This is a genomic window from Mesorhizobium sp. NFR06 (assembly GCF_900115245.1).
GTDB lineage: Bacteria > Pseudomonadota > Alphaproteobacteria > Rhizobiales > Rhizobiaceae > Mesorhizobium.
The window spans coordinates 111,938-167,092 of the sequence record NZ_FOVT01000005.1 but is presented as its reverse complement, the minus strand read 5'-3'; the positions used below and the strand labels follow the sequence as shown (position 1 = coordinate 167,092).

57 protein-coding genes and 1 pseudogene (1 of these 58 running past the window's edge) are annotated in these 55,155 nt (G+C 64.0%); 19 read left to right on the top strand and 39 right to left on the bottom strand.

The features are described 5' to 3' along the window. Positions 1 to 130: 130 nt before the first annotated feature. From F3H96_RS11615 to F3H96_RS11595, 5 genes are all read right to left on the bottom strand, one after another. Complete coding sequence (locus F3H96_RS11615; protein WP_149801880.1) at positions 131 to 670, bottom strand: MerR family transcriptional regulator; 540 nt, start codon at positions 668 to 670, stop codon at positions 131 to 133. 131 nt (positions 671 to 801) lie between these two features. Continuing rightward, complete coding sequence (locus F3H96_RS11610; protein WP_023815657.1) at positions 802 to 1,125, bottom strand: integration host factor subunit alpha; 324 nt, start codon at positions 1,123 to 1,125, stop codon at positions 802 to 804. 104 nt (positions 1,126 to 1,229) lie between these two features. Then, positions 1,230 to 2,201, bottom strand: a complete 972-nt coding sequence (locus F3H96_RS11605) for a beta-ketoacyl-ACP synthase III (RefSeq protein ID WP_149801879.1) — start codon at positions 2,199 to 2,201, stop codon at positions 1,230 to 1,232. 9 nt (positions 2,202 to 2,210) lie between these two features. After that, positions 2,211 to 3,281 (bottom strand): phosphate acyltransferase PlsX, encoded by a 1,071-nt coding sequence (plsX, locus tag F3H96_RS11600; RefSeq protein ID WP_149801878.1) that lies wholly within the window; start codon positions 3,279 to 3,281, stop codon positions 2,211 to 2,213. A gap of 130 nt (positions 3,282 to 3,411) precedes the next feature. Continuing rightward, positions 3,412 to 3,876, bottom strand: a complete 465-nt coding sequence (locus tag F3H96_RS11595) for a DUF177 domain-containing protein (protein WP_244619968.1) — start codon at positions 3,874 to 3,876, stop codon at positions 3,412 to 3,414. Here F3H96_RS11595 and F3H96_RS31065 point away from each other — a divergent pair. Next, positions 3,835 to 3,930 (top strand): annotated as a pseudogene (locus F3H96_RS31065) (DUF177 domain-containing protein); the annotation flags it as partial. The gene F3H96_RS11595 and the pseudogene F3H96_RS31065 overlap by 42 nt on opposite strands. Positions 3,931 to 3,966: 36 nt before the next feature. Here the strand turns inward: F3H96_RS31065 and F3H96_RS11590 are convergent. Beyond that, positions 3,967 to 4,509 (bottom strand): ubiquinol-cytochrome C chaperone family protein, encoded by a 543-nt coding sequence (locus F3H96_RS11590; RefSeq protein WP_149801876.1) that lies wholly within the window; start codon positions 4,507 to 4,509, stop codon positions 3,967 to 3,969. Positions 4,510 to 4,626: 117 nt separating this feature from the next. On the opposite strand from F3H96_RS11590, the gene F3H96_RS11585 reads away from it, so the two are divergent. The 3 genes from F3H96_RS11585 to F3H96_RS11575 all read left to right on the top strand — a co-directional run bounded on the left by F3H96_RS11585 (position 4,627) and on the right by F3H96_RS11575 (position 6,823). Beyond that, the gene (locus F3H96_RS11585) at positions 4,627 to 5,148 is read left to right on the top strand and encodes an outer membrane protein assembly factor BamE (protein ID WP_149801875.1); all 522 of its coding nucleotides are present in this window, start codon (positions 4,627 to 4,629) and stop codon (positions 5,146 to 5,148) included. A 138-nt stretch (positions 5,149 to 5,286) separates the two neighbouring features. Beyond that, positions 5,287 to 5,832, top strand: coding sequence for a dTDP-4-dehydrorhamnose 3,5-epimerase family protein (locus F3H96_RS11580; protein ID WP_149801874.1), 546 nt, complete (start codon positions 5,287 to 5,289; stop codon positions 5,830 to 5,832). Then, positions 5,768 to 6,823, top strand: coding sequence for a glycosyltransferase family 2 protein (locus F3H96_RS11575; RefSeq protein WP_149801873.1), 1,056 nt, complete (start codon positions 5,768 to 5,770; stop codon positions 6,821 to 6,823). Before F3H96_RS11580 ends, F3H96_RS11575 begins: the two co-directional genes overlap by 65 nt. Before the next feature lie 97 nt (positions 6,824 to 6,920). Here the strand turns inward: F3H96_RS11575 and F3H96_RS11570 are convergent, their stop codons facing one another. From F3H96_RS11570 to F3H96_RS11475, 19 genes are all read right to left on the bottom strand, one after another. Then, positions 6,921 to 9,062, bottom strand: coding sequence for a sodium-translocating pyrophosphatase (locus F3H96_RS11570; protein ID WP_149801872.1), 2,142 nt, complete (start codon positions 9,060 to 9,062; stop codon positions 6,921 to 6,923). A gap of 245 nt (positions 9,063 to 9,307) precedes the next feature. After that, positions 9,308 to 10,057: an ABC transporter permease gene (locus F3H96_RS11565; RefSeq protein ID WP_149801871.1), complete on the bottom strand. Its 750-nt coding sequence runs from the start codon at positions 10,055 to 10,057 to the stop codon at positions 9,308 to 9,310. After that, positions 10,054 to 10,992 (bottom strand): ABC transporter ATP-binding protein, encoded by a 939-nt coding sequence (locus F3H96_RS11560; RefSeq protein ID WP_149801870.1) that lies wholly within the window; start codon positions 10,990 to 10,992, stop codon positions 10,054 to 10,056. Before F3H96_RS11560 ends, F3H96_RS11565 begins: the two co-directional genes overlap by 4 nt. Further along, positions 10,989 to 12,155, bottom strand: coding sequence for an ABC transporter permease (locus F3H96_RS11555; RefSeq protein ID WP_149801869.1), 1,167 nt, complete (start codon positions 12,153 to 12,155; stop codon positions 10,989 to 10,991). The genes F3H96_RS11560 and F3H96_RS11555 overlap by 4 nt, the downstream gene beginning before the upstream one ends. Before the next feature lie 213 nt (positions 12,156 to 12,368). Next, on the bottom strand, positions 12,369 to 13,280 hold the full coding sequence (locus F3H96_RS11545) for an ABC transporter substrate-binding protein (RefSeq protein ID WP_149801867.1): 912 nt from the start codon (positions 13,278 to 13,280) through the stop codon (positions 12,369 to 12,371). Positions 13,281 to 13,438: 158 nt separating this feature from the next. Then, positions 13,439 to 14,662 carry an MFS transporter gene (locus F3H96_RS11540; RefSeq protein ID WP_149801866.1) on the bottom strand — a complete coding sequence of 408 codons (1,224 nt, stop codon included), beginning with the start codon at positions 14,660 to 14,662 and terminating at the stop codon, positions 13,439 to 13,441. Next, complete coding sequence (nusB, locus tag F3H96_RS11535) at positions 14,659 to 15,153, bottom strand: transcription antitermination factor NusB (protein WP_149801865.1); 495 nt, start codon at positions 15,151 to 15,153, stop codon at positions 14,659 to 14,661. The genes F3H96_RS11540 and nusB overlap by 4 nt, the downstream gene beginning before the upstream one ends. Next, a complete protein-coding gene (gene ribH / locus F3H96_RS11530) occupies positions 15,150 to 15,644 on the bottom strand; it encodes a 6,7-dimethyl-8-ribityllumazine synthase (RefSeq protein ID WP_149801864.1) in 495 nt (164 codons plus the stop codon). Before ribH ends, nusB begins: the two co-directional genes overlap by 4 nt. A 70-nt stretch (positions 15,645 to 15,714) precedes the next feature. Further along, positions 15,715 to 15,894, bottom strand: coding sequence for a DUF1778 domain-containing protein (locus F3H96_RS11525; RefSeq protein ID WP_210248153.1), 180 nt, complete (start codon positions 15,892 to 15,894; stop codon positions 15,715 to 15,717). Beyond that, the gene (locus tag F3H96_RS11520) at positions 15,894 to 16,511 is read right to left on the bottom strand and encodes a riboflavin synthase (protein ID WP_149801863.1); all 618 of its coding nucleotides are present in this window, start codon (positions 16,509 to 16,511) and stop codon (positions 15,894 to 15,896) included. The genes F3H96_RS11525 and F3H96_RS11520 overlap by 1 nt, the downstream gene beginning before the upstream one ends. Next, positions 16,511 to 17,641: a bifunctional diaminohydroxyphosphoribosylaminopyrimidine deaminase/5-amino-6-(5-phosphoribosylamino)uracil reductase RibD gene (gene ribD, locus F3H96_RS11515; protein ID WP_149801862.1), complete on the bottom strand. Its 1,131-nt coding sequence runs from the start codon at positions 17,639 to 17,641 to the stop codon at positions 16,511 to 16,513. Before ribD ends, F3H96_RS11520 begins: the two co-directional genes overlap by 1 nt. Before the next feature lie 2 nt (positions 17,642 to 17,643). After that, positions 17,644 to 18,123: a transcriptional regulator NrdR gene (gene nrdR, locus F3H96_RS11510; RefSeq protein ID WP_149801861.1), complete on the bottom strand. Its 480-nt coding sequence runs from the start codon at positions 18,121 to 18,123 to the stop codon at positions 17,644 to 17,646. 139 nt (positions 18,124 to 18,262) lie between these two features. Further along, the gene (locus F3H96_RS11505) at positions 18,263 to 18,856 is read right to left on the bottom strand and encodes a hypothetical protein (protein WP_244619967.1); all 594 of its coding nucleotides are present in this window, start codon (positions 18,854 to 18,856) and stop codon (positions 18,263 to 18,265) included. A gap of 90 nt (positions 18,857 to 18,946) precedes the next feature. Then, entirely contained in the window at positions 18,947 to 20,260 is a 1,314-nt protein-coding gene (gene glyA / locus F3H96_RS11500) for a serine hydroxymethyltransferase (protein WP_149801860.1), read from the bottom strand. Between the two features lie 126 nt (positions 20,261 to 20,386). Beyond that, on the bottom strand, positions 20,387 to 22,027 hold the full coding sequence (locus F3H96_RS11495; protein WP_149801859.1) for a Na+/H+ antiporter: 1,641 nt from the start codon (positions 22,025 to 22,027) through the stop codon (positions 20,387 to 20,389). A gap of 172 nt (positions 22,028 to 22,199) precedes the next feature. Further along, positions 22,200 to 23,453 carry a L,D-transpeptidase family protein gene (locus F3H96_RS11490; RefSeq protein ID WP_149801858.1) on the bottom strand — a complete coding sequence of 418 codons (1,254 nt, stop codon included), beginning with the start codon at positions 23,451 to 23,453 and terminating at the stop codon, positions 22,200 to 22,202. A 429-nt stretch (positions 23,454 to 23,882) separates the two neighbouring features. Then, positions 23,883 to 24,398, bottom strand: coding sequence for a winged helix DNA-binding protein (locus F3H96_RS11485; RefSeq protein WP_013896002.1), 516 nt, complete (start codon positions 24,396 to 24,398; stop codon positions 23,883 to 23,885). A 239-nt stretch (positions 24,399 to 24,637) separates the two neighbouring features. Continuing rightward, positions 24,638 to 25,060 carry a DUF6163 family protein gene (locus tag F3H96_RS11480; protein ID WP_149801857.1) on the bottom strand — a complete coding sequence of 141 codons (423 nt, stop codon included), beginning with the start codon at positions 25,058 to 25,060 and terminating at the stop codon, positions 24,638 to 24,640. Continuing rightward, positions 25,057 to 26,100 (bottom strand): enoyl-CoA hydratase/isomerase family protein, encoded by a 1,044-nt coding sequence (locus F3H96_RS11475; RefSeq protein ID WP_149801856.1) that lies wholly within the window; start codon positions 26,098 to 26,100, stop codon positions 25,057 to 25,059. The genes F3H96_RS11480 and F3H96_RS11475 overlap by 4 nt, the downstream gene beginning before the upstream one ends. Before the next feature lie 158 nt (positions 26,101 to 26,258). On the opposite strand from F3H96_RS11475, the gene F3H96_RS11470 reads away from it, so the two are divergent. From F3H96_RS11470 to F3H96_RS11460, 3 genes are all read left to right on the top strand, one after another. Further along, positions 26,259 to 27,071, top strand: coding sequence for a DUF2066 domain-containing protein (locus F3H96_RS11470; protein WP_149801855.1), 813 nt, complete (start codon positions 26,259 to 26,261; stop codon positions 27,069 to 27,071). A 121-nt stretch (positions 27,072 to 27,192) separates the two neighbouring features. Then, positions 27,193 to 28,224 carry a porphobilinogen synthase gene (hemB, locus tag F3H96_RS11465; RefSeq protein ID WP_149801854.1) on the top strand — a complete coding sequence of 344 codons (1,032 nt, stop codon included), beginning with the start codon at positions 27,193 to 27,195 and terminating at the stop codon, positions 28,222 to 28,224. Positions 28,225 to 28,425: 201 nt separating this feature from the next. Next, complete coding sequence (locus F3H96_RS11460; RefSeq protein WP_149801853.1) at positions 28,426 to 29,073, top strand: dihydrofolate reductase family protein; 648 nt, start codon at positions 28,426 to 28,428, stop codon at positions 29,071 to 29,073. Between the two features lie 46 nt (positions 29,074 to 29,119). Here the strand turns inward: F3H96_RS11460 and ppk2 are convergent, their stop codons facing one another. After that, complete coding sequence (gene ppk2, locus F3H96_RS11455) at positions 29,120 to 30,040, bottom strand: polyphosphate kinase 2 (RefSeq protein WP_149801852.1); 921 nt, start codon at positions 30,038 to 30,040, stop codon at positions 29,120 to 29,122. Between the two features lie 265 nt (positions 30,041 to 30,305). Here ppk2 and F3H96_RS11450 point away from each other — a divergent pair, with 265 nt between their 5' ends. Continuing rightward, a complete protein-coding gene (locus F3H96_RS11450; RefSeq protein WP_149801851.1) occupies positions 30,306 to 31,349 on the top strand; it encodes an aldo/keto reductase in 1,044 nt (347 codons plus the stop codon). Between the two features lie 100 nt (positions 31,350 to 31,449). On the opposite strand, the gene F3H96_RS11445 is transcribed toward F3H96_RS11450, so the two are convergent. Both F3H96_RS11445 and F3H96_RS11440 read right to left on the bottom strand, forming a co-directional pair. Then, positions 31,450 to 32,421: a glycosyl transferase family 90 gene (locus F3H96_RS11445; protein ID WP_149801850.1), complete on the bottom strand. Its 972-nt coding sequence runs from the start codon at positions 32,419 to 32,421 to the stop codon at positions 31,450 to 31,452. A 125-nt stretch (positions 32,422 to 32,546) separates the two neighbouring features. Continuing rightward, a complete protein-coding gene (locus F3H96_RS11440; RefSeq protein WP_149801849.1) occupies positions 32,547 to 33,212 on the bottom strand; it encodes a GntR family transcriptional regulator in 666 nt (221 codons plus the stop codon). A 116-nt stretch (positions 33,213 to 33,328) separates the two neighbouring features. Here F3H96_RS11440 and F3H96_RS11435 point away from each other — a divergent pair, with 116 nt between their 5' ends. Together F3H96_RS11435 and F3H96_RS11430 are read left to right on the top strand one after the other, a co-directional pair. Next, positions 33,329 to 34,576 carry an MFS transporter gene (locus tag F3H96_RS11435; protein ID WP_149801848.1) on the top strand — a complete coding sequence of 416 codons (1,248 nt, stop codon included), beginning with the start codon at positions 33,329 to 33,331 and terminating at the stop codon, positions 34,574 to 34,576. Positions 34,577 to 34,611: 35 nt separating this feature from the next. Continuing rightward, entirely contained in the window at positions 34,612 to 34,986 is a 375-nt protein-coding gene (locus F3H96_RS11430) for a DUF423 domain-containing protein (protein WP_149801847.1), read from the top strand. A gap of 1 nt (position 34,987) precedes the next feature. On the opposite strand, the gene F3H96_RS31505 is transcribed toward F3H96_RS11430, so the two are convergent. Both F3H96_RS31505 and F3H96_RS11425 read right to left on the bottom strand, forming a co-directional pair. After that, positions 34,988 to 35,119 carry a hypothetical protein gene (locus F3H96_RS31505; protein WP_280177773.1) on the bottom strand — a complete coding sequence of 44 codons (132 nt, stop codon included), beginning with the start codon at positions 35,117 to 35,119 and terminating at the stop codon, positions 34,988 to 34,990. Positions 35,120 to 35,177: 58 nt separating this feature from the next. After that, on the bottom strand, positions 35,178 to 35,321 hold the full coding sequence (locus F3H96_RS11425) for a hypothetical protein (protein WP_149801846.1): 144 nt from the start codon (positions 35,319 to 35,321) through the stop codon (positions 35,178 to 35,180). 180 nt (positions 35,322 to 35,501) lie between these two features. Between F3H96_RS11425 and F3H96_RS11420 the strand changes: the two genes are divergently transcribed. Then, positions 35,502 to 36,581: a substrate-binding domain-containing protein gene (locus F3H96_RS11420; protein WP_149801845.1), complete on the top strand. Its 1,080-nt coding sequence runs from the start codon at positions 35,502 to 35,504 to the stop codon at positions 36,579 to 36,581. 7 nt (positions 36,582 to 36,588) lie between these two features. Here F3H96_RS11420 and opgC read toward each other — a convergent pair whose 3' ends face one another. Further along, a complete protein-coding gene (opgC, locus tag F3H96_RS11415; RefSeq protein ID WP_149801844.1) occupies positions 36,589 to 37,806 on the bottom strand; it encodes an OpgC domain-containing protein in 1,218 nt (405 codons plus the stop codon). 204 nt (positions 37,807 to 38,010) lie between these two features. Here opgC and F3H96_RS11410 point away from each other — a divergent pair, with 204 nt between their 5' ends. Then, positions 38,011 to 38,670: an alpha/beta hydrolase gene (locus F3H96_RS11410; protein WP_149801843.1), complete on the top strand. Its 660-nt coding sequence runs from the start codon at positions 38,011 to 38,013 to the stop codon at positions 38,668 to 38,670. A gap of 97 nt (positions 38,671 to 38,767) precedes the next feature. Here F3H96_RS11410 and sthA read toward each other — a convergent pair whose 3' ends face one another. Beyond that, on the bottom strand, positions 38,768 to 40,156 hold the full coding sequence (sthA, locus tag F3H96_RS11405) for a Si-specific NAD(P)(+) transhydrogenase (protein WP_149801842.1): 1,389 nt from the start codon (positions 40,154 to 40,156) through the stop codon (positions 38,768 to 38,770). Positions 40,157 to 40,343: 187 nt separating this feature from the next. Here sthA and F3H96_RS11400 point away from each other — a divergent pair, with 187 nt between their 5' ends. The 4 genes from F3H96_RS11400 to F3H96_RS11385 all read left to right on the top strand — a co-directional run bounded on the left by F3H96_RS11400 (position 40,344) and on the right by F3H96_RS11385 (position 43,542). Then, on the top strand, positions 40,344 to 41,027 hold the full coding sequence (locus F3H96_RS11400; protein WP_244619966.1) for an isoprenylcysteine carboxylmethyltransferase family protein: 684 nt from the start codon (positions 40,344 to 40,346) through the stop codon (positions 41,025 to 41,027). Between the two features lie 107 nt (positions 41,028 to 41,134). Next, the gene (locus tag F3H96_RS11395) at positions 41,135 to 41,605 is read left to right on the top strand and encodes an RDD family protein (RefSeq protein WP_149801841.1); all 471 of its coding nucleotides are present in this window, start codon (positions 41,135 to 41,137) and stop codon (positions 41,603 to 41,605) included. 148 nt (positions 41,606 to 41,753) lie between these two features. Beyond that, positions 41,754 to 42,518, top strand: coding sequence for an arginyltransferase (locus F3H96_RS11390; protein WP_149801840.1), 765 nt, complete (start codon positions 41,754 to 41,756; stop codon positions 42,516 to 42,518). A gap of 127 nt (positions 42,519 to 42,645) precedes the next feature. Next, a complete protein-coding gene (locus F3H96_RS11385) occupies positions 42,646 to 43,542 on the top strand; it encodes a DMT family transporter (RefSeq protein ID WP_149801839.1) in 897 nt (298 codons plus the stop codon). Here the strand turns inward: F3H96_RS11385 and F3H96_RS11380 are convergent. The 3 genes from F3H96_RS11380 to F3H96_RS11365 all read right to left on the bottom strand — a co-directional run bounded on the left by F3H96_RS11380 (position 43,530) and on the right by F3H96_RS11365 (position 47,638). Beyond that, positions 43,530 to 44,732, bottom strand: a complete 1,203-nt coding sequence (locus tag F3H96_RS11380) for an AI-2E family transporter (protein WP_149801838.1) — start codon at positions 44,730 to 44,732, stop codon at positions 43,530 to 43,532. The two genes, F3H96_RS11385 and F3H96_RS11380, sit on opposite strands and share 13 nt — an antisense overlap. A gap of 273 nt (positions 44,733 to 45,005) precedes the next feature. After that, positions 45,006 to 47,261 carry a DNA topoisomerase IV subunit A gene (gene parC / locus F3H96_RS11370; RefSeq protein ID WP_149801836.1) on the bottom strand — a complete coding sequence of 752 codons (2,256 nt, stop codon included), beginning with the start codon at positions 47,259 to 47,261 and terminating at the stop codon, positions 45,006 to 45,008. Between the two features lie 101 nt (positions 47,262 to 47,362). Beyond that, positions 47,363 to 47,638 carry a hypothetical protein gene (locus F3H96_RS11365; protein ID WP_188131356.1) on the bottom strand — a complete coding sequence of 92 codons (276 nt, stop codon included), beginning with the start codon at positions 47,636 to 47,638 and terminating at the stop codon, positions 47,363 to 47,365. A gap of 39 nt (positions 47,639 to 47,677) precedes the next feature. Here F3H96_RS11365 and F3H96_RS11360 point away from each other — a divergent pair, with 39 nt between their 5' ends. Further along, entirely contained in the window at positions 47,678 to 48,868 is a 1,191-nt protein-coding gene (locus F3H96_RS11360; RefSeq protein WP_149801834.1) for a hypothetical protein, read from the top strand. Between the two features lie 96 nt (positions 48,869 to 48,964). On the opposite strand, the gene aspS is transcribed toward F3H96_RS11360, so the two are convergent. Continuing rightward, a complete protein-coding gene (gene aspS, locus F3H96_RS11355; RefSeq protein ID WP_188131367.1) occupies positions 48,965 to 50,755 on the bottom strand; it encodes an aspartate--tRNA ligase in 1,791 nt (596 codons plus the stop codon). A gap of 120 nt (positions 50,756 to 50,875) precedes the next feature. Then, a complete protein-coding gene (locus tag F3H96_RS11350) occupies positions 50,876 to 51,634 on the bottom strand; it encodes a DeoR/GlpR family DNA-binding transcription regulator (RefSeq protein WP_149801832.1) in 759 nt (252 codons plus the stop codon). 114 nt (positions 51,635 to 51,748) lie between these two features. On the opposite strand from F3H96_RS11350, the gene F3H96_RS11345 reads away from it, so the two are divergent. Together F3H96_RS11345 and rnd are read left to right on the top strand one after the other, a co-directional pair. Next, positions 51,749 to 52,975: an MFS transporter gene (locus F3H96_RS11345; RefSeq protein WP_149801831.1), complete on the top strand. Its 1,227-nt coding sequence runs from the start codon at positions 51,749 to 51,751 to the stop codon at positions 52,973 to 52,975. 175 nt (positions 52,976 to 53,150) lie between these two features. Further along, entirely contained in the window at positions 53,151 to 54,302 is a 1,152-nt protein-coding gene (gene rnd / locus F3H96_RS11340; protein WP_149801830.1) for a ribonuclease D, read from the top strand. A gap of 44 nt (positions 54,303 to 54,346) precedes the next feature. Here rnd and F3H96_RS11335 read toward each other — a convergent pair whose 3' ends face one another. Together F3H96_RS11335 and F3H96_RS11330 are read right to left on the bottom strand one after the other, a co-directional pair. Further along, on the bottom strand, positions 54,347 to 54,766 hold the full coding sequence (locus tag F3H96_RS11335; RefSeq protein WP_149801829.1) for an MAPEG family protein: 420 nt from the start codon (positions 54,764 to 54,766) through the stop codon (positions 54,347 to 54,349). A gap of 16 nt (positions 54,767 to 54,782) precedes the next feature. Next, a protein-coding gene (locus tag F3H96_RS11330) for a hypothetical protein (RefSeq protein WP_244619965.1) crosses the window boundary here: on the bottom strand, positions 54,783 to 55,155 show its 3' portion. It continues 176 nt past the right edge of the window; 373 of the gene's 549 nt are visible here — the last part of the coding sequence; its start codon lies off the right edge, out of view — the gene reads right to left on this strand; its stop codon occupies positions 54,783 to 54,785.

Sequence of the window (55,155 nt, the reverse complement as noted above, 5' to 3'; positions counted from 1 at the left end):
GGCCTGCGCCGACCTGCCGGCCAGGCCGGCGACCTCGACCATGCCAGGGTCGAGGCGTTCCGCGCCAGATGCACGGCGCACGCCGGCCAAGGGATTCGCGACGAGCGGCGGCAAGTCGAATGATGACCGTTCAGCGAACCTGGTCGAGCAGACGCTTGCATTCCAGCAAGTCGAACAGCGCCTCCTGCAGCAATGCTCGATTGTCACGCGACAATTTTGAAGCGTCAGGTTGAACCGGACCTTCGTCGTCGCCCTTGCCGATGCCGAAGAAACGGCGGCTGGGCTTGACCTTCGGCTGACCGACCAAGGCATCATCGTCGCCGCGCGGCTGCGCGGCCGCCGTCAGCGGCACCTGCTCGGCCTGGCGGCGCTGCGCAATCGCCTCCACGGCGGCCATGTCGCCATTGCCGATGGCGACCAGAAAATGGTTGCCGTTCTCGCGCAACAGCTTCTGCACGCCTTTGATCGTATAGCCCTGATCGTAGAGCATATGCCTGATGCCCTTGATCAGTTCGACGTCCTGCGGCCGGTAGTAACGGCGGCCGCCGCCGCGCTTCATCGGCTTGATCTGGGTAAAGCGCGTCTCCCAGAAACGCAGCACGTGCTGCGGCAGATCGAGATCTTCCGCGACTTCGCTGATGGTGCGGAAAGCGTCGGGACTCTTGTCCATGGGCCAATCCTCACACTGGACCGCGATCCGGTGAATGATCCCGAATCGCGCCTTATTTCAGCGGTTTATGAAACAATATTCAAGCCCAGCGTCAAAACGGCCGGCGGTTTTCAACCGCATTCGCCAGCAAACTACTTGCCGCCCTTGCCCTTGCTGTTCTGGTGCGAGCGCAGGATCCGGCTCTTGAGCACGTTCGACGATTTGAACGTCATCACCCGGCGCGGCAGGATCGGCACTTCCTCGCCGGTCTTGGGATTGCGGCCGATGCGCTCGTTCTTGGAACGGACGTGGAAGGTGGCGAAGGACGACAGCTTGACCGTCTCGCCGCGAACGATTGCTTCGCAGATTTCGTCGAGGACGGCTTCGACCAGTTCCGCCGATTCGGTTCGCGACAAGCCGACCTTCCGATAAACGGCTTCAGCAAGGTCGGCACGCGTAAGTGTCTTTCCCCCCATGCGACCGTCCCATCTGCTCGCAAAAACGTAAATCGATACAGGTAAAGGCAGAGCCTAAGTAATTGATCCGTCAAGGTCAAGAACCGAACCGGCGCGTTCGGCACTTACCAGCGGAGCAACACCGCGCCCCAGGTGAAACCTCCACCCATCGCCTCGAGAAGCACCAGGTCACCCTTCTTGATGCGGCCGTCGGCGACGGCCACCGCGAGAGCCAGCGGCACCGAGGCAGCCGAGGTGTTACCGTGTAGATCGACGGTGACCACCACTTTCTGCTCGGCAATCCCGAGCTTCTTGGCGGAAGCGTCAATAATCCGTTTATTGGCCTGGTGCGGCACGAACCAGTCGAGGTCCTGCGCCGTTATGCCGGCCTCGCCGAAGGTCGCTTCGATGACGTCTGTGATCATGCCGACGGCATGCTTGAACACTTCACGGCCTTCCATCCTGAGATGGCCGACGGTTCCTGTCGTCGAAGGGCCGCCGTCGACGAAGAGCTTGTCCTTGTGCACGCCGTCGGAGCGCAGGCTCGCCGCAAGCACGCCGCGATCGGTGATCGCGCCGGCTCCTTCTCCAGCTTCGAGAATCAGCGCGCCGGCGCCGTCGCCGAAAAGCACACAGGTCGAGCGGTCGTTCCAGTCGAGGATGCGCGAGAAAGTTTCCGAACCGATCACCAGGACGCGTTTGGCCAGGCCGCCACGGATATAAAGGTCGGCGGTGGCGACGGCATAGACGAAGCCTGAGCACACGGCCTGCAGGTCGAAGGCAAAGCCATGATGCATGCCGAGCCGGTTCTGGATCTCGACCGAGGTCGCCGGAAAGGTGTTGTTGGGCGTCGAGGTCGCCAGGATGATGAGGTCGATATCGGCAGGCGTCATGCCGGCGCTGTCAAGCGCGGCGCGTGCCGCCGCCTCGCCCAGCGAAGCCGTCGTCTCGTCGTCGGCCGCGACGTGGCGCTGGCGAATGCCGGTGCGCTGGACGATCCACTCGTCGGAGGTTTCGACCATGCCTTCGAAGTCGGCATTCTTCATGATGCGGCGGGGTAGCGCGGCACCGTTGCCGCGCACGACTGATCTGATCAAGGCTCTGTCCTATTCCTCGGCGTCGGCGGCGACGCCGGATTTCCTGTTTGCCTGCGCATTCGGGTTGCGCGCATGAAACAGATCGAGGTCGGCCTCGATCCGGTCAAGCAGATTGTTGCGGACCATGTCGTAGCCAAGCTCGATCGCCGCCGCGAAGCCATCCGAATCGGCGCCGCCATGGCTCTTCACCACGATGCCGTTCAAGCCCAGGAAGACGCCGCCATTGGAGCGGCCGACATCCATCTTCTCGCGCAGCCTGTCGAAGGCGCCCTTGGCGAAGACGTAGCCGATCTTGGCCATCAGCGTGCGGCTCATGGCGGCGCGCAGATAGCCGGCGATCTGCCTTGCCGTGCCCTCGGCGGTCTTGAGCGCGATGTTGCCGGCAAAGCCCTCGGTGACCACCACGTCGACCGTGCCCTTGCCGATATCGTCGCCTTCGACGAAGCCACGATAGTTCATCGAGGCCATGTTGGCCTCGCGCAGCATGCGGCCGGCCTCCTTGACCTCTTCCTGGCCCTTGATCTCCTCGACGCCGACATTGAGCAGGCCGACGCTCGGCCGCTCAATGCCGAACACCGAGCGCGCCATGCCGGTGCCCAGAATCGCGAAATCGATGAGCTGATGCGCGTCCGCGCCGATGGTGGCACCGACATCGAGCACCACGCTCTCGCCGCGCGTCGTCGGCCAGAGCGCGGCGATCGCCGGACGGTCGATGGTGGCCATGGTGCGCAGGCAGAATTTCGACATCGCCATCAGCGCGCCGGTGTTGCCGGCCGAGATACAGGCCTGCGCGCCGCCGTTCTTGACCGCTTCGACGGCCTTCCACATAGACGACTTCCAGCGGCCGTGGCGCAGCGCCTGGCTAGGCTTGTCGTCCATGCGCACGGCGATCTCGCAATGAACGAATTCGCTTACTTCGGCGAGTTTCGGAAACTTGGCGAGCTCGGGACGCACGACGTCCTCGCGGCCATAGATGACGAAGCGGATGTCAGGGCGGCGGATGGCGACAGTCATCAGCGCCGGGATGACCACGCTCGGTCCGTGATCGCCGCCCATGGCATCGATGGAAATCCTGATCACGTAGTGCTTTTCTCACGGTTTGCCTGGCTTGCGGCGGACGCCTGCCAAGGTAAGGGGGCTCGCGAAGGTTCGGCGAAAATAGCGGTTTTGGGCTGCCGCACAACCAACTTTTCCAAAATCCGGACCACTCTCAGGATTTTCCAAGCAGCGAACGCAGCTTTTTCTGGAATTCGCTTTCCTCAGGCTGATCGTCACCGCCGACGTCGAGCGAGGCTCCCGGCTTGCGCGGATAAGGGTCGATCGCCAGGCCGAAAAACTGCTCGGCCAATGCCCCGACGTCGATGATGTCGCCGGAAAACGTCTCAGGGCTGTCCGGCCCGTCGGCGTCGAGGATGATCTCGCCGCCGCCCTCGAAACCCTCGCGTCCGAGCTTCGACTGCTCGGGCAAGAACAGTGCCTCGACGGGCTCGTCGATATGCGCGGTTACCGGCTCCAGAGTGACGATACAGGCCTGCGTGATGTCGGCCTCGACGCGGCCGGTGACCTTGACGCCATTGCGCTTCCACGGGGCCACCAGCAGCTCGGCGCGGTAGCGTTCGACCGAAAGCAGTTCATATTCGGCTCCTTTGTCGCCAATGTCGCGCGGCTGCCGCAAAAGGGCCTGCCTGTGGTGGTCGAGGCCGACGAGCGCCAGCGCGAAGCGCTTGCCGGGTTGTGCGATTCTGCGTCTTTCATCCTGGCCTCCTCACGCGGCCCCGGCGGCCGGGAACGCGACCGTGCCAGCGGCGATCGAAACGGTCGGCTGCCCGGCGAGTTCTCGGCAGGCATGGCAAACATAGTCCGCCAAGAGCGGCGCCTGAGGCCAGGGGCCGGCGTCCGGCCTGACATTGCGGGCGAGCGCCGACGCCAGCGCCAACCGGTCGTCTTGCTCGAGAGCATCGTCATAAGCGGCGGTGCGGCCGTAAAACATCTTTGCCAGCTTCTTCATGCGTTTGGGCACGCCGACATCGCTGGTGCCAAGTTCGCGCAGCGAATGCTCGACATCCAGGAAGAACTCGTCGATCAGCACTTGCGCGACCTCGGCCGCCACGCCTTGCTCGCCGCGCAGCCGGTGCTGGATGAGATACATGTGCAGCGACAGCATCTCGAAGCGGCCGAGCGGCGTATCCGGCACATTCCAGTCGGAATAAAACACCGTTTGCCGCGCCGCCGCCACGATTTGTGCGTAGAGCGCCTCGGTGATAGCGCGGTTGGCATTGCGTTCGCGGCCAAAAAGGCGCTGGAACATTGAGGGCGGTCTCCCGGGGACCTGTTGTTTGATTTGGCCTTGTTGCATCGGCATGCAAGCTGGTTTACCGGTTTTGCGGCCCAGCGCAAGTTGCGGGGATATGATGGAGAAGTGTTGTTGGGTGCGCTGAAATTCAAGTCGTTCTTTGCGCCCGCCCCAGTGGGCGTGGCCTCGCTGCTGGTGCTGGTATCAGCGCTTTCCGCCTGCAACTCGTCCAAGATGTTCGGTGATCTCCATCCAAGCGAGACCCTGACGAAAGGCTACGTCATCGACCAGCAGGCGATCGATTCGGTGCCGGTCGGATCGAGCCGCGAACAAGTGCTTTTGGCGCTTGGCACGCCGTCGACGACGGCTACCTTCGACAACGAGGCCTTCTACTACATCTCGCAGACGCGCAAGCGCTACGTCGCCTTCGACAACCCTCACATCATCGACCAGCATGTGCTGGCGGTCTATTTCGGCGCCGACGGCCGCGTCACCCAGATCGCCAATTACGGGCTCAAGGACGGCAAGATCTTCGACTTCATCTCGAGGACCACGCCGACCGGCGGCAAGGACCAGAACTTCCTCAGCCAGGTCATCAATGGCGCGGCGAAGTTGGCCCCAGGCATCCCGGGCGGCGGCGGCGGCACGCCCTGAGTTCGCTCGCCCGGCAAGCTGGATTTGCAAGGACCCGTCAGTTGGCGGGTCTTTTCTTGCCGGCAGGCGGCAAACCGCTCGCTTGCTTATGCTCGTGCGGCCCCGTATGACGTTGCGCGATTTGCGGGGGGGCTGGATATGAGCGATAACGATCGTACTGTGCCGCAAGGCTGGATTGCGACGGGCACGCCCGACCGGCAGACCGTGACAGCCGACTGGCTTGTCGCCGACACGCCGACGATCGATGGCGTCACGTTCAAGGAAATCAGATCTGTCGCGACTTCGACCGGTTATCTCACCGAGGTCTTTCGCGAAGAATGGGGTCTGGACAGCCTTCCCGTCGGGCAGGTCTTCCAGCGCACTCTGTATCCCGGCGCGGTGACGGGATGGCATGCTCACGGCGTCACAACCGACCGGCTTTTTTGCTCGATAGGTAGCGTGCGGATTTCGCTGTTCGACGGCCGCAAGGCCTCACCGACATTCGGCGCGGTCTGGCACAAGATCGTCGGGGCGCTCAGGCCCGCCATCGTCATCATTCCGCCCGGCATCTGGCACGGCGTCGTCTCGCTCGGGCCGGAGACCGCTTTGCTGCTCAATCTCGTCGACAAGGCCTACGCCTATGACGCGCCCGATCACTGGCGACTGCCGCCCGATACCGAACACATCCCCTACAAGCTGGTGTAGCGTGGAACGGGCTGGCCAGCGCGCGCCAAGTGGACCGATCGAACCGCTGGTCTCGGTCGTCATAGCGACGCACAATCGTCCGGCGGTCCTGCATCAAACATTGAAGAGCCTCGTGGGTCAGACCCTGCAGGACTGGGAAGCCATCGTCATCGGCGACGCGTGCCGGTCGGACACCGCGGCCACGGTAGCCGCCTTCGACGATGCCCGCATCTCCTATATCGATCTTCCCGTGAACTTCGGCGAGCAATCGGGGCCGAACAATATCGGCTTTGCCAGAGCACGCGGCCGTTTCGTTGCCATATTGAACCATGACGACCTCTGGTTTCCGGATCATCTGGCATCCATGAGCGGCTGGATCGACGCCACCGGAGCCGATGTGGTGATCGCCAGGGGTGCGGTCATCGAGTCGGCCGCGAGCAATGGTACCAGGAATATGATCCTCGGGATGGGACTGGGCGGCTTCTATGACCCCGTCATCACAGTCGGATTTGGCTCGGCGCAAATGATCCGACGGACGTCACTGCCAAGGCTTGGGCCATGGCGCCCGGCCAGCCGGTGCGTCTGCGAGAGTTCCCAGGACTGGCTGTTCCGTGCCTGGCGCAAGGGCGCGGTGATCGCAACGATGCCGCATCTGACCGTGCTCATGCTGCATTCGGGCAAGCGCGAAGGCAGCTATGCGCGAGACTCGGCGCGCGAGCAGGAAGAACTGATGGACGCGATGAACGCGCCAGACGCGTTGCGCGTCAAGATTCTCGACAACGCCGAGGAACCTACTCCCCTCAAGCGCTCGCGCTACCTCAAACGCAGGCTTCTGGCTATCCTTGGCATACATCCGCGGGCGCGTTCCTTCCGCCGCCAATATCGCCGCGGTGCCTTCATTGTCATGCTGCGCCAGAGACGCGGCTTGCCGCCAATGCCCGAGCGAGAACCGGACGCCGCTGAGTTGCTGGCCCGCTATCGCCATGGCAGCGAAAAACCGGAAGCGAGCTGAGTACCGCTGGGATGCGGAATGCATGAAGGATGTCATGGCGAAAAACAAAGCCCGCGGGATCGCTCCCGCGGGCTTTGTCCTGGAATAGCCGCCGCGATCAGCCGTGCGCGAGCACGGCAAGCAGAAGCAGCGCCACGATGTTGGTGATCTTGATCGCCGGGTTGACGGCCGGGCCAGCGGTATCCTTGTAGGGATCGCCGACGGTGTCGCCGGTGACCGAGGCCTTGTGCGCCTCGGAGCCCTTCAGGTGCTTGACGCCGTCCTTGTCGGTGAAGCCGTCCTCGAACGACTTCTTGGCGTTGTCCCAGGCGCCGCCGCCGGAGGTCATCGAGATGGCGACGAAGAGGCCGTTGACGATGACGCCGAGCAGCGAGGCGCCGAGCGCCGCGAAGGCCGAGGCCTTCGAGCCCGAGATCAGAAGCACGCCGAAATAGACGACGAGCGGCGCCAGCACCGGGAGCAGCGACGGGATGATCATTTCGCGGATCGCAGCCTTGGTCAGCAGGTCAACCGCACGCGCGTAGTTCGGCTTCGAGGTGCCGGCCATGATGCCCGGGTCTTCCCGGAACTGCCTGCGTACCTCTTCGACAATCGAGCCGGCCGCGCGGCCGACGGCCGTCATGGCGATGCCGCCGAAGAGATAGGGGATCAGGCCGCCGAAGATCAGGCCGGCGACGACATAAGGGTTGGAGAGGTCGAAGGAGACCTCGCCCATGCCTTGGAAGTAAGGGAACTTGTCGCCGTTGGCGGCAAAGAACTTCAGGTCGTTCGAGTAGGCCGCGAACAGCACCAGGGCGCCCAGGCCGGCGGAGCCGATGGCATAGCCCTTGGTGACCGCCTTGGTGGTGTTGCCGACAGCGTCGAGCGCATCGGTGGAGTGCCGCACTTCCTTGGGCAGGCCAGCCATTTCGGCTATGCCGCCGGCGTTGTCGGTAACCGGACCAAAGGCGTCGAGCGCCACTATCATACCGGCAAGGCCAAGCATCGTGGTGACGGCGATCGCCGTGCCGAACAAGCCGCCGAGCTGGTAGGTGGCGATGATGCCGCCGACGATGACGATCGCCGGCAGCGCGGTCGATTCCAGCGAGACCGCGAGGCCCTGGATGACGTTGGTGCCATGGCCGGTCACCGAAGCCTGCGCGATCGAGTTCACCGGGCGTTTGTTGGTGCCGGTGTAGTATTCGGTGATCACCACGATGAGACCGGTCACAGCCAAGCCGATCAGGCCGCAGATGAACAGGTTCTTGCCGGTGACCGCCATGCCGGCGACAGTGCCGACCTCGCCCCAGCCGACCGTGGCCGAGGTGGCGAAGCCGAGACCGACGATCGACAGCAGGCCGGTGACGATCAGGCCCTTGTAGAGCGCGCCCATGATCGAGCCGTTGGAACCAAGCTTGACGAAGAAGGTGCCGACGATCGAGGTCAGGATGCAGGCTCCGCAAATGGCCAGCGGATAGAGCATCGCCGCGCCCAGCACGGCCGTACCGCCGAAGAAGATGGAGGCCAGAACCATGGTGGCGACGACGGTCACCGCGTAGGTCTCGAAAAGGTCGGCGGCCATGCCGGCGCAGTCGCCGACATTGTCGCCGACATTGTCGGCGATCGTGGCCGGATTGCGCGGATCGTCTTCCGGTATGCCTGCCTCGACTTTGCCGACGAGGTCGCCGCCGACGTCGGCGCCTTTGGTGAAGATGCCGCCGCCGAGACGGGCGAAGATCGAGATCAGCGAAGCGCCGAAACCGAGCGAAACCAGCGCGTCGATGACGACGCGGTCATTCGGTTGCAGGCCCATCGGGCCGGTCAGGATGGCGTAGTAGATCGAGACGCCGAGCAGTGCGAGACCTGCGACCAGCAGGCCGGTGATGGCGCCGGACTTGAAGGCTATGTCGAGGCCGGCGGCGAGGCTGTTCGACGCGGCCTGCGCGGTTCGCACATTGGCGCGCACCGAGACATGCATGCCGATGAAGCCGGCGGAGCCCGAAAGCACGGCGCCGATCAGGAAACCGATCGCGGAGGTGATGGAGAGCAGCCACCAGGCAAGCAGAAGCACGACGATGCCGACGATGGCGATGGTCGTGTACTGGCGCGCCAGATAGGCCTGCGCACCCTCGCGGATGGCGGCGGAGATTTCCTGCATGCGCTGACTGCCCTGATCGGACGCAAGGACCGAACGTGTCGCCCAGATGGCGTACAGAACTGACAGCAAGCCGCAGGCGATGACGGCGGTAATGATGGTCATTGCCGGATTTTCCTCGATTGTTGGCCCAAAAGAACCCCTCCCTGGGCCGTTGGAACGGGAGACGAATTGCCGGCAGTCGGAATTCGCCCCTTCGCTGGCGTGTATGCGAAACAGGGTTCGGAACGTCAAGATATTGTTCGGTTTTTGCCCTGCTTTCACCCGAAAGACGGAGTCGGCAACAGCGGCGCCCGCGCAGACCTGGAATTAGATCGATTGAAAATGACGCAGGGGCATCATCCGCAGAACTATTCCGTCCCCTGCCCCATCCGGCGAGCGGCGTAGCGTTCGATCGCCGACAGGCCGTCATAGATCAGCACCGCAAGCGCGGCGACGATCAGGCCGCCCTGCAGAACAAAGGCAAGGTTGTTCGAGATCAGACCGGCGATGATCACCTCGCCCAATGTCTTGGCTGCAACCGTCGATCCGATGGTTGCGGTGGCGAGGCTGATGACGACCGAAAGCCGGATGCCGCCGAGGATCACCGGGGCGCTGAGCGGCAGCTCGACCTTCATCAGCCGCTGCCAGCCGGTCATGCCGGCGCCGCGCGCCGCTTCCATCACGTTGCCGGGCAGCGTGGTGAGCGCCGTCAAGGCATTCTCGAAGATCGGCAGCAGCCCGTACAGGAAGAGCGCGATCAGCGTCGGCTTCTCGCCGAAACCGACCGCCGGCACGGCGAGCGCCAGCACCGCCACGGGTGGAAAGGTCTGGCCAATATTGACCAGGCTGCGCGACAAAGGCAGGAACTCGGCGCCGGCCGGTCTTGTGACCAGGATGGCGAGCGCCACCGCGACGATCGTCGCCGCCAGCGTCGCGACCAGCACGGTCCGCAGATGCTGCAGCGTTAGCGCCAGCAGGCTGCCCTGATTGTAGATCGCCGGCGCGCCGTTCTCGGTCAGGGGTCTCAGCAGCGGCTCGAACCAGTTGGGGCTGGTGATGAAGACCACCAGCAGCACCAGCACGGCCAGCCTTAGCAGCGCGGGCAGCCAGACCTTCATTGCGGCCTCGCCGCGCGTTTCACCAGCCCTTCGACGGTGATGCGGCCGAGTTGCTTGCCATCGGCGTCTTTCACAGGCAGCGCAGGGCGGCCCGACCACAGAAGCTCGGCCAGCGCGTCGCGCTGCGTTGCGTCGCCTGGGATAGCCTCGCCCTCGGCGCCGCCCGGCTCCACGACATCGCGCACGTGGCCGAGCGACAGCAGCCGGAACGGCCTTTCGCTGGCGCCGACCAATGTCTCGACGAAGCCGCTCGCCGGCCTGGCCAGGATCTCCGCCGGCTTTGCGTATTGCACCAGCTTGCCGGCGTCCATGACCGCGATCTTGTCGCCCATATGCACCGCCTCTTCCATGTCGTGGGTGACGAGGATGATCGTGGTGCCGAAGCGCCTCTGGATCGCCAGCAAGTCCTCCTGCGCCTTGGTGCGGATGATCGGGTCGAGCGCGCCGAAGGGTTCGTCCATCAATAGCACATTGGGCTCGGCGGCAAGCGCGCGGGCGACGCCGACGCGCTGCTGCTGCCCGCCGGAAAGCTCATGCGGGTAGCGCGGACCATAAGCCTGGGGATCGAGCTGGTAGAGCGTCATCAGCTCGTCGACACGCGCCTTGATGCGATCCCTGTCCCAACCGAGCAGCAGCGGCACGGTGGCGATGTTCTGCGCCACCGTGCGATGTGGAAACAGACCGTGCCCCTGGATCGCGTAGCCGATACTGCGCCGCAGCTGGTAGCCGGGCACGGATCGGTTGTCGGCGCCGTCGAGCTTGATGACACCCGAGCTCGGCTCGACCAGACGATTGATCATCCTGAGCAGCGTCGTCTTGCCGGATCCTGATGTGCCGACGATGGTGGCGATGGTCCGAGGTTCGATGACCATCGAAACATCGTCGACCACAGTCGTCTCGTCATAACGCTTGGTGATGCCTTCGATCTCGATCATGCCGTTTCAACTACCCTGCGCTTGTTGGCGGTCATCTCGATGACCGCGTCGAGGACGATCGCCGCTGCAAAGGCCAGCGCGACGGTGGGCAGCGCGCCGAGCAGCACGAGATCCATCGCCGTCTGGCCGACACCCTGAAAAACAAACACGCCGAAGCCACCGCCGCCGATCAGCGCGGCAATGGTGGCAAGGCCGATGTTCTGCACCAGCACGATGCGGATGCCGGTCAGGATCACCGGGAAGGCGAGCGGAAACTCGACATCGAACAGGCGCTGGCGATCGGTCATGCCCATGCCGCGCGCGGCGTCGTTGGCGGCGCGTGGCACGCCGGCAAGGCCGACCACGGTATTGGCCACCACCGGCAGCAGCGAATAGAGGAAGAGCGCAACAAAGGCCGGCGCGGTGCCGATACCCCTGATGCCGATCGCAGCGGCGCCAGGCACGTGGACGGCGATCCAGCCAAGCGGGGCGATCAGCAGGCCGAACAGCGCGATCGACGGAATGGTCTGGATGATGTTGAGCACATTGAGGACCCCCGCCCGCAGGTTCTCGACGCGATGGCAAAGGATGCCGAGCGGAATGCCGACGACCACCGCGCCGGCCAGCGAGCCAAGCGCCAGCGTGAGGTGCTTGGAAGTTTCGGCCCAGAAACTGTCGGCGCGGCTGGCATATTCCTTGAGGATGGAAAGGCTGTCCCAGCTTCCAGAGACGAGCAGAGCGGCGATGGCGAGCGCTGCGACGACCAGAACGCCAACGCGCGCCCAGGGCGACAGGTTGAGCCGGGTCAGCACGTCGGCCAGGAGCAATGTGAAGGCAAAGATCAGCAGCCAGAAACCGGAGGCCGGGGCGACGCGGGCAAAGGTGTTGCCAGCGGGTGTCAGGAAACTGCCGGCGACGCCAATCAGCACCACCAAAGCGACCAGCGCCACGACGCTGGCGGCCAGCCTGAGAACAAGCGGCGTCCTGAGCAGCGCAATGATGGCGCCGGCCATCACTATCGCCAGCAAAAGCACGCCAAGCGCGGGCGGCAACGCTTCGAGAACCGGGCGCGCCTGTCCGGGCACGATGCGGTTGGCGCGGAACGTGGCGAAGGGCGCCGCCAAGGCAGCGTAGGCCACGATCGCGGCGATGACCACGCCGAGCTTGTCGAAGCGCAGGGTCATGATACGGGCTTGCGCGAGGCGCCCCCCTCTGGCCTACCGGCCATCTCCCCCTCTAGGGGGAAGATCAGATGTCGCGCTCGCTTTCGCCAATCACCTAGAGTGGAGAAGAAGGCACGAGGCAACAGCTGCCAATCTCCCCCCTTTGGGGGGAGATGTCCGGCAGGACAGAGGGGGGTGCCTCGCACCGGCATCGCGCTTTTCAGGCTGGGCTTATTACTTCAAGAAGGCGTTCTTCTTTAGGAAATCCTCCGCCACGCCCTTCGCCGGTTCGCCGCCCAGCTGGACGCGGCCGTTGAGCTCCTGCAGCGTGACGAGGTCGAGCTTGGCAAAGACCGGCTTCAACAGCGCCTCGATTTCCGGATGCTGCTTGAGGACCTCTTCGCGAATGATCGGCGCGGGCTGGTAGACCGGCTGCACGCCCTTGTCGTCCTGGAGCACGATGAGGCCGGAAGGCTGGATGCCGCCATCGGTGCCGTAGACCATGGCGGCGTTGGCGCCGTTGGTCTGGTTGGCGGCCGCCGCGATGGTGGCCGCGGTGTCGCCGCCGGAGAGCGTGATCAGCTGGTCGGGCTTCAGCGTGAAGCCATAGGTCGTCTGGAAAGCGGGAAGCGCCGCTGCCGAATTGACGAACTCGGCGGAAGCGGCGAGCACCACCTTGCCGCCGCCGGCGACATATTTGCCGAAGTCCGACAGCGTGGCGAGCTTGTTCTCGTCCGCCACTTCCTTGCGCACCGCGATCGCCCAGGTGTTGTTGGCCGGCGACGGCGACAGCCAGACGATCTTGTTGGCGTCAAAGTCGAGCTTCTTGGCGGTTTCATAGCCCTTGGCGGCATCCTTCCAGACGGGGTCATCGGCCTTCTGGAAGAAGAAGGCGGCATTGCCGGTGTATTCGGGATAGATGTCGATCTCGCCGGCGGTGATTGCCTTGCGCACCACGGGCGTCGCGCCGAGCTGGATGCGGTCCGTCGTCTTGATGTTGTTGGCGTTGAGGACCAACTGGATGATGTTGCCCAGCACCCCGCCTTCCGTGTCGATCTTGGAAGACACCACCACCTCGGCATTCGCCGAAGCTGTCACGATGCCGAGCGCTATCGTCGCGAAAGCGAGCTTTCTGATTGAAAACATTGTGGAAATCCCTTGCTGTGAACCGATCAATCGGTGGCCGCATATGAGCACGGCTTCAACGGCCAGTCGGGGCATACGGTTTCATAGCTAGGGGGACACGCGCAATAATTTTGTTCCCCGCGCGCGGCAGGTGCCGGGCCGGTCCCGACAGCGTAATGTTAGTTGCTGGTGCGCAAGCCCGGCAGCTTCAGCGTGCCGAGCGCGACAAAACACAGCAGGACGACCGGGAACACGATCCAGTTCAGCATGGTCCAGCCCCAGGCATTGTAGATCGCGCCCGACATCAGCGAGGAGAATGCGACGGAGCCGAAAAGGACGAAGTCGTGGAAACCCTGCACCTTGCTCTTCTCGGAAGGCCGGTAGCTCGCGGCAACCATTGCGGTGGCGCCGATGAAACTGAAATTCCAACCGAGCCCGAGCAGGATCAGCGCCGTCCAGAACTGCCACAGCGCCAGGCCGGAAAGCGCCACGGCGGCGCAGCCGACAAGCAGGACGAGGCCGGTCGCGACGATCCGCGCGGCGCCGAAGCGATGGATCAGCGAACCGGTGAAGAAGCTTGGCCCGAACATCGCCATGACATGCCAGGAAATGCCAAGCGTCGCATTGTCTTCCGACAAGCCGCAGCCGACCATGGCGAGCGGCGCGCCCGTCATGACGAAGCTCATCAGCGCGTAGCTGCCGACGGTGCAGAACAGCGCGGCGACGAAACGCGGCTGGGTGACGATTTCGGCCAGCGGCCGGGCATCGCCTGCAGCGATTTCAGCGACGCTGCTCGTCCGCGAGGAAACGCGCAGGAAAGACAGGATGAGCGCGCCAACCGCCGCCAGGGGCAGGATCGAGGCGAAGGATCCCGCGAACATCACCGGGGCCAGCAATTCGCGCGTGTAGATGACGATCTGTGGGCCGAGTATGGCGGTGATGATGCCGCCCGCCAGCACGAAGGAGATGGCGCGCGCCTTGAACTCGGGCGGCGCGTTGTCGGCGGCGGCGAAGCGGAACTGCTGGACGAAAGCGCCGCCGGCGCCGATGACGCAGAGGCCGAGGGCAAACAGCCAGAAGCTCGCCTGGAAGAGCGCCAGCGTCGCGATCAGGCCGCCGAGCGCCGTGACGATCGTGCCGGTCATGAAGCCGCCACGGTGACCGAGCCGGCGAATGAGGGCGGCCGCCGGCAAGGCGCCAAGCGCCACGCCGAGATTGAAACCGGTGACCGGCGCCGTCGCCAGCGACTTGTCGGGGCCAAGCAGATATTGACCGGCAAGCGCGCCGAGCGAAATGGCGATCGGGGCGGCCGAACCGACGATCGCCTGCGCGGCGGCAAGCAGCACCGCGGTGCGACGCCCTTCCCTGCCGGTCTCGGCGAGCGCGGCGGCCGCGGCCGTCACGAAGCGTCCTTGCCACGCCCCTCGCCGCGAACCCGGCGCGAGACGCGATCGAGAACGGCGTTCACCAGCTTCGGCTCGTCTTCCTCGTAAAAAGCCTTTGCGATGTCGACATATTCGGAGACGATCACGGCCACCGGCACGTCCTCGCGCTTCATCAATTCATAGACGCCGGCGCGCAGGATGGCGCGCAGCGTCGAATCCAGTCGCGACAGCGGCCAATCCTCGGTGAGCGCCTGGCGGATGACAGGATCGATGGTCTTCTGGTTTTCGACGACGCCGGTCAGGATGGCGCGGAACCATTGCGCGTCGGCCTCGCGATAGAGCGCGCCGTCGACTTCCTTGCCGAGGCGAAAGGTTTCGTATTCGGCCGTAGTCTCGAAGACGCCGCTGCCGGCCACATCCATCTGGTAGAGCGCCTGGACGGCGGCAAGACGGGCGGCGCCGCGCTTGTTGGCGTGGCGCACCGCTCCGGTTGAGGCAGGTTCGGTCACGATTGCGCTCCGAATTTCTCTTTGAGCGCGATCATGGTCAGCGCCGCGCGTGCCGCGAAGCCGCCCTTGTCGCCTTCCGTTTTCCGCGCGCGCGCCCATGCCTGCGCGTCGTTCTCGGTGGTCAGGATACCGTTGCCGATCGCGACCGCTTCCTGCACCGAAAGGTCCATCAGCGCGCGGCTCGATTCGTTGGCGACGATGTCGAAATGATAGGTGTCGCCGCGGATGATGGTGCCGAGCGCGACGAAACCGTCGTAATGCGTGCCGCCTTCGGCAGCGCCATCGAGGGCGAAGCATATCACGGCGGGGACTTCCAGCGAACCGGGAACCGTGACGACGTCATAGGTGGCGCCCGCCTCGTCGAGCGCGCCAGTCGCGCCTTCGAGCAGCGCGTCGGCGAGATCGTCGTGGAAGCGCGCTTCGACAATGAGCAGATGCGCCTTCGCCTTCGGACGAATGAACGCTTTGCCGTGTTGGGATCTGCCAGCCATAAAAGTCTCCGGGGGGTTGCCGGTGACTTAGGCCGAAGCCGGGTTGATCGCAAGCGGAAGATTGCTGCAGTCAGACGCCAGCAGCCTGACGATAGCGAAGCACCGTATCCCTTAGACGATCGTTCACCGGCTGCGGATTGGTCAGCGCTGCAACGAAAACCTTGCGATCGTTGACCGACAGATTGAGGCCGGGCGCGTCCTTGACGTGGGGGTTTTCTCGGTGACCGGAGCCAATTTCGTCTTTGGTCATCAAAGCCCCTCTTTCGCCGCCTCGGCCAGCCGCGCGGCGTAGCGGGCCATGGTGTCGATCTCGAGGTTGACACGATCGCCCACCTGGCGTTCGCCCCAGGTGGTGACGCTCAGGGAATGATGGATCAAAAGCACGTCGAAACGGGCGCCTTCGACCTTGTTGACGGTGAGCGAGGTGCCGTCCAGCGCGATCGAGCCCTTCGGCGCGATGAATTTCGCCAGATGGCGTGGCGCTTCCAGCGTGAAGCGGACGGCATCGCCCTCCTCCTTGCGCTCGACGATCTCGGCGGTGCCGTCGACATGGCCGGAAACTATGTGGCCGCCGAGCTCGTCGCCCAGCTTCAGCGCCCGTTCGAGATTGATCCTGGTGCCGGATTTCCAGTTCGATGCGGTGGTCAGCCTGAGCGCTTCCTCCCACGCCTCGACCTCGAACCAGCGCGCGTTCGCGCCATGCTCGGGCAGAGCCGTGACCGTGAGACAGACACCGCCGCAGGAGATCGAGGCGCCGATCGCGATGGTCTCGGGGTCATAAGCGGTGTCGATGCGCAGGCCAACGCCTTCGCTCAGAGGCTTCACCGCGGCAACGGTGCCGACGTCCGTGACAATCCCTGTAAACATCAGAAATCCCTCATCCACTCGGCGTAGCTGTCCTCGCCGAAGCGCATCTCGCGCAGTTTGCGGAACCCCGCGGGGATATTGCCGGCGTCGATGGGCGAGGCAATGCCACCCACGCCGATCGCATCCGGCCCCTGGAACAGGACGATGCGGTCGACGAGGTCTTCGTCCAGGAAGGCCCTCGCGACCTGGGCGCCGCCTTCGACCAGCACGCTCGCCATGCCGAGCGCGGCAAGGTCCTCGAGCAATTCCGGCAGGGCGACGACGCCGCCATATGTCTCGGTGCCGATGAAACGCACGCCGGTGCGTTCGAGCGCCGCTCGCCGATGAGGGTCGGCTTCGAGGCAGGCCGCAACATAGAGCGGCACGCGATCGACGCCGGACACCAGCTTGGACGTCTCCGGCAGCCGGATCTGTCGATCGAGAATGATGCGCGCCGGCGAGCGGTTCTCAAGTCCCGGCAGGCGCACGGTCAGCGCTGGGTCGTCCTCGAGCGCGGTACCGATGCCGACCAGGATGGCGTCGGCCTCGGCGCGCATCAGATAGACCTCGCGCCGCGCGATCTCGCCGGTGATGGCAACCTGCCCGGCACCTTTCCTGCCGATCTTGCCGTCGCTCGAAAGCGCAAGCTTCAAGGTCACTTCCGGGCGCTTCTTCAGAGACCTGATCAGATAGCCGGCCATCTGTTCGGCTGCCTCGGCGGCCAGCACCTTCTCCACCACCTCGACACCGGCAGCGCGCAGGATGGCGTAGCCCTTGCCAGAGACGCGCGGATCGGGGTCGCTCGCCGCGCCGACGACACGCGCAATGCCGGCATTGACCAGCGCGTTGGCGCAAGGCGGCGTGCGGCCGTGATGGGCGCAAGGCTCCAGCGTGACATAGGCGGTGGCGCCGCGCGCCAGTTCGCCGGCCTCGGCCAGCGCCTCGGTCTCGGCATGCGGGCGGCCGCCGACGGCGGTGACGCCTGTGCCCACGATCATCGGACCGGCGCCGTCGTCGCGCACGATGATGGTGCCGACGGAGGGGTTGGTCGACGTGCGGCCGGCATTGCGGCGCGACAGCCTGATGGCCGCGGCCATGAAACGGCGATCAAGGGCCGCCTGCGCGGCCTCGTTCCGTCGCGGTCCCGCCATGATCAGCCCGCGTCCTCTTCGGTCTTTTCCTCGTCGCCCTTCAATTCGCCCAGCAGCTCGTGGAAATCCCTGGCCTCGCGGAAATTGCGGTAGACCGAGGCGAAGCGGACATAAGCAACGTCGTCCAGCGATTTCAGCGCCTCCATGACCAGCCGGCCGACCTCGCCTGAAGCGACTTCGGTTTCGCCCGAGCTTTCGAGCTGGCGCACGATGCCGGTCACGGCGCGGTCGATGCGCTCAGGATCGACATTGCGCTTGCGCACCGCGATCTCGACGGAGCGCAGCAGCTTGTCGCGGTCGAACGGCACCTTGCGGCCGGACTTCTTGACGACGACCAGATCGCGCAGTTGGACGCGTTCGAACGTGGTGAAACGGCCGCCGCAATCGGGACAGACGCGGCGCCTGCGGATTGCAGCGCCGTCCTCGGCGGGACGCGAATCCTTCACCTGCGTATCTTCGGACTGGCAATAAGGGCAGCGCATAGCAAGCCTTCGGTTGGCGATTCTCAGGTGGCGGAAGGCTTAGTGTCTTTTGCCGCAATGGCAAAGCGCAGAGCCCTCGTATCAGAGATAGCGAGCCGCAGGCACAATTGCCAGCGCCCTCCCCCGACGGCCAACTGCTTCAGGGCGCGACGTCCTTGGTCGGAAACCCGCATGACGTGCCGAGATTGCGATAGGCCTTGGTAAAGCCATCCATCGGGATGCTGGCGACGGCCTGCTTGCCGAAAGTCACATCGAGCGAGGTAACCTTGCGCATGGCCCGCAGCAAGGCAAGGCTGGTCTTGGCCTCATTGTCGACCATCCAACTGGGTCGACCACCGGCCGCCGCGATGGAGGTTACCGTCGCGGCAACCTTCACCCCGGGATCGCCGAAGGTCGCGGCTATCTTGCTGCCGGTCGGCAGGGTCTTGTTGTCGACGATGAGCATGATGGCCGGGTACGCATCAGGCGGCAGCGCGTCGCCAGTCGAGATCGACATCGTCAGAGAGCCCGCATTGCCGAGGCTGTCGACGAAAGCGGTCGAGGCGGCGCAGGTCTTATGCGCATCCTGCCCGGTATCGAGCGTGTCGATGATGGTGGTCCACCTGCCGAAGCTGTTGGTGACCGGCATATCGGCATTGGGCTGGGAGTTTTCCTGCGCGACCGCGCCGGCCATCGCGAAAGCGGTCAGCGGGCCAGACAGTGCGACGGCGGCAAGACGGAAAGTGCGCATCATCAAGTCTCCGGTAAGCCGCGCCGCCTACCGGGGAGCGGCGCGAAGCGTGAGGATAAAAGATGACGCGCGGCGCCCAGTCAACCGAGAGGGTCAACCGAGATAGGGGTAGAGCGGGAAGCGATCCGTCAGCGCCGTGACCTTGGCCTTCACCGCGGCCTCGACCGCACCATTGCCCTCGTCGGAATTCGCCACCTTCAGCCCGTCCAGCACCTCGGCGATCAGCTTGCCGATCTCGCGGAACTCGGCCTGGCCGAAGCCGCGCGTGGTACCGGCAGGCGTGCCGAGACGCACGCCGGAGGTGACGAAAGGCTTTTCAGGATCGAACGGGATGCCGTTCTTGTTGCAGGTGATGTTGGCGCGGCCAAGTGCTGCTTCCGCGCGCTTGCCGGTCGCGTTCTTCGGCCTGAGGTCGACCAGCATCAAATGGTTGTCGGTGCCGCCCGAGACGATATCGAGGCCGGTCTCCTGCAGGCTCGAGGCCAGCGCCTTGGCGTTGGCGACTATGCTTTCGGCATAGGCCTTGAAGCTTGGCTTCAGCGCTTCGCCGAGCGCCACCGCCTTGGCGGCGATGACATGCATCAGCGGACCGCCCTGCAGGCCGGGGAAAACGGCCGAATTCATCTTCTTGGCGATTTCCTCGTCATTGCACAGGATCATGCCACCGCGCGGACCGCGCAGCGACTTGTGGGTCGTCGTCGTCACGACATGGGCATGGGGCAGCGGCGAGGGATGCATGCCGCCGGCGACGAGGCCTGCGATATGCGCCATATCGACCATGAGATAAGCGCCGACCGCGTCGGCGATCTCGCGGAAACGCTTCCAGTCCCAGACGCGCGAATAGGCGGTGCCGCCAGCCAGGATCAGCTTGGGCTTGGTCTCATGCGCGGTCTTCTCGATGGCGTCCATGTCGAGCAGGTGATCGTCCTTGCGAACGCCGTAGGAGACGACCTTGAACCACTTGCCGCTCATGTTGACCGGCGAGCCGTGGGTGAGATGGCCGCCCGAATTCAGGTCGAGGCCCATGAAGGTGTCGCCGGGCTGCAGCAGCGCCAGGAACACCGCCTGGTTCATCTGGCTGCCGGAGTTCGGCTGGACGTTGGCGAAGTTGCAGCCGAACAGCCTTTTGGCGCGTTCGATGGCCAGTTCCTCGGCCACATCGACGAACTGGCAGCCGCCATAGTAGCGCTTGCCCGGATAGCCCTCGGCATATTTGTTGGTCATAATCGAGCCCTGCGCTTCCAGCACGGCGCGCGAAACGATGTTTTCGGAAGCGATCAGCTCGATCTCATGGCGCTGGCGGCCAAGCTCGTTGCGGATGGCGCCGAAGATTTCCGGATCGGCGTCGGCAAGCGTGGTCTCGAAGAAGGATTCGAATTTGCTGGTGGCTGCCGCTGCGTTTGACATGGCTTGCTTTCCCTTGGGGCCGGAGGTCTGCGAGGTCGCCGCGCCATTAACACAGTTGTTTGGGACTCGCCACGTTTGCGGCGCGAAATTTGCTGGCCGGTTTGCGGCAACAATGGCTCGCCGACGCTATTGGCGCGGTGCGCGGCCCCTGAGGATCGCTTCGGAGAAGGTGATCTCGGTAAACAGCTTGCGTGCCGTGTGGTCATTGATGTCGCCGCGGCGGAGCATGGCCTGCAGCTCGGCGCGCTCGGCCTGGATGCCGGCAAGCCTGAGTTCGATCTCGATCCGGCCGGATTCGCGGGCTTCGGCGCGGGTTTCGTCGGCGCCGTCGGACAAAGAGATGCGCCGCCGGTAGATGGATGCGACGCTCTCGGCGATCGCGAGCTTCATCCCTGCCGCCTCTCCTTCGTTGCCGTCGCTGGCGAAGCTTTCGATCCTGGCGATAGCCGCCTTGGCGGCACCAACCCTGGCCCGGCGCTCCTCGGCGGCGCCCGGGTGCTCGCCAGGCTCGACGAGGCCGCGCGCAACCGCCGGCAAGGCCAGGCTGGCTATCGCCAGCGAGCAGATGATGACGCCGGCGGCCAGGAAGATCACGACATCGCGGGCCGGAAAGGGCGAGCCGTCCTGCAAGGTAAACGGCAGGGACAGGATGCCGGCGAGGGTGACTGCACCGCGCACGCCCGCGATCGAACCGGCGAGCCTGACGCGAAAGCCAAAGGGTTCGGCCTTGCGCTTGCCAAGCCGTGCGGCAAGCACGGAGCCCATGTCGCCGATCCAGATCCAGGCAAAGCGCAGGCCGATCAGGCAGAGCGTGAGCAACAGCACCGTCAATGCCGGCTCGAACAGCCAGTGACGGGTCGTCAGTTCCGGCGGCACCTTGCGGATGATGTCGGGCAGTTGCAGGCCGAGCAGGATGAAGAGCGAGCCGTTGAACATGAAGATCAGCATCGACCAGAGCGAGATCGTCTGGATGCGCGCCGACACCGCCATGTGGCGGACGATGCCTGAATATCCGGTCAGAAGGCCGGCCGTGACCGCCGCCAGAATGCCCGACGCGCCGAAATGCTCGGCGATCAGATAGGCGACGAACGGCAACAGGACCATGACCAGCACCTGCGCTTCGGCCGGTGTGCCGGTGATGCGGCCGAGGACCTGTAGCGACTTTGCGGCAATGAACAGCGCCGCGACGCCGGCGAGAATGCCGATCGCGATCGCAAAGAGGAAACCCAGCGATGCCGCGGCGAACGAAAAGCCGCCGGTCAGCGCCGCCGCGACCGTGAAGCGGAACATCACCAGGCCCGAGGCGTCGTTGAGCAGCGACTCGCCTTCCAATATGTGCATCAGCCGCGCCGGGACGACATTGCGATCGACGATCGAGGACACGGCGACCGCGTCGGTCGGCGACAGCACGGCGGCCAAAGCGAAAGCGACGGCCAACGGGATGCTCGGCACCAACCAGTGCAAGGCGTAGCCGAAACCGACGATGGTGAAGAAGACCAGCCCGATGGCGAGATCGAGGATCGGAGCGCGCAGCGCGATCAGCTCGCGCTTCGGCGCCGAGAAAGCATCGCCGAACAAAAGCGGCGGGATGAAAACAAGGAGAAACAGTTCCGGATCGACATCGACATGCAGGCCGCGCGCCGGCCACGCAAGGGCCGCGCCGATGGCGATCTGCAGCACCGGCAGCGGCACGCGCACCAGCCGCACCAGCGCGCCGGACAGCGTCACGAAGGCGAGCACGACGAGGATGAAAATGGCGACGTCCATGGCGCGATTCCGGGTCTCTGCCGACCATGCGCAATTGCCGGTGTCGCGTCCAGCCGGGCGGCTTCATGCAGGTGGCCGGCCTTCCTGCACCTCAGATTGGGCGCAGAGCACTGCCGGGACAATACAAAAAGGCCGCTACGAGAGCGGCCTTTTTTCTTTAAATACCAGCTGCTTACTGCGCGGAGCTGATCTGCAGCTCGCTGGCACCGTCGAGGCCGTAAATGTCGTCGCGGAACTGCACCACGCCCGGAGCGGTGGACCAGGCCGACAGATAGAGGAAGTGCACCGGCACCGGATTGACGACCTGGATCGGCGTGTTCTCGCCGGTCTTGATCGCCGCCTCGAAATGCTGGCGGTCCCAGCCGGGCGTGTCGCGCAGGATCCAGGTGACGAGGTCGCGCACGTTCTGGACGCGCACGCAGCCGGAGGAATCGAAACGCATCAGCTTGCCGAACAGGCTCTGCTGCGGCGTGTCGTGCATGTAGACGCCGTCCGGGCTCGGGAAGTTGATCTTGACCGAGGCCATGGCATTGTTGCCGCCCGGATCCTGGCGGAAACGGTATTTCGCGGCATCATCCGTCGACCAGTCGATGGTCATCGGATCGACCTCGCTGCCGTCAGGCGCGAACAGGCGGATGTGGCTGTCCTTGAGGTAGTTCGGATCCTTCCGCATGAGCGGAATGATGTCCTTGCGCACGATCGAGACCGGCGCGTTCCAGTACGGATTGACGATGATTTCGTTGATCTTCGAGTTCACGATCGGCGTCTGGCGGTCGATCTTGCCGACGATCGCCGTGTGGCGCAGCACCACGCGATCGTTCTCGACCGCTTCGACCTGGGCGCCGGGAATGTCGACCAGCACGTAACGGCTGCCGAGCGTGCCGGCCTTCTCCTTCAGGCGCTGCAGGTTGGTCTGCAGCTGGCCGAGCCGGATCTGCGCCGACACGTTCATCGCCGTATACGTGTATTTGCCCATGGAGCCATCGGCAGGCAAGCCGTGGCGGAGCTGGAAGCGCTTCACGGCCGAGTCGACATAGGAATCGAAGGCCGTCGAAATGCCGGCGCTTTGCGGCAGGTCGCCCGAGACCATCAGGCGCTTGCGCAGCGGAACGACATCCGGATCGTCGACGCCGAGCTGCAATTTCTTGGTCGCCGGAACCTGCTCCCAGCCACCCTGGGAGACGATGTTCTGGTACTGCGCCACCGCCTGCTCGGTGAAGGCGACGGTCTGCTGGCTGAAGATCGGCAGCGTCGAGGCGACCTTGTTGGTGTCGTTGGTGCGGGCGTCAAACTGGTCGTCCCAATTGCCGCGTGTCGAGGATTTCAGAATGTCCCCGATCACATCCTGCGCGCTGGCATGGCCGGCGACCATCGCGGCGGCGAGCGCGGAGGCTCCGGTGAGGAAGAAACGGCGGCTGGTTCTCATGGCAGACATTCTTGGCTAATCGCTCTCGCTTAATTCGCTTGCCGGGCGGCTTGTCCGCACTCTAGGGGTGGCAAACTTAACAATTCGCCAACCATGATCCGCATCACCGGCCGCCAGAACAGGCCGCCGCCGCGCAGGTTCCAAGGAGGGCAGGGCATAGGCCCGCAGCATCACCCACAATCCGCATCCACCGCGATTATGGCGGCAACGTGGCCTTGGGCCGCGATTTGCTTGTGGCGAGGAGATCATAGAAAAGGGACCGAGGCTTTTCTGCACCGGTGTCTTGATCTTATCTCCCGGCCCCTACTTCACACGCTTCGGGCTGAGCGCTTTGAAAAAGGACCGGCGCGCTTTGGCACCAGCCCTTTGACACTTATTTCCTCGGGCCGCGCTTCTTCGGCGCGGATGTTCTGCCGCCGGTCGGGCGCCTCACATCCGGTAAGCAATCGTATCGTTCCAGAAGCGATCCAGGCGCTGCAGCGCGCGGTTCATCTGCTTGAACTCGTCGGTGTTGATGCCGCCGACCTGCTCGATCGAGCCGACATGGCGCTCGTAGAGGCCGGCGACGACGTCCGCCACCTCGTTGCCCTTCGGCGTCAGCGAGACGCGGACCGAGCGCCGGTCGATGCGCGAGCGCTGGTGGTTGATGAAGCCGAGGTCGACCAGCTTCTTCAGATTGTAGGACACGTTCGAGCCGAGATAGTAGCCGCGCGAGCGCAGCTCGCCGGCGGTCAGCTCCGAATTGCCGATGTTGAAGAGCAGCAGCGCCTGGATGGCATTGATGTCGGAACGGCCGTTGCGGTCGAACTCGTCCTTGATGACATCAAGCAGGCGGCGGTGCAGACGCTCCACCAGCTGCAGCGATTCCATGTACAGCGAACGGATAGCCTCGCGGCGATCGTCGGATACGTTAGCGGTCTTCGCCGCCGGACGCGAATTGATCATTGTCTTTGCCTCTCGTTTGTCGCCCGGTGATTTTTTTGTCTTTCACCTTGATCGCGACACTATCGAATACTCATAAAATTCGACTTAAACGCCAGGGCTAACAAGAGCTTACCGGCAAGAGGTTTCGAAAGACGCTTAACGGTCGGTCACCCGAGCAAGAACAATTAACCTAAAGATTTAGCCAATGGATTTCGGAGCGGAATGGGGCCGCGAAATCGGCCCCGAAGCCGGTGGTCCGGCTATTGGCGAAGCTGGCGCTTCTGCAGCCAGATGGTGACTCGAAAGACGATGTAGAGCAAGGCCACGCAGGCATGCGAGACGACGATCAGCAGCCGGTGGCCGAAGAGATCGGGGAAGCCGGCATACATCACCGTCTCGGTCACCGCGCAAATGAACCAGATCACCGGCCCCCAGGACGCGAGCATCCAAAGGCCGGCGGCGGCGAAGGGAAAGAACACTGCAAGCATGGCCGCCGCCACCTGCCAATGCACCGGCATCAGGTCGAAGCGCCACAGCTCGCCCGGATAAATTCCGATCAGCCGGATCCAGTAGAGAATGCCGAACAAGAGGCAGTAGCCGGCGATGACGCGCTGGAACCAGGCGAAGATGACCTCGGTGGTCGAGGGCTGCAGTACCACGCGCCGGGAGGTGACCTCGCTCACAGGACCAGCTCCTGGGCCCCGAGCGGCGCGAAATAGGCGTCGATGTCGGCCATGCGGACCTCATCCAGGTCTGCCGGCCGCCACGCGGGCTTGGAGCCCTTGTCGATGATGGCGGCGCGGATGCCTTCATAGAAATCATGACCGGCGAGCATGCGATTCAGGATGCGGAATTCCATCTTCATGCATTCGTCCATCGACAGCGCCTGCCCGGCGCTGATCTCGCGCCAGGCGACGTTGAGGCTGGTCGGCGAGCGGGTTCTGATCGTCGCCAGCGTCCTGGCGGCGAAGGCGTCGCCGGCGGCGGCTTGATCGAGGCTGGCGACGATGCCGGCGAGTGTGCCCTTCGAAAAATGGAGCGCGATCGAATCCAGGTCCCGCGGCTCGGTCTCGCGTTTCGCGGGCACGAAGAAGTCGCGCAACTCGGCATTGGCGTCGCCGTTTGTCGCCAGTTCGTCGAGCAGGCCCGCCTGATCGTCGGCTTTGATGGTGTGGGTGGCCAGCCCCGACCACAGCGCATCGCCATAGCGGATGCGAGTTCCCGTCAGGGCGAGATACATGCCGAAGCAGCCGCCAAGGTCGGGCAACAAATGGCTGGCGCCGACATCGGGGAAGAAGCCGATGCCGACCTCGGGCATGGCGAACTGCGCGTTCTCGGTCAGCACGCGATGCGAGCCGTGAAAGGAGATGCCGACGCCGCCGCCCATGACGATGCCGTCGATCAGCGCGACATAGGGTTTTTTGAAGCGGGCGATGCGGGCGTTCAGCCGGTACTCGTCGGCGAAGAAGTCGACAGGCGGCTTACCGGCGCGGCCGGCCTCATAGATGTGCAGAATATCGCCGCCGGCTGAAAACGCCCTGCCCTCGGCCTTGACGACGACAACTTCGATGCCCGTGTCCTGCTCCCAGGCGTCGAGCGCCCTGCCGAGCGCCTTGACCATGTTGTGGGTGACGGCGTTGAGCGCCTTCGGCCGTGTCAACGTGACCACGCCCGCTTTGCCCAAACGCTCGAAGCGAATCTCGTCGCCTCCGCCAAAGTCCATCACCAATCCCTCTCGGCCCTTTCAGGGGGACTGAAGTGCTAAAGGCGGCATGGGGATGCGTCAATGCCCGGATCACCGCGCTGGCGGGCGGCCGCGCCAGATGGTAGGTAACCGGCAAAGCACCGGGCCCGCGCCCGACAGGTTTCGAGCAGATCGACATGCCTGGAATTTCTCGCTTCGTGGTTGGATTGGTCGCTCTCCTGTGTCTGGGGGCGTCGGTCCGTGCCGCGACAGTCGCGGAACTCTACCAGGCGCAGACGATCGTCACCGGCACCGGAGACGTGAACCGGCAGATCGGCTTCAAGGATTGCCTTGACAAGGTGCTGGTCAAGGTTTCCGGCGACCAGCGGCTGACGCAGAAGCCGGAGATGCTGGCGCTGCGCGACAAGGCGGCCGACTTCGTCAAGTCCTTCCGCTACCACGACCGGTTCGCGGGAATTCCGATCCATGACGAGCAAGGCACGCATGACCGGCCGCATGATCTGACCTGCCTCTACAAGCCGGCCGTCGTCGACAAGCTTTTGGCACAGCTTGGCAGGAGGCCATGGCTCGACGAGCGGCCACCGATCGCCGTCTTCATGACCGTCGCGCAAGGCGCGCGGCATTTCGTGCTGACGCAAGACGAGGAGCGCGGCAAGGCGATGCGCGAATCCTTCGCCAATGCCGCCGATCCGCTGCTGATGCGCGTCACCTTTCCAAAGGCCAATCAACTTGCCGGCCTCGACGAGGAGGGCTTCTCCGGGACCGACATGGCAAGGCTCGACAAACTCGCGAAGAAAGCGGGAGCGGCCCGGGCGCTCGCCGGCAGCATTGTGTGGAGCGACAAGGAACTCGGCTGGATCGCCGACTGGCGCCTGGCCGACCGCGGCAGGTCCTATCGCTGGGAAGCGAGCGGCGTCAGCTTCGACGAGGCGTTTCGGGTGGCGATGAAAGGGGCGGCACAGATTTTGTCGGGGAATGGACAGCCCTGACGAGGGTTTCCTAGCCCCACGAAAATGGCGAGAGGAAACCGAGCCGCCCTGGCACAATCGTGTCGCATTGGTCACGGGCGGGGGCGCATGGTAAAAGCCGGCGCAAACGAGAGTTTTGGCGATGAACAAATTCACCCCCGCAAAGCCCGCCGGCGCGCGCAGCGTCGATGAGATCACCGGCAGCCGGCGGCTCAGGCGCATGCGCAAGGCCGACTGGTCGCGCCGGCTGGTGCAGGAGAACCAGCTTTCGGTGAACGACCTGATCTGGCCGATCTTCGTGGTCGACGGCAAGAACAGACGCGAGCCGATCGCCGCCATGCCGGACGTCTATCGCCTGTCCATCGACCTCGCGGTGAAGGAAGCCGAGCGCGCCGCCAGGCTCGGCATTCCGGCCATCGCGACCTTCCCCAATATCGAGCTGTCGCTGCGCGATCAGACGGGCTCGCACATTCTGGATCCCGACAACGTCATCAACCGCGCCACGCGGGCCATCAAGGACGCTGTGCCGGAGATCGGCATCATCACCGATGCCGCGCTCGACCCTTTCACCAGCCACGGCCATGACGGGATTTTGCGCGACGGCATCATCGTCAATGACGAGACGGTGGAGCAGATCACCGCAGCGGCCGTCATCCAGGCTGCGGCCGGCGCCGACATCATAGCGCCATCCGACATGATGGATGGCCGCATCGGCGCCATCCGCGACGCGCTCGATGCCAACGGTTTCCAGGACGTGGCGATCATGTCCTATGCGACGAAGTTCGCTTCGGCCTTCTACGGCCCATACCGAGAGGCGGTCGGCACCGCCGGCCTGCTCAAGGGCGACAAGAAAACCTATTACATCGACCACGCCAATTCGGACGAGGCGGTGCGCGAGGCCGAACAGGATCTCGCCGAAGGCGCCGACATGCTGATGGTGAAGCCGGGGCTCCCCTATCTCGACATCATCCGGCGGCTGAAGGACGAGTTCCAGATGCCGACCTTCGCCTATCAGGTGTCGGGCGAGTATTCGATGATCAAGGCCGCTGCCGCCAACGGCTGGATCGATGGCGAAAAGGCGATGCTGGAATCGCTGCTTGCACTGAAGCGCGCTGGCTGCGACGGCGTCCTCACCTATTTCGCACCGACCGTCGCGGGAATGCTGAAGGGCTGAGCCTCTCGGCAATCGAACTTCCAGTACACTGATCCATGGCAGCCGCGCGATCGCGATGCGCGCCCTTGCTTTGCGCGACCGCGGTCCATGGCGCTCGGGCGCGCACGGACCGAGATCCTGTGCTTGCCAAAATACTGCTTGCAATGCGCAATCGGTTACTCCATAACTGATTGCAAATCAAAACTGGTCTAGGAGCAAATCATGCCCAAGCTGCGTGTCAATGCTTTCACTCTGTCGCTTGATGGCTACGGCGCCGGTCCCGATCAGGATCTGGCCAATCCGCTCGGCATCGGCGGAGAAGGCCTACACAAGTGGATGATCGGCACCCGCACTTTTCGCGAGATGGTGATCGGCAAGGACGGCGGCACCACCGGCGTCGACGACGAATTCGCAGTGCGCAGCTTCGAGAATGTCGGCGCCTGGATCCTCGGCCGCAACATGTTCGGGCCGATCCGCGGCGATTGGCCGGACGATAGCTGGAAAGGCTGGTGGGGCGACAACCCGCCGTATCACGTGCCGGTTTTCGTGCTAACGCATTACAAACGCACGCCGATCGAGATGGAAGGCGGCACGACCTTCTATTTCATCACCGACGGTATCCATTCCGCGCTCGAACAGGCGAAGGCAGCGGCCGATGGCAAGGATGTGCGGATTGGCGGCGGTGTTTCGACCATCCGGCAGTATCTGCAAGAAAAGCTGATCGACGAAATGCACCTGGCGATCTCGCCAGTCCTGCTCGGCACCGGCGAGCATCTTTTCGGTGGCCTCGACATGCTGAAGCTCGGCTACCGCTGCATCAGTCAGGTCGCCACGGCAGACGCCACGCATGTGATGATCGGGCGGGCGTGAGGAGCCTAATCTCCCCCACAAGGGGGGAGATCGCAGCTTCACCGCCTCAATACTTCTCCGGAACGTAGAGTTCGCGCGGCAGGACCTGGCGCTCGTATTGCGGATTGAAGACGCGTTCCGGCAGCGTGATCTCCTCGTGCGGCACTTCCTCATAAGGCAATTGCTGCAGCAGGTGGTCGATGCAGTTCAGCCGCGCCCGCTTCTTGTCGTTGCCTTCGACGATGAACCAGGGCGCCTCCGGAATGTTGGTGCGGGCGAAGGTCTCTTCCTTGGCCTTGGTGTACTGCTCCCAGCGAACGCGCGACTGCAGGTCCATCGGCGACAGTTTCCACTGCTTCATGGGGTCATGGATGCGCATCAGGAAGCGCATCTGCTGTTCCTCATCGGTGATCGAGAACCAATATTTCACCAGGGTGATGCCGGAGCGGACCAGCATGCGCTCGAATTCCGGCACGTCGCGGAAGAACTCCTCGACCTGATCGGAATCGGCAAAGCCCATCACCCGCTCGACGCCGGATCGGTTGTACCAGGAGCGGTCAAACAGCACGATCTCGCCGCCGGCCGGCAGATGCGGCACGTAGCGCTGGAAATACCATTGCGACTTCTCGCGCTCGGTCGGCGCCGGCAGCGCCACGACACGGGCGATGCGGGGATTAAGCCGCTGGGTGATGCGCTTGATGACGCCGCCCTTGCCTGCGGAATCGCGGCCCTCGAAGATCACCACAAGCTTCTTCTTATGGTAGGCGACCCAGGACTGCAGCTTGATCAGTTCCGATTGGAGCCTGAGCAACTCGCGAAAATAGGTCATCCGCTCGATGGAGGGCGGATGCGACTTCTTGTAGATCTTGGCGATCTCGAGCGAGAGCGCCGGCTCGGAAATCTCCAGCTCATAGTCCTCGTCGAGCGTGTCCTCGAGTTCGGCTTCGAGCCAGTCCTTCGCTCCGGAATTCGGTTTCACTTCATTCATCGCGCAGCTCCGTCTGCCTGTCAGCCATCGTTGCCTGGGAATGCGCTCCGGCTCCGGCCGGATACGCAACACCGTGAGCCGACTGAGATACAGAGGCGCAATGACGGTTTTATTGCAAGCGCCCGACAACAGGCATCGACATAGCCGATATGTGATCGGCCCGTATCGATCGCGGGGCGACAAGCCACCGGAATTGTCCTACAAATCCCCTCGCCTGTTCCCGGCGCTCGCCACGGCGCTGCTTCAACAAATTGCGAGGACTGAGATGGAATACCGCACGCTGGGCCGATCCGGCTTGAAAGTCTCGACATTGACGCTTGGCACCATGACCTTCGGCGGCGCCGGGCCGTTCGCCGCCGTCGGCAATTCCGATCTTGCGGAAGCCCGGCGCATCATCGACACCTGCATCGATGCCGGCATCAATCTGATCGACACCGCCAATGTCTATTCCAACGGTATCTCGGAAGAGATCATCGGCGAGGCGCTTGGCGGCAAGCGCAAGAACGATGTGCTGATCGCCTCCAAGGCGCGCATGCGCATCGGCACCGGCCCGAACGACGAAGGCCTGTCGCGCCATCATCTGGTCCGCGAATGCGAAAAGAGCCTGAAGCGGCTCAAGACCGACGTCATCGACATCTATTTCGTCCACCAGTGGGACGGGCTGACGCCGCTGGAAGAGACGATTGCGGCCCTCGACACCTTGGTCAACCAGGGCAAGGTCCGCTATATCGGCTGCTCCAATTACTCGGGCTGGCAGGTGATGAAGGCGCTGGCGGTCAGCGACAGCCGCCATCAGGCGCGTTTCGTCACCCAGCAGATCCACTACACGCTGGAAGCGCGCGAGGCCGAATACGAATTGCTGCCGATCTCGGTCGACCAGGGCCTCGGCGTGCTGGTCTGGAGCCCGCTGGCGGGAGGCCTGCTGTCCGGCAAATATCATCGCGACAGCCCGACCGCGCGCCAGATCGGTGGCTGGAAGGAACCGCCGATCCGCGACGAGGACCGGCTGTGGCGCATCGTCGACGTGCTGGCCGATATCGGCAAGGCGCGCGGCGTCTCGGCGGCGCAGGTGGCGCTTGCCTGGCTGCTCGGCCGCCCGGCGGTAAGCTCACTGGTGATCGGCGTCCGCAATGAGGCGCAGCTCAAGGACAACCTCGCCGCGGCCAGCCTGTCGCTCGCCGACGAAGAACGCCAGCGCCTCGATGCGGTCAGTCGGCCGCCGCTGCTTTATCCCTACTGGCACCAGCAGTTCACCGCGCGGGATCGTTTCGGGCCGGCCGATCAGGTGCTCGATCGCTCTCACCCTTAAGGCGATCCCGGGAAAAGTGTGAAACGGTCAGGCCCGGCGCCCTCGCAGTGGCCTGCCGTCTGGAGTGGCGTCGAGGCAAAGGGACAGGGCGGTCAACCGCTCAACCGGCTATGAAGCGCCAGACTTCGGGATCGGGCTGGATCTGCCCGCTCAGCACGAAATATTTATAGAGGACGAGCAGCGAGATCGCCTGCTCGTCCTGCTGGTTGCCGAATTTGCGGCAATACATATTGGCGGCGGCGGTTATCTGTCCCGCTGCGGCGGGATGTTTTTCGAAATAAGCCACCTTCTCGACCAGATCGGAGAAATCCTGCTCCAGCGGCACGAAGTGGACATTGGGCTCGACCTGGGCTTCGGCAAACCAGGTTTCATAGGTCGGTTCCGGCATCAGGCAGAGCGAATTGGAACTCATGATCCATTTCAGGTTTGTCGCGACATCATTGCCTTCGAGCGAAACGATGTAGCGATAGCGCCGCTGCTCCTCGATGTTCAGGTACGGCTTGCGGTAGCCCTGCGGCGCGTCGGCCCGGTGGGAGCCCGCATCGCAGATCGGCAGGTTGGCGGCCTTTTCCACGAAGCGGGTGCGAATCGGATTGTTGAGATGACCGCGCCAGACCACCATCGGGCGCTTGGCGGAGAAAGGCAGGCTGTCGGGCGGCATGTAAAAGTGGCGGAACTTGTTCAGCTTCATCAGCACGCCGTTGGCGTTGTCGTCGCCGATCGGCCGGTCCTTGACGATCCTTGGAACCTCCGGAACGCCGATGACGTCGCCGAACTCGAAATCGATCAGCAGACCGGGATCGAAATAGCGGGCGAATTCCTTGAGGTCGTAATAATACATGCTGGACGAGGACGGCAGCTTGCCGACGGGTATCGCGTTCGGACTGGGCACGAACGGGTGTTCCAACTTGTTGTAGTAGTTCAGTCGTTCGCGAACCGTCTTGCCCGAGAGCCTGGCCTGCTCAAGCCGGTTGGCCAGGCGGTCGCGGAACAGGGACTGCGGTGCGCGGTCGCGCGCGAAATTGCGCGCGTAGTAGAACAGCTTTGCGGCGGTTCGTGAAATTGTGGCCATGCGTCCGCGCGTTCAGCAAGATGGTCAATGGTAGTCAGCCTTCATCCCCCGAGTCTCCTACAGCATTCTCCCGGCCATGTTGCAAGCCTGCTAATGCTTCCGGCCTTGCAATGATGCTTTCCTCCTCAGGCGGCGACCACGGCAAATCCCCGTGCGCGCAGCCCGCGCCTGTCGTCATGCAGCGAGGTGACAAGCCGGTCGCGGCTGCCCGCGATGTGGGCGGAAAGCAGGCGCGTCGCTTCGTCCGCGTCGCCGGCCCTGACGGCGGCGAGGATGGCATGATGTTCGGCCCAGGCGCGGCCGAGCGCCGTTTCATCCCGCACCTCGAGCCAGCGCGCGCGCGACAGCCTGGTCATCGCGTCGCGAACCGCCCTGAGCAGAAACTCGTTGCCGGAAAGCCTTGCCAGTTCGATGTGGAAATCCATGCCGACGCGATGCCACTCCTCGCGCGGCGTCTCGCTATCGCAAGAATCAAGCATCGCCGCGATCACCTCGACCCCGCTGCGGTCTTCGAGCGCGGTGGTCAGGCGGACGGCGGCCACCTCGACGGCCTCACGGTAGACGGCGATCTGCCCGAGTTCCGCAAGGTTGATCGGCGCCACCGTCCAGCCGCGGCCGTCGCGGCCGATCAACCCTTCCGTCTCCAGGCGCAGCAGCGCCGCCCGCACCGGCGTGCGCGAGGCGCCGAAACGGCTCTCGATCCAGCGCTCGGTCAGCCGCTCGCCCGGGCCGATCTCCAGCCCGAGGATCATCTCGCGAAGCTGTCTTTCGACATTCAGCATCTGCGACATTGCAGTTCCGCTTTCCAAAGCCGCATTGACAGCGGCAAGTGTCAGGTCCATGACGAATACCATCTTGGTATACCAAATCGGTATCCACAACAACCGGGATCACCGGCAGGCCTGACATGACCGACAAACCTTCCGAAACGGGCGGCTTCAACATCCATTGGCGGCGCAACCTCGCCGTCTGCTTCGCCGGCTCGTTCAGCACGCTTATCGCCATGACGCTGCTGCTGCCGTTCCTGCCGCTCTATGTCGAACAGTTGGGCGCCGAGGGGCATGCCGCGATCGTGCAATGGTCAGGCATCGCCTATGGCGCGACCTTCTTTGCCGCGGCGCTGGTCGCGCCGGTCTGGGGGCGGCTGGGCGACCGCTACGGCCGCAAGCTGATGCTGGTGCGCGCATCGTTCGGCATGGCGATCTGCATGTCCTTGACCGGCATGGTTCAGAGCGTTTGGCAACTGGTGCTGCTGCGGCTGCTGATCGGCTTTGCCGGCGGCTATTCGTCGGGCTCGACGATCCTGGTGGCCATGCAGACGCCCAAGCAGCGCTCGGGCTGGGCGTTGGGCGTGCTGGCAGCCGGCATTACGGCGGGTTCGCTGGTCGGACCGCTACTCGGTGGCTTGCTGCCGCCGCTGATCGGCATCCGCGCGACCTTCCTGCTTTCCGGCGCCGTCATCTTCCTCGCCTTCCTGGCGACGACCTTCCTGATCAAGGAAAATCCGCCGGCGCCCAAGCCTGTCTCGGCGGCAAAGGCCAAAAGCGGTTGGTCGCAAATACCCGACAAGCGGCCGGTCGTCGCCATGCTGGCCACCGGCATGCTGCTTGCCTTCGCCACCATGTCGATCGAGCCGATCATCACCGTCTATGTGCAACAGCTCATCGAGGACCAGAGCAAGGTGACGATAGTCGCGGGCGTCGTCATGTCGGCGGCGGCCCTCGGCACCATCCTGTCCTCGTCCTGGTTGGGAAAACTCGCCGATCGCGTCGGCCATTGGAACGTCGTGGTCGGCGCGCTCGCGGTTTCGGCGTTGCTGCTCATTCCGCAAGCCTTCGTCGCCAACGGCTGGCAATTGATCGGCCTGCGCTTCCTGATGGGCCTGGCGCTGGGCGGTCTCCTGCCCTGCATCACCAGCGTCATCCGTCACAACATCCCGGACGGTGTCGGCGGCAATGTGCTTGGGCTGGCGATCTCGGCGCAATATGTCGGCCAGGTCGCGGGGCCGCTCGCCGGGGGCTTCGCCGGCGGGCATTTCGGCATGCGCTCGGTGTTTTTGGGAACGTCGGCGCTGATGGCGCTCGGCGCGGTCTACAACTGGATTGTGCAGTCGCGACGGACGCGGCATATGCTGCTCGAGGCTGGCGAGACCTGACGGTCCGCTTCCTCGGCCAGCCACGATGGAGCCCCATGAGCGTACCGGCAAACCCTATCAACGGCGGTAGCCGCTTGCTCGTGCTGGCCGGTGGGCTTGTCGGCGCAGCCGGCGTGGCGCTGTCGGCGGCCGCCGCGCATCGCGGCGGCGCCTTCACCGGCACGGCGGCCAACTTCCTCCTGATGCATGCGCCGGTGTTCCTGGCCGTCGGCCTCGCCGGCGCCAACCGCTGCCTCAGGATCGCCAGCCTCGTGCTGCTGGCGGGCCTGCTCCTGTTCTGCGGCGATCTGCTCGCCCGCGACTTTCTCGGCTCGCGATTGTTTCCGATGTCGGCGCCGATCGGCGGCACGCTGCTGATCGCCGGCTGGGTGGCGATCGCCGTCTCGGCGCTATGGCGTCCTCGCCCTTAAACTATTTTCGGCTGCTCCGCCGCTTTCGCGCGGGCTGCTCGCCGGCGCGTCGCCGTTCCGGCTGCTCGGTTCCGGGCGTGATGCCCCAGTAGTTGCGGTAGATGTCCTGAAACAGATGACCAATCGGATGCATGCTGCTTCTCCTTCGCATTGAATCGATCCAACATATCGGCGCGAAAAGTGGCCGTGGCTCAGCCGCGCTTGCGCTCCACGATGAAGCGCAGCTCGCGTTTCCACGGGCTTGCCTTGCCGCGGCGCTTCTGGCTCGTTGCGGCCGAGGCGATGCCCCAATCGTTGCCGTAGATGTCCTCGAATAAAAAATTGACCGGATGCATGGCACCCTCCCTTCTGAACCTGTTCCAAACCAGCGGAATTACCGATTTGGATCGATTCAAAAATACGCCTCCTGCAATCGCAGTCAAGCGGAAATTTGAATCGATCCAATAAAAATGATAGATGGACCGGAGATCGATCCCCGTCCATGTATTGCAAAGGGCGGTCCCGGGAGAACAGAGATGACATCAGCGATCGAAGGCCAAGCTCGACCGATCCGGCTGGCGGATATCGCCAAGGCCGCGGGCGTCTCGCATGGCACGGCCTCCAACGTCTTCAGCCGCCCGGAGGTCGTGCGCCAGGAAGTGCGCGAGCGGGTCAAGGCGGTGGCGGAGGCGATGGGCTATGCCGGGCCGGACCCGAAGGGCCGCCTGCTGCGCGCCGGCAAAGTCAACGCCATCGGCGTCGGCACGACCGAGCCCCTTTCCTACTTCTTCGAGGATCCCTTTGCCCGCGTCATGATGGCCGGCATCTCGGAAGCCTGCGACGCCACGGGAGCGGGAATCGCACTTGTGTCGGCCGCCAACCAGGAGAAGCTCGCCTGGAACATCCAGAGCGCGCTGGTCGACGGCTTCATCCTGTTCTGCATCGAAGGCGGCTCGCGTCTCGTCGAACTTACGCGCGAGCGCAGGCTGCCGTTCGTGGCGCTGGAGCTCGGTTTCCATGATGAGACCATCTCGGCGATCGGCGTCGACAACATCGCTGGCGGACGGCTCGCCGCGCGCCATCTTGCCGAACTCGGACATCGCCGTTTCGCCGTGCTGTCGCTGACCCTCGGCGAGGACCGCACCGGTTTCGTCACGCCGGAAATGGTCCGCTCGGCGGTCTACACGGGAACGCGCGATCGTCTCGCCGGGTATTTCGAGGAGCTTTCGCGCTTCGGCATCGATACGGCGAAAATCCCGGTCTACGAAACCGAGAACGAGGAGAAGAGCACCCGGGCTGGCCTCGAGGCGATCTTCGCCAAGGGTGAGCCGCCGACCGCCATCCTTACGATGTCGGACCGCATGGCGCTGATCGCCATCGAATGGCTGACCGGGCGAGGTGTCAAGGTGCCGCAGGACGTCTCCATCGTCGGTTTCGACGGCGTGCCGGACGGCGCGCTGTGCACGCCGCCGCTGACCACGATCGCCCAGCCGATCACCGAGATCGGCCGCCGCGCCGCCCGCATGATCCTCGACCATGACGGCACGGTGCGGCGCGAGACGATGGGCGTCGAGCTGATCGTCAGAGCCTCGACCGGCCCGGTCCGCAAGGGTTGAGCAAAACTCAATAGCCTCCCGCCCTTGCCGGCAGCGGTCGGGCGCCGAACGGCGTGCGCGCAGGTTCCTCGCGCACCGGCCTGGCACGAGACGGGCCGAGGCCGGCAAGCCATTCGAGATAGAGCGCAAGCGCGAACTGCATGGCGATGCCCGCGGCGATCAGGAGCGTGTCGTAGGCAAGGCCGCCAGGGTTGATCAGCTTCAGCGCCTGCGCCGCCATGGCAAGCAGCGTGCCGGCAATGAACACCGGCAGCGAGCGCTTGCCCAGGATCGCCATCGGATTGTCGGGCCGGACGCGGAAGACGTTCGAGACCGCCGGCAACACGACGATCATATAGCTGACCGCGAGGATGTGCAGCAGCCGCGGCAGCGACAGGAATGTCTTGTCGAAGCCTCCGATCACCACCGGCAGGTTGAACCAGGTGATCTGACCCCAGAGCGGGCTGTGCACCCAGATCGCCGCGCCGACGACATAGACGCCGGCGGCACCCAGCAGCCATGGATTGAACGGGATCCGCCCGCCGCGCTTGACATGCAGCATGGCGGCAAGGCCGATGTTGAACAGGAACTGCCAGGACAGCGGGTTGAGGAACCAGAGGCCGGGCTCGGGATAGTTCGGCGGCGCAATCTGCCAGATGCCGGCAGCGAGCCAGACGAGACCGGACAGGATCAGTGCCGGCACCGGCCGATAGCTGACGAACAGCACGAACGCCGGCGCCGCCAGAAGTAGCGCGGCATAGACCGGCAGAATGTTGTTGTAGCCGAGCTGGTGGCCGAGCGTGACGATGCCGAGCAGCACTTGCGGCGTGTTGCGCATCAAGGGTTCGATGTTGATCATCGTCAGCATTTCCGGCCGGTGCGCGAACACCGCGGCAGCGCAGAACAGCGCTATCACCACCATCGTGATGACGATGTGGGAGATGTAGAGCACGCCGGCGCGCCGCCACATCTTCAAAGTCGCGAGCAACCGGCCGCCCGACTTGAACTTCGTCCCATAGGCCAGCGCCACCGAGATGCCGGAGATCAGCACGAAGGCTTCGGCCGCGTCGGAGAAGCCGAAATTCTTGTAGGTCCAGTTCTCGAAGACGGTGCCGGGCACATGGTCGACGAAAATGGTGAGCAGCGCGAGCGCGCGCAGCACGTCGATACGCGTGTCGCGCTCGCCGATACGCTTGTCGCGATCGTCGATACGCTTGTCGCGATCGTTGGAAACAGGGGTGGTCATCGACAAAAGGCCTCAAAGCTGGTTGTTCATAGCCAGCAATGCGACCCCCGGGCGCACCGCTTCGATTCCTCCCACGGGGGAGTGTATCGGCGCAGAAACGGACTGAAATGCGCCTGGTTCAATCAACTTTCGCGGAGCGCGAAAATATTCCGTTTTGAAGCCGGCAAATCAATGAATCTCTCATGGAATCAATTGGATATGAGCATGTCCGAATATAACGGCGAAAACAGCATTCTTCGCCGCGACCTCGCTTTCGCCTACCGCCTGTTGAGGCCGGTAAAGGCTAGCGGCGAATGCCTGTTCGTGCTGCACGGGTCCGGCGTCGACGAGACGACGATGCTGCCGCTGGCGATGCAAATTGCGCCACGGGCGGTGGTTGTCGCGGCGCGCGGCCGCATTCCGCAAGAGGACGGATTTCGTTGGTTCGAGCGGATCACGCCGACCAGTTTCGAACAAACCTCCATCCGTGCCGAGACGGCCGCCTATGCCCAGTTCGCAGCGGAAGCCGCGAGGCGACATGGGCTCGACCTACAGCGTGCGACCTTCCTTGGCTATTCGAACGGCGCCAACGTCGTCTCGAGCCTGATGCTGCTTCATCCCGGCCTCGTCAGGCAGGCGGCTCTCTTGCGGGCGATGCCGGTGCTCGACACGTCGCCGATGACCGATCTCGGCGGCACTCGCGTGCTGATCGTCGCCGGCGCCGCCGACACGACCTACGGCCCCTTCGCGCCGGCTCTGGTGACGCTGTTCAGCCAGCGCGGCGCCGAGGTCGACGCCCGCATTGTTCCTTCGGGGCACGAATTCGGCGATACCGACGCGGCGATCGTGCGGCAGTGGCTGGCAGGGCCTATGGCAGCCGCCTGAACTTCGAAGCGCTCGGAGGCGATTTGGATTCTTTGGTCAACTGATCCAGACATCAAGACTGCCCTAGGAGCATTCTTGGTCGACCGCGCCGAAAGCCTTAGCCCTGCCCCATCCTGTTCCAGGCATCCAGGCCCGCGATCTTGTAGGCCTCGGCCAGTGTCGGATAGTTGAAGGTGTTGTTGACGAAGAAGTCGACCGTGCCGCCCAGGTTGATCACCGCCTGGCCGATATGGATGAGTTCGGTGGCGCCCTCGCCGACGATGTGGGCGCCGAGCAGCCGTCGCGTCTCGACCGAGAACAACAGCTTCAGGAAGCCGCTGCTGACGCCCATGATATGGCCACGCGAAGTTTCGCGAAAACGCGCCAGGCCGACCTCGTAGGCGGCGCCGCTCTCGCGCACCTGCTCCTCGGATTGGCCGACGGTCGAGATCTCCGGCACGGCGTAGATGCCATAGGGAAAGCTTTCCGGCGGCGGCGGCAGGTTGACGCCGAAGGCGTGACAGGCCGCCACCCGGCCCTGCTCCATCGAGGTCGAGGCCAGGCTCGGGAAACCGATGACGTCGCCGGAGGCGTAGATGTTCGGCACACTGGTTTGAAAGGTTTGCGGATCGACCTTGATGCGGCCCCTTGAATCCGCCTCGATGCCCACTGTGTCGAGGCCGAGGCTGGCGACATTGCCGGTGCGGCCTGCGGCGTAGAGCACCATCTCTGAGCGGATGGTGCGGCCATCCGCCAGCGTTACCTCGGCGTGGTCGTGTTTCGAGGCGATCTCCTTCACCGTGCTGCCGAGACGGATGGTCATGCCACGGTCGCGCATCTGGTGGATGAAGTCGTCGACGATCTCGCGATCGATGAAGTCGAGGATGGTGTTGCGCGGCTCGACCAATGTCACCGGCACATCCAGCGCCGAAAAGATGGTGGCGTATTCGACGCCGATGACGCCGGCGCCGATCACGGTCAGCGTGCGCGGCAGACGATGGAGTTCCAGCATTTCGTCGCTGTCGAAGACGCGCTTCTTGTCGAAGGGCACATCGGCCGGCCGATGCGGCCTGGTGCCGACGGCGATCAGCGCGTTGGCAAAGCCGACCTCGCTGTAATCGCCATTGTCGGCGGTCAGGCTGACCTTGTTCGGCGTGAGGAACTTTACCGCGGCACGTGCGCTCCTCACCGTGTTGCGCATGAATTGGTGCTGCAGCACCTCGACCTCGTGGTCGAGCGTCTTGTGCAGCCGATCGACCAGATCGCTAATCGAAATGTCCTGCTTGACGCGGTAGCCGCGCCCGTAGAAGCCGCGCTCACGCCAGCCGGAGAGGTTGAGCACCGTCTCGCGCAGCGTTTTCGACGGAATGGTGCCGGTATGCACTGACACGCCGCCCAGCCGTCGGCCCCTGTCGACCACCAGCACCGATTTGCCGAGCTTGGCCGACTGCACGGCCGCGCGGCGCCCCGAAGGCCCGCTGCCGATGACCAGCATATCGTAGTCCATTGTCCCCGCCCTCTTTGTGCGCCGCAGCAAGCTAGACCGGGACGAATGTCATGTTCAACTGCCAACGCACCATTCCCGCGCGGCAAGACGAATTCGCCTGATGCAACCAAAAGCACGCGAAACCTTAACGCCACGGCAAGGGCTTGCGTGCAATGGTCCCTATCGAGGGATTACTGGGGTAGCAGAGTTGACCATTCTCAAAAGCGATGCGCTGCCTGGCACGGAACCAGGTTTTTGGTCCGGGCTGCGGAGCAGCGAAGTCCTCGCGGACCTGCGCGAGGGCCTGTTCCGCTTCATCGCGCTTGCCGTCGCCGCGCTCTTCGTCTATCGCGGCGTACACCAGCTGGTCATCGATCCAGGCCGCCTGAACGTCCTCCTGCTGATGATTTCCGATGCACTGACTTTCATTTGGCTGCTGCTGGCGCGCCGACCCATTGTCCGCGACTGGAGTCCCTTCACCGTTTTCGTCTCGTTGACGGCCGGTTTCGGCTCCGGCTTCGTCTCGCTGCAAGACGGCATCGAGATCATTCCGCTCTATATCGCGGCGCCGCTGCAGTTCCTGGCGCTGTGGCTGGTGATATGGGGCAAGATGTCGCTTGGCCGTTCCTTCGCCATCCTGCCCGCCAATCGCGGTGTCGTCACCGGCGGCGCCTACCGGTACGTGCGGCACCCGATCTATGCCGGCTATCTGGCCGGGCACATCCTGTTCCTGCTGTCGAGCTTCTCGGTCTATAATTTCGCCGTCTATGCGATCATCACCCTGTTTCAGGTCCATCGCATCCTGCGCGAGGAGCGCATCCTGGCGCTGACGCAGGAATATCGCGACTATCTCGGGCGCGTTCGCTACAGGCTCTTTCCCGGCATCTTCTGATATCGCGCCGGTCTGCTGGTCGGCACGTTCCTTGAATTTCGGGCCGCCCTCACCATCTGACAAGGCGGCAGCCGCCTTGTTGCGGGTGCCGCGATCGAGGAACGGACATGAACGCGCGCGTATTGGACGGTGAGATCATCACGACCAGGTTCGAGGACACCCGCGCCTATCGCGGGGTGCGGACAAGGCGCATCTTTGCCTTCCTGCTCGACTATTTCTTCGTCGCGCTGCTGACCATTCCGTTCGCCATCCTGGTCGCCATTCTCGGTCTATTGACCTTCGGCCTCGGCTGGGCGCTGTTTTCCGTGCTGGTGCCGATGGTCGCCATTCTCTACATCTGGAACACGCTGGGCAGCCGCGACCAGGCGACGACCGGCATGAAGATCATGGGCATCCGCCTGGAGAAGCTCGACGGCAGCCGCATCGATGGCATGACGGCGGTGGTGCACTCGGTGCTGTTCTGGGCCGCCAACGTCGTCCTGACGCCGCTGGTGCTCTTGGTCACGCTGTTCTCCGACCGCAAGCGCACGCTGCACGACCTGCTGCTCGGCACCGTGGTCACGCGCACCGACATCTGACGGTGTCCACGGCCGCGTTCATCAGACCGCTGCGCCGCCTGTGCTCAAATATGAACAGGCCGAGGCCCTCGCGGCATCACAATCCTGTTGAATTTTTCGGCGACCGGGCCAAAGGTAGGGCGATTCGCAGGAGCGTTTCCAAGATTAGATGACGCAGCATCCGACCCAGTCGCCGCAGTTCTTCCTGACCGCGCCGTCGCCATGCCCTTATCTGGAGGGACAGTTCGAGCGCAAGGTGTTCACGCATCTCGTCGGCGACAAGGCGTCGGAGATGAACGACCTTTTGACGCAAGGCGGCTTCCGGCGTTCGCAGAACATCGCCTACCGCCCGGCCTGCGAGTCGTGCCGCGCCTGTGTGTCGGTGCGCATCCTGGCGCAGGAATTCGAGCCCAGCCGCAACATGCGCCGCGTCATCCAGCGCAATGCCGATCTGGTCGGCGCCATGCATGACGCGCAGCCGTCCACCGAGCAATATTCGCTCTTCCGCAGCTATCTCGATGCCCGCCACCGGCGCGGCGGCATGTCGGACATGACCGTGCTCGACTACGCGATGATGGTCGAGGACACCCATGTCGACACCAAGATCATCGAATACCGGCGTCGCGGCCCCGACACCTTCATCACCGGCAAGGGTCAGGGCGAACTGATCGCGGTGGCGCTCACCGACAAGATGGCCGACGGGCTGTCGATGGTCTATTCCTACTTCAATCCCGACTTCGAGGACCGCTCGCTCGGCACGTTCATGATCCTCGACCACATCGCCCGCGCCAAGGCGATGGGCCTGCCCCACGTCTATCTCGGCTATTGGGTCAACGGCTCGCGCAAGATGAGCTATAAGATGCGCTTCATGCCGCAGGAGCATCTCGGCCCGAAAGGCTGGGAACGCTATGAGCACGAAGCGGTCAGTCGCTGAATAGTTTTTCCAGAACCCGACCTTAAACTGTTTCCACGGAGGGGACCCTGGTCTTTCCGCCGTCGCGCGGAGAGTGTGCAATCGCGCCGATCGGCGTCACTCCGCCTCATCTTGAGAAATTTACCGCATGTCCTCCCATAACGCTCACACGAAGGGGCTCCTGATCACCGCCCTAGGCGGGCTGACGCTGACCGTCGACATTCCGCTGATCCGACTGGCGGACGGCAGCCCGTGGACCATCATGTTGCTGCGCACCGGCACCGCCCTGATCGCCACCCTGGTGATCTGGGCCGTCTGGCGGGCAATGAGCCGAACCGCGCCGCAACTCATTCCAGGGTGGTCGGGTCTGGTGGTGGCCATATGCTACGGCCTGACCGGAGTAACCTTCGTCATCGCCGTCTATCACACCTCGACCGCCGATCTGGTCTTCATCCTGGCCTTCAACACGGTGTTCGCGGCGCTGCTGTCCTGGCTGTTCCTGCGGGAGCGGCCGCAGCTGGTCACGATCGCCGCCATGCTGGTTATGATCGTCGGCGTATTGATCATCGTTGGAGGTTCGGTCGGAACCGGACATCTGTTCGGCGACTTCATGGCGCTGTGCTCGGCCCTGTTCGTGGCGATCGCCATCACCATCTCCCGCGCCAGCGGCAAGGACATGGGCTTTACCGCACTGGTCGGCGTTGTCCTGCCGTTGGCGCTCGCGGCCTTCATGGTTTCGGGCGAAGGGCTGCACGTCACGGCGCCGTGGTGGATCATCTTCAACGGCGCCATCATCATGCCGATCTCGTTTTTCTGCCTCGCCAATGGGCCGAAATACATCTCGGGGCCGGAGGTAGCGATGTTCTATCTGCTGGAGACGGTGCTGGCGCCGGTCTGGGTCTGGCTGATCTTTGCCGAGACACCGTCCCGCAACAGTCTGATCGGCGGCACGATCCTGATCGTGGCACTGGTCGCGCATTCGCTCTGGCAATTGCAAGAGGGGCGCAAGCGCCGCGCCGACCTGGCGGTGCATCACCCGGCTTGAATCTTCCTGGTCTCGGCCGCCACCTCGATCTGCGGCCGCTCGCTGCCATCATCGGCGGCGGCCGGAAGCTCATCCATGATCTCGACCTCGCGCAGCCATTCGCGCCAGATGGCGACGAGCAGCGCCATGAGCACCGGGCCGATGAACAGGCCGAGGAAGCCCATCGTCTTGACGCCGCCGATCAGGCCGAAAAAGGTCGGCAGGAACGGCAGCTTGATCGGTCCGCCGACCAGCTTCGGGCGCAAGGTCTTGTCGACGATGAACAGCTCGACCGCACCCCAGACAAACAGCGCAAGGCCCGCGAACAGCTTTCCGCTGGCCGCGAGATAGATCGACACCAGGGTGAAGGAGAGCGGCGCGCCGCCCGGGATCAGCGCCATGATGCCGGTGAGCGCGCCGAGCGTCACCGGCGACGGGACGCCGGCAAGCCAGTAGGCGATGCCGAGCACGAGGCCCTCGCCGATGGCGATGACGGTCATGCCCGTCACGGTCGACGAAATGGTCGCCGGCACGACACGTGAGATGCGCTCCCAGCGCGTCGGCAGGATACGCTCGCCGAGACGGTCGACCTGCGCCGCAAAGGCTTCGCCGTCGCGATAGGCGAAGAAGAGCGCGATCAGCATGAACAGAAGCGTGAGCAGCAGCCCGAAGGCGCTGCCGCCGGCGGCCAGCGCGCCACGGTATATGGTGCCGATGTTGGAGCCGCTGATCAGCTGGATCAATTCGCCGATGCCGCCGGGATGTCCGAGGCTGGCCGTCCACTGCTCGTTCAGCCACTCGCCGACGACGGGCATGGTGGCGATCCATTGCGGCGTCACCGCGCCGTGCCGATTGGTCTCGATCGCCCAGGTCACCCACTCGCGCAACTCGTTGATGGCATAGGTGCCGGCAAGCGCTATCGGCACCACCAGGAAGGTGAGGATGAAAAGGATCGCGAGCGTCGCGCCTATGGTGCGGTTGCCGCCGACCGCGGCGAGCAGCCGACGGTAGAGCGGCCAGCTGGCGAATGCGATGACCAGTGCGGCCAGCACCGGGAACAGGAAGCCGTGGAAAAAATAGACGCCGGCGGCGGCGATCAGCACCAGGAGCCAGCGCGCCGCCGACAACGGCGGGATGACGGCCGCCCGCAGCGGCGTCGACAGGCCGAACAGGCGCTGCTGCCCCGGCTTCTGGATTTCAGTCCGCTTCAACCGCGCGTTTCTCCCCTGCCCGACAAATTTCCGTGACTGCTTATGCAGCATGATAGTGCAGCAATCGTGACGATAGTCCAAATGATTGGGTGGGACCCTCCTTCTCCCCTTGTGGGAGAAGGTGGATCGGCGCGTAGCGCCGAGACGGATGAGGGGTGTTGGACGGAGTGAGACGACAGCAATTTCAAATGCATCGCCAAGGTGGAGCACCCCTCATCCGGCCGAGCTTCGCTCGTCCACCTTCTCCCACAAGGGGAGAAGAAAAAGGTCGCGCTATCCGAACTTGCCCGTCCTTGGAAAACCCTTCGGCACCATGCGGCCGGCGGCAGCCCGCGCCCCGATCCACTCGGTCAGCTCCTCGCGCGATTTGACGAAGGTGCGATCGGCCGAATCCTGCCAGGAAAGCCCTGTTTCCAGCGAGAATGTTTTCAGGTCCAGCACGCCGCCGTCCTTGTATTTCTGCAGGCGCACGCCCTTGCCGCGCGCCATCTCCGGGATTTCAGCGAGTGGGAAGACCAGCATCTTGCGGTTCTCGCCGACGATGGCGAGATGGTCGCCTGAGACCGGAATGCAGCGCTTGGCCTCGTCCGGCGCCTTGACGTTCATCACCTGCTTGCCCTTGCGGGTGTTGGCGACGACCTCTTCCTCCGAGACGACAAAACCGTTGGCGTCGTAGGAGACGAGCAGCAGCTTGCGCTTCGGATCATGGACGAAGGCGGTGACGATGTCCTGGTCGTTCTCCATGTCGACGATGATGCGGATCGGCTCGCCATGGCCGCGCCCGCCCGGCAGCCGGTCGGCGCCGATGGTGTAGAATTTGCCGCCCGTGGTGAAGACCAGGATCTTGTCCGTGGTCTGGGCATGGAAGGCAAGCTTGAGACTGTCGCCTTCCTTGAAGGCAAGTTGCGAATGATCGGTCAGGTGGCCCTTCATGGCGCGCAGCCAGCCCTTTTCCGACACCACGACTGTGACCGGCTCGCGCTCGATCATGGCATGCGCGATGTCGGTCAGGTCATGCTCGGGCGCATCGGCGAACTGGGTACGGCGCTTGCCGAGCACGGTCTCGGGGCCGAACTTGTCGCGGACCTGGGTGACTTCCCAACGGATCGTCGACCATTGCTTGGCGTCGGACGCCAGCAGGGCCTCGATCTGCTTCTTTTCCTCGGTCAGGCCATCGAACTCCTTACGGATCTCGATTTCTTCCAGCTTGCGCAGGGCGCGCAGGCGCATGTTGAGGATGGCTTCGGCCTGGTTGTCGGTGAGCGACCAGCGGGCCATCATCACCTGCTTGGGCTCATCCTCCTCGCGGATGATCCTGATGACCTCGTCGATGTTGAGATAGGCAATCAGGTAGCCGGCGAGGATTTCCAGCCGCTTCTCGATCTCGCCGAGCCGGTATTTCGAGCGGCGGATCAGAACCTCGCGGCGGTGGTCGAGCCACTCCTTCAGCACGCCCTTCAGCGAGAGGACGTTCGGCACCTTGCCGCGCGACAGCACGTTCATGTTGAGCGGGAAGCGGCTTTCGAGCTCGGTGAGCTTGAACAGCGATTCCATCAGCAGGCCGGGATCGACGGTGCGGCTCTTCGGCACCAGGACGACGCGGATGTCTTCCGCGCTCTCGTCGCGGATGTCTTCGAGCAACGGCAGCTTTCGCGCCATCAAAAGCTCGGCGATCTTTTCGATCAGCCTGGCCTTCTGGACGCCGTAAGGGATCTCGGTGACGACGATGCTCCAGGTGCCCCTGCCCTGGTCCTCCTGGGCCCATTTGGAGCGCACGCGGAAACCGCCGCGGCCCGTCTCATAGGCCTCGAGGATCGAGGCGCGGCTGTCGACGATGATGCCGCCGGTCGGGAAATCCGGTCCCTGGACGAAATCCATCAGCTTCGCCACCGGCGCTTCCGGGTGATCGATCAGATGCAGTGCCGCATCGCAAAGCTCGGCGGCGTTGTGCGGCGGGATGGAGGTCGCCATGCCGACGGCGATGCCGGACGAGCCGTTGGCCAGCAGGTTCGGAAAGGCGCCCGGCAGGACGGAGGGCTCCTCGTCCTCTTCATTGTAGGTCGGGCGAAAGTCGACGGCGTCCTCGGTGATGCCGGCAAGCAACTCGGTCGCCACCTCGGTCATCCGCGCTTCGGTGTAGCGCATGGCGGCGGCGTTATCGCCGTCGATGTTGCCGAAATTGCCCTGGCCGTCGACCAGTGGGTAGCGCATCGAGAATTCCTGCGCCAGGCGCACCAAAGCGTCGTAGATCGACTGGTCGCCATGCGGGTGGAATTTACCCATCACGTCACCGACGATGCGGGCGCATTTGGCGAAGCCCTGATCGGGGTTGAGCCTGAGCAGCCGCATGGCGTGCATGATGCGGCGATGGACCGGCTTCAGTCCGTCGCGCACATCGGGCAGCGCCCGGTGCATGATGGTCGACAACGCGTAAGCGAGATAGCGCCGCTCGAGCGCTTCTTTCAGATCGACCGGTTCGATTTTGTCGCCGCCGCCATTGTCATCGGGCGGCAAAAGCCTTTTTCCCATGGATTTGGACTAACCGAGCGGGTGATTCGCGGCAAGCGCCGCGTGAACATCGGCGCATTCGTCGCGGCCCGTCGAAAGCGCAACCGACGGTGTGAAGGATTTCACGGAAACGGCGGGCCGGCAGCTGCAACTTGCGGCCGATCTGCAACAGGCTGCGGCGGCGTCACGACGTCGGCCAACATCAATCCGTTACATGCGGCCTCTATCAGGCATGTAATGCGCTGGCGGAGGAAAGCCGCGGTCTTCATGACAAATTCACCGCATCTGGCAATGGCCGCCGACCGGGTTTGCTTTTCATCGCCATTTTCGACAAATGTGCCGGGAAATGCCTTTTTCCGGTCCCGTTCGTCACGGAAGGGTGACGGAGCAGGTTTCAAAACAATTTCATCATAGCAAATCAGGACAGGGAACTCGCCATGACAATCCAACGCTCAACGCTCAAGAAGCTGGCCTTTTCGACCTTTCTGCTGACGCTGCCGCTCAATGCGGCCTTCGCCGCCGATCCGGCGGTGGCCGAGCGCATCAAGGCCACCCTTGGCGCCCAGGGCGTCGATATTTCCTGGACCGGCGTCTCCGGCGACGATTCCAACGCCGTGCTGCAGGGCGTTTCCATCAAGCCGGCGGCCGAGAAGGAAGCGCTGCTGATCGGCGACGTGAAGCTGGAAGGGGTTACCGCGGCCAATGGCGGCTATGAAATCGCCACCGTCTCGACCTCGCCTTACGAACACAGCAAGGACGGCGTGACGCTCAACCTCAGCCCTGTGGTCATCCACGACATGAAGGTCCCGGCCGAGGGCAGCACCGATCCGCTCGGCTCGCTGATGATGTACAAGTCGGCAGAACTGTCCAACATGACGGTCAAGGTCGGCGACAAGACGGCGTTCGCGATGGACGGGCTTGCCGTCCAGATCACCCCGCCGGCCGACGGCAAGGCGATGGACTTCACCGCCAACACCGAAAAATTCACCGCGGACCTATCACTGGTCGACGACCCCAAGTCGAAGGAAGCGATCCAGGCGCTCGGCTACCAGAACATCTCGGGCAACATTGCGATGGCAGGCACTTGGCAGCCGAGCGACGGCAAGATGGAGCTGTCAAAATATGACATCTCGGTCGAGAATGCCGGCACGCTCGGCATGACCTTCAACCTCGGCGGCTACACGGTCGACTTCATCAAGTCGATGCAGGAGATGCAGAAGAAGCTCGCCGCCCAGCCCGAAGGCGCCGACAACTCCGCCCAGGGCATGGCCATGCTCGGTCTGATGCAGCAGCTTTCCTTCAACGGCGCCTCGGTCCGCTTCGAGGACGATTCGCTGACCGGCAAGGTTCTCGACTATGTCGGCAAGCAGCAGGGCATGTCGGGCAAGGACGTCGCCAACCAGGCCAAGGCGATCGTGCCGTTCGGCATGGCGCAGCTCAACAATCCGGAGCTGACGGCGGAAGTCTCGACGGCGGTCAACACCTTCCTCGACGATCCGAAAAGCTTGGAAATCTCGGCTCAGCCGCCGTCATCGGTACCCTTCGCGCTGATCATGGCCGGCGCCATGTCCAACCCGCTCGACCTGCCCAAGACGCTCGGCATCAAGGTCAAGGCGAACCAGGATTGATCGGGCGAAACGCTCAAATGAAAGGCCCGGCAGCGATGCCGGGCTTTTTTGCCGAGATTGATTCTTTGCGAAAAAAGAAAGACTTGGCCCTGATTCCTAGCCTTCCTTCTTCGCCACCGCGACGCGCAGCGACAGTTCGCGCAGCTGCTGCGGCATCGCTTCCGAAGGCGCGTTCATCAGCAGGTCGTAGGCCTGCTGGTTCATCGGGAACATTGTGACTTCGCGCAGGTTCTTCGCGCCGACCAAAAGCATGACGATGCGGTCGATGCCGGCCGCCATGCCGCCATGCGGCGGCGCGCCATACTGGAACGCACGGTAGAGGCCGCCGAAGCGCTCCTCCACCGTCGCGCGGTCGAGGCCGACCATCTCGAACGCCTTGACCATGGTCTCAGGCAGATGGTTGCGGATGCCGCCGGACGCGATCTCGAAGCCGTTGCAGACCATGTCGTACTGGAAGGCCTTGATACCGAGCGGCTCCTGGCCGTTCAGCGCGTCGATGCCGCCCTGCGGCATGGAGAACGGGTTGTGGGCGAAGTCGATCTTCTTCTCGTCCTCGTTCCATTCGAAGAACGGGAAGTCGACGATCCAGCAGAGCTCGAACCGTTCGCGGTCGACCAGATTGAGCTCCTCGCCGGCGCGCGTGCGCGCGGCGCCGGCGAAGGAGACGAATTTCTTCGGGTCCCCGGCGACGAAGAACGCCGCATCTCCGTCGGCAAGGCCGAGCTGCTGGCGGACCGTTTCGGTGCGCTCCTCGCCGATGTTTTTGGCGATCGGGCCGGCGCCTTCGAGTTTGTCGCCCTCCTTGCGCCAGAAGATGTAGCCGAGGCCCGGCTGGCCCTCGCCTTGCGCCCAGGAATTCATGCGGTCGCAGAAGGCGCGGCTGCCGCCGGTCTTGGCCGGGATCGCCCAGACCTCGGCCTTGGCATCGTTGGCCAGGATGTTGGCGAACACCTTGAAGCCGGAATCGCGGAAATGATCCGAGACCGCCTGCATCTCGATCGGGTTGCGCAGGTCCGGCTTGTCGGTGCCGTAGGTGCGCATCGCCTCGTCATAGGGAATGCGGCGGAAATTCTGGCTCACCGGCTTGCCGGCGGCGAAGGTCTCGAAGACACCGCGAAGCACCGGCTCCATGGTGGACAGCACGTCGTCCTGCTCGACGAAGCTCATCTCGAGATCGAGCTGATAGAACTCGCCCGGCAGGCGGTCGGCGCGCGGATCCTCGTCGCGGAAGCAGGGCGCGATCTGGAAGTAGCGGTCGAAGCCGGAGACCATGATTAGCTGCTTGTACTGCTGCGGCGCCTGCGGCAGCGCGTAGAAGGTGCCGGGGTGGATGCGCGAGGGGACTAGGAAGTCGCGCGCGCCTTCCGGCGAGGATGCCGTCAGGATCGGGGTCGAGAATTCGGTGAAGCCGATCTCATCCATGCGCTTGCGCATCTCGGCGATGATCTTCGTGCGCGCCACGATATTCCGGTGCAGCGTCTCGCGGCGCAGGTCGAGGAAGCGGTATTTCAGGCGAATGTCTTCGGGGTATTCAGGCTCGCCGAACACCGGCAACGGCAGCTCCTTGGCGGCCGACAGGACTTCGATCTCGCGCGCGAAAATCTCGATCTCGCCGGTCGGCAGGTTCGGATTGACGGTTTCCGGCAGCCGCGCCTTGACCTCGCCGTCGACGCGGATCACCCATTCGCCGCGCACGGTCTCCGCGACCTTGAAGGCCGGCGAATCCGGATCGGCGACGATCTGGGTCAGGCCGTAGTGGTCGCGCATGTCGATGAAGAGCAGGCCGCCATGATCGCGCACGCGATGGACCCAGCCCGACAGGCGGACGGAATTGCCGACGTCGCTCTTTCTCAACTGGGCACAGGTGTGGCTGCGGTAACGATGCATTGTCATTGGTGAAGTCCGGAAATTGCGGGCATCGGCCCGGCTCGAAAATTGGCGCGAAAAGCGCATGAGAGGCCGGCTTTGTCAAGGCAAGCGGTCACGCAGGCGTGCCGCTTCGGCCGATCAGGCAAAGTGGATTTGCGCACCCTGGCTTTGGAAATCGGCGAGCGTGGCAGGAGGCGCAGTCTTTTCCACCACGAGATGGCGGATCGCCTGCGCCCCCGTCACGCGATATGGCGCAGCGGTGGCGAGCTTGTCGTTGGTGACGGCAATGACGATGCCGGCGCTGTTTTTCGCCATGGCGCGTTTCACTTCGGCTTCGGCCGGATCGAAAGCGGTGACGCCGCGCGCGACGTCCAGCCCGCAGGAGCCTAGAAAGAACAGATCAGCGCCGAGCTGGGCCACGGCGGCGAGCGTATCGGCGCCGACGCAGGTGCCGAGATCGGGCACATAACGGCCGCCGAGCACGATCAGTTCGACCAGGGGACGGTCCGTGAGAGCCGAGGCGACGCCCAGCGAATTGGTGGCGACGGTCAATTGGATGTCGCGCGGGATCGCCCTGGCGATCGCCTCGTTGGTCGTGCCGCCGTCGATGAACAGCGACTGCCCCGCCACAAGCAGCTTCACCGCTGCCCTGGCCAGGCGCGCTTTTTCCTCGACCGCATGGCTGCCACGCTGCCTTACCGTCGCGGCTGCAAAAGGCGCCGATGCGACCGCGCCGCCATAGACGCGGCGCAATTGCCCGGCCTTCGCCAGTTCCCTGAGGTCGCGACGCACCGTGTCTTCCGACACGCCGAACCGGCTCGCGAGCTCGCCGGCCAGCACCTTTCCGTCCGCCGCAAGCCGGTCTCGAATGAGCTGGTGCCGTTCTTCGGTGAGCATGCACGATCCTATTTATTTGTGCGCATTCTTGCATGATTTGCGTGTTTGTGCAAGAAAGGAGTCGCTGGCGGACTCGAGAGGCCGCCAGCCGAACCCCCTGCTGGATTGCCCGTGATGACCCTTGGCCTGAAACTCGCCCCCCAGCACCGCGTCTATGCCGGCTTCGCGATCTATTCCTTCGCCATGGGCAACATCTTCCCGCGCCTGCCCGACATCAAGCGCGCCATGGAGATCGAGGACGGCACGCTCGGCCTCGCCCTGATCGGAACGCCGATCGGCACCCTGATTGCGCTGACACTGGCGACACCAATCCTGGAGCGTGTCGGCTTTCGCCGCGCGCTGCTCTGGCTGGTGCCGCTGCTTGCCCTCGTCTACGCAACTGCGGTGCACGCGCCGGGCCCGGCCGCTCTTTTCCTGATGCTGCTCCCGGTCGGATTGATGATCGGCAGCATCGAAATCATCCTGAATGTCGAGGCCGACAGGACCGAGTTCATGCTCCAGCGTCGCATCATGAACCGCGCGCATTCGTTCTGGAGCATCGGGTTTTTCGGGGCCGGCCTGTTCGGCGGCGCGCTGGCGCATCTCGGCCTGTCGCCGCAATTGCATCTGGCGCTGGTCGTGCCGATGGTGGCGGTTGCAATGGCGCTGTTCCTCGGCGGCTTCGAACCGGCGCCGGCCCGTTTCGCCGCGACCGGCGGCAAGCCGCCGATGTTTGCCCGGCCGACGCTGCCGATTCTCGTCCTGGTCGTGGTGACGCTGTCGGCCATGCTGATGGAAGGCGCCAGCATGGACTGGTCGGCGATCTATATGCGCAGCGTATTCGAATCCGGGCCGCTCGTCGCCGGCTTCACGGTGGCGCTGTTCGCCTTCTCGCAGGCGACGACACGCTTCTTCGCCGACAGCTTTGTCGACCGCCACTCGCCGAGCGGCGTGGCGCGCGTGCTGCTGGCGACAATGGTTGTCGGCGTGCTCATCGTCTTCTTCTCGCCCCTGCCCTTCATCTCGATGCTGGGCTTTGCGCTTCTGGGCATCGGCAGCAGCGCCATCTTTCCGCTGTCAATCTCGGCGGCGGCGCAGCGCACCGACCGTGCCGCGGCGATCAATGTCGCGGCTTTGTCGCAGATCTCGTTCGTCGCCTTCCTGCTCGGTCCGCCGCTGCTCGGCTTCGTGTCCGATCACTGGGGTATCCGCTCGGCCTATGGCATCGGCATTCCGTTCATCGCGATCAGCCTGCTGGCGGCTGGCGCGCTCGGCCGGCGGCCGTCGTCGAACACCGTACCGGAAGGGACAGGATCCGGCTCGACGGGAGAAAGGGTACCAGCGCGGGCCTATGAGGCGTGAACGACTCGCCCAGTAACGCCGCTTAGCGGAGCGGACCGCGACCGCTTGAAGGGCACCGGTGCGATTTCGCACGGGAGAACCCGACGATCGGGCCACCGCTTACGCCGCGGCGACTTGACGAAAGCGCGTGCGGCTGAAATTGAAAGAGCCCTGATATTGTGCCAAAAGCGATTTGATGCACGTCATCACCACACAAGAAGAACTCGAGAGCGTTGTCGCGGCGTTCGAAAAGTCGGAATTCGTTACCGTCGATACCGAATTCATCCGCGAGACGACCTTCTGGCCGATCCTCTGCCTGATCCAGATCGCCGCGCCTGGGATTGAGGCGCTTATCGATCCGTTGTCGCCCGACATCGACCTGAAACCGTTTTTCCGGCTCATGGCCAATGAAGCGGTGCTGAAGGTCTTCCACGCGGCGCGACAGGACATCGAAATCATCGTCCATCTCGGCAACCTGGTGCCGCATCCGGTGTTCGACACCCAGGTGGCGGCAATGGTCTGCGGCTTCGGCGACAGCGTTTCCTATGACCAGCTCGTCCAGAAGGTCACGGGAGCGCGGCTGGACAAGTCCTCGCGCTTCACCGACTGGCGGCACCGGCCGCTCTCCGACAAGCAGCTCGAATACGCGCTTGCCGACGTCACCCATCTGATCGAGGTCTACCGGCATCTCAGCGCCGAGCTGAAGCGCGAGGATCGCGCGCACTGGCTCAACGAGGAGATGGATGTCCTGACCTCGCGCGAGACCTACGATCCGCATCCGGAGGACGCCTGGAAGCGGTTGAAGATGCGGCTGCGCAAGCCGCAGGAACTGGCGATCGTGCAGGCGGTCGCCGCCTGGCGCGAGCGCGAGGCGCGCGAGCGCGACGTGCCGCGCGGCCGCGTGCTCAAGGACGATGCGATCTACGAGATCGCGCAGCAGGCGCCGCGCGAGGCTGTAGCACTCGGCAAGCTGCGCACCACGCCGAAAGGCTGGGAGCGCTCCGCGACGGCAACGGCGCTGCTTGGCGCGGTCAACACCGCCCTTGCCTTGCCCAAGGACGCGATGCCGAAACTGCCGAAGAGCGTGCAGCCGCCGGAGGGTTCGAGCGCGGCATCGGAACTGCTCAAGGTGCTGCTCAGGATCGTCGCCGAGAAAGAAGGCGTCGCTCCCAAGGTGCTTGCCTCCAGCGACGACATCGACCGCATCGCCGCCGAAGGCGACGAAGCCGACGTGCCGGCCCTGCAGGGCTGGCGGCGCGCTGTTTTCGGCGAGCAGGCGCTAAGATTGGTACGCGGCGAGATCGGCATCAAGTTCGACAAGCGCCGCATCGCGGTTTTCGATCTGTAGCGCCTTCTTCTCCTTCTCACCCGTGTGAGAAGGGAAGACGCCTCTCACACCACGCCGAGCAGGTGCAGCGCGAACCATATCCAGGCGACCAGAAGTATGCCGGCGCCGAGGAAGAAGGCGCGGCTGCGGTGCAGCACATGGTTTCTGTTGAGATGCACGAAGGCGTGGACATAGCGCGTGACGATGAAGAGCCACATCAGCACCAGCGTCAGATAGTTCACGCCGTTGGTGACGAACAACGCCAGGCAGAGCACGTGGAAGAGAACCGGCAGCTCGAACTGGTTGATCAAATTGTTGGCGACGGTGACGCTCGTGCCCGGCTCGGTGGAGCGGACCTTGTACTGGCTGATCTTGGCTTCGCCCGACCTCACGGCCAGATAGCGCCGCTTCAGCATCACCAGGTAGACGATGTAGACCAGGAGCACATGCGCCAGCATCGGCCAGAAGATGGCGGTCTGGCGCATGTGCCGCCTCCTTCCGTCAGCGTCGCCGCTGCCCGGCGAGCGCGAACACCGCGATGACGAAGAACGGGATCGCCAGCAGCGCGAATTTGGTGACGGTCAGCGAAGAGGCGAAGGCCAGCGAATCGGGATTGGCCGACTGAAAATCGGACAGCAGCCGCGCCACGGTAAAATTCTGCGCATAGTCGGCGACGGCATAGGGAAGCACCAGCGCCAGCGAGAACAATGCCTGCAGCTGCGCCGGCATGGCGCGGAACGTGCTGAGCCGCCGCCCGAGAAGAACGATCAGGCTGACCAGCGTCAGCGACAACAGCGCCGGAAACAAAAGGTCGAAGGTCAGGTAGTGCCAGACGATTATGATCTCGCCGCTGCGCCGGCCGAGCGCGGTGAGC

Excerpts from the sequence above, each read along its gene's own strand:
- F3H96_RS31505 (WP_280177773.1), bottom strand. The coding sequence starts at position 35,119 with ATGCATCCGATTGGTCATCTGTTTCAGGACATCTACCGCAACTACTGG.
- F3H96_RS11460 (WP_149801853.1), top strand. The coding sequence starts at position 28,426 with ATGCCCAAGCTGCGTGTCAATGCTTTCACTCTGTCGCTTGATGGCTAC.
- F3H96_RS11410 (WP_149801843.1), top strand. The coding sequence starts at position 38,011 with ATGTCCGAATATAACGGCGAAAACAGCATTCTTCGCCGCGACCTCGCT.
- F3H96_RS11580 (WP_149801874.1), top strand. The coding sequence starts at position 5,287 with ATGAGCGATAACGATCGTACTGTGCCGCAAGGCTGGATTGCGACGGGC.
- F3H96_RS11575 (WP_149801873.1), top strand. The coding sequence starts at position 5,768 with ATGACGCGCCCGATCACTGGCGACTGCCGCCCGATACCGAACACATCC.
- F3H96_RS11615 (WP_149801880.1), bottom strand. The coding sequence starts at position 670 with ATGGACAAGAGTCCCGACGCTTTCCGCACCATCAGCGAAGTCGCGGAA.
- F3H96_RS11565 (WP_149801871.1), bottom strand. The coding sequence starts at position 10,057 with ATGAAGGTCTGGCTGCCCGCGCTGCTAAGGCTGGCCGTGCTGGTGCTG.
- F3H96_RS11450 (WP_149801851.1), top strand. The coding sequence starts at position 30,306 with ATGGAATACCGCACGCTGGGCCGATCCGGCTTGAAAGTCTCGACATTG.
- F3H96_RS11555 (WP_149801869.1), bottom strand. The coding sequence starts at position 12,155 with ATGACCCTGCGCTTCGACAAGCTCGGCGTGGTCATCGCCGCGATCGTG.
- F3H96_RS11345 (WP_149801831.1), top strand. The coding sequence starts at position 51,749 with ATGACCCTTGGCCTGAAACTCGCCCCCCAGCACCGCGTCTATGCCGGC.
- sthA (WP_149801842.1), bottom strand. The coding sequence starts at position 40,156 with ATGGACTACGATATGCTGGTCATCGGCAGCGGGCCTTCGGGGCGCCGC.
- ppk2 (WP_149801852.1), bottom strand. The coding sequence starts at position 30,040 with ATGAATGAAGTGAAACCGAATTCCGGAGCGAAGGACTGGCTCGAAGCC.
- F3H96_RS11395 (WP_149801841.1), top strand. The coding sequence starts at position 41,135 with ATGAACGCGCGCGTATTGGACGGTGAGATCATCACGACCAGGTTCGAG.
- glyA (WP_149801860.1), bottom strand. The coding sequence starts at position 20,260 with ATGTCAAACGCAGCGGCAGCCACCAGCAAATTCGAATCCTTCTTCGAG.
- F3H96_RS11560 (WP_149801870.1), bottom strand. The coding sequence starts at position 10,992 with ATGATCGAGATCGAAGGCATCACCAAGCGTTATGACGAGACGACTGTG.
- rnd (WP_149801830.1), top strand. The coding sequence starts at position 53,151 with ATGCACGTCATCACCACACAAGAAGAACTCGAGAGCGTTGTCGCGGCG.
- F3H96_RS11350 (WP_149801832.1), bottom strand. The coding sequence starts at position 51,634 with ATGCTCACCGAAGAACGGCACCAGCTCATTCGAGACCGGCTTGCGGCG.
- F3H96_RS11490 (WP_149801858.1), bottom strand. The coding sequence starts at position 23,453 with ATGAGAACCAGCCGCCGTTTCTTCCTCACCGGAGCCTCCGCGCTCGCC.
- F3H96_RS11445 (WP_149801850.1), bottom strand. The coding sequence starts at position 32,421 with ATGGCCACAATTTCACGAACCGCCGCAAAGCTGTTCTACTACGCGCGC.
- F3H96_RS11440 (WP_149801849.1), bottom strand. The coding sequence starts at position 33,212 with ATGTCGCAGATGCTGAATGTCGAAAGACAGCTTCGCGAGATGATCCTC.
- F3H96_RS11470 (WP_149801855.1), top strand. The coding sequence starts at position 26,259 with ATGCCTGGAATTTCTCGCTTCGTGGTTGGATTGGTCGCTCTCCTGTGT.
- nrdR (WP_149801861.1), bottom strand. The coding sequence starts at position 18,123 with ATGCGCTGCCCTTATTGCCAGTCCGAAGATACGCAGGTGAAGGATTCG.
- F3H96_RS11425 (WP_149801846.1), bottom strand. The coding sequence starts at position 35,321 with ATGCATCCGGTCAATTTTTTATTCGAGGACATCTACGGCAACGATTGG.
- F3H96_RS11385 (WP_149801839.1), top strand. The coding sequence starts at position 42,646 with ATGTCCTCCCATAACGCTCACACGAAGGGGCTCCTGATCACCGCCCTA.
- F3H96_RS11430 (WP_149801847.1), top strand. The coding sequence starts at position 34,612 with ATGAGCGTACCGGCAAACCCTATCAACGGCGGTAGCCGCTTGCTCGTG.
- ribD (WP_149801862.1), bottom strand. The coding sequence starts at position 17,641 with ATGGCGGGACCGCGACGGAACGAGGCCGCGCAGGCGGCCCTTGATCGC.
- F3H96_RS11520 (WP_149801863.1), bottom strand. The coding sequence starts at position 16,511 with ATGTTTACAGGGATTGTCACGGACGTCGGCACCGTTGCCGCGGTGAAG.
- F3H96_RS11525 (WP_210248153.1), bottom strand. The coding sequence starts at position 15,894 with ATGACCAAAGACGAAATTGGCTCCGGTCACCGAGAAAACCCCCACGTC.
- parC (WP_149801836.1), bottom strand. The coding sequence starts at position 47,261 with ATGGGAAAAAGGCTTTTGCCGCCCGATGACAATGGCGGCGGCGACAAA.
- F3H96_RS11390 (WP_149801840.1), top strand. The coding sequence starts at position 41,754 with ATGACGCAGCATCCGACCCAGTCGCCGCAGTTCTTCCTGACCGCGCCG.
- F3H96_RS11570 (WP_149801872.1), bottom strand. The coding sequence starts at position 9,062 with ATGACCATCATTACCGCCGTCATCGCCTGCGGCTTGCTGTCAGTTCTG.
- opgC (WP_149801844.1), bottom strand. The coding sequence starts at position 37,806 with ATGACCACCCCTGTTTCCAACGATCGCGACAAGCGTATCGACGATCGC.
- F3H96_RS11420 (WP_149801845.1), top strand. The coding sequence starts at position 35,502 with ATGACATCAGCGATCGAAGGCCAAGCTCGACCGATCCGGCTGGCGGAT.
- F3H96_RS11475 (WP_149801856.1), bottom strand. The coding sequence starts at position 26,100 with ATGGACTTTGGCGGAGGCGACGAGATTCGCTTCGAGCGTTTGGGCAAA.
- F3H96_RS11435 (WP_149801848.1), top strand. The coding sequence starts at position 33,329 with ATGACCGACAAACCTTCCGAAACGGGCGGCTTCAACATCCATTGGCGG.
- F3H96_RS11610 (WP_023815657.1), bottom strand. The coding sequence starts at position 1,125 with ATGGGGGGAAAGACACTTACGCGTGCCGACCTTGCTGAAGCCGTTTAT.
- F3H96_RS11335 (WP_149801829.1), bottom strand. The coding sequence starts at position 54,766 with ATGCGCCAGACCGCCATCTTCTGGCCGATGCTGGCGCATGTGCTCCTG.
- F3H96_RS11485 (WP_013896002.1), bottom strand. The coding sequence starts at position 24,398 with ATGATCAATTCGCGTCCGGCGGCGAAGACCGCTAACGTATCCGACGAT.
- F3H96_RS11495 (WP_149801859.1), bottom strand. The coding sequence starts at position 22,027 with ATGGACGTCGCCATTTTCATCCTCGTCGTGCTCGCCTTCGTGACGCTG.
- ribH (WP_149801864.1), bottom strand. The coding sequence starts at position 15,644 with ATGGCTGGCAGATCCCAACACGGCAAAGCGTTCATTCGTCCGAAGGCG.
- F3H96_RS11545 (WP_149801867.1), bottom strand. The coding sequence starts at position 13,280 with ATGTTTTCAATCAGAAAGCTCGCTTTCGCGACGATAGCGCTCGGCATC.
- F3H96_RS11505 (WP_244619967.1), bottom strand. The coding sequence starts at position 18,856 with ATGATGCGCACTTTCCGTCTTGCCGCCGTCGCACTGTCTGGCCCGCTG.
- F3H96_RS11360 (WP_149801834.1), top strand. The coding sequence starts at position 47,678 with ATGACAATCCAACGCTCAACGCTCAAGAAGCTGGCCTTTTCGACCTTT.
- aspS (WP_188131367.1), bottom strand. The coding sequence starts at position 50,755 with ATGCATCGTTACCGCAGCCACACCTGTGCCCAGTTGAGAAAGAGCGAC.
- F3H96_RS11590 (WP_149801876.1), bottom strand. The coding sequence starts at position 4,509 with ATGTTCCAGCGCCTTTTTGGCCGCGAACGCAATGCCAACCGCGCTATC.
- hemB (WP_149801854.1), top strand. The coding sequence starts at position 27,193 with ATGAACAAATTCACCCCCGCAAAGCCCGCCGGCGCGCGCAGCGTCGAT.